The sequence below is a fragment of the Brevibacterium sanguinis genome (assembly GCF_003315415.1).
Classification (GTDB): Bacteria; Actinomycetota; Actinomycetes; order Actinomycetales; family Brevibacteriaceae; genus Brevibacterium; species Brevibacterium celere_A.
Window position 1 is genome coordinate 1 of the sequence record NZ_QNSB01000004.1, and the last position, 57,671, is coordinate 57,671.

The 57,671-nt window shown below is 66.6% G+C and carries 53 protein-coding genes; 19 read left to right on the top strand and 34 right to left on the bottom strand.

What is annotated here, in order from left to right:
- From DFO65_RS06425 to DFO65_RS06450, 6 genes are all read right to left on the bottom strand, one after another.
- A partial coding sequence (locus DFO65_RS06425) for a hypothetical protein (protein ID WP_113903613.1) occupies window positions 1-612 on the bottom strand: 612 nt, incomplete at its 3' end.
- A gap of 125 nt (window positions 613-737) precedes the next feature.
- Window positions 738-1,175, bottom strand: coding sequence for a hypothetical protein (locus DFO65_RS06430; protein WP_113903614.1), 438 nt, complete (start codon window positions 1,173-1,175; stop codon window positions 738-740).
- Window positions 1,176-1,279: 104 nt separating this feature from the next.
- Entirely contained in the window at window positions 1,280-2,011 is a 732-nt protein-coding gene (locus DFO65_RS06435; RefSeq protein ID WP_113903615.1) for a GAF and ANTAR domain-containing protein, read from the bottom strand.
- 57 nt (window positions 2,012-2,068) lie between these two features.
- The gene (locus DFO65_RS06440) at window positions 2,069-3,439 is read right to left on the bottom strand and encodes a hypothetical protein (protein WP_147233286.1); all 1,371 of its coding nucleotides are present in this window, start codon (window positions 3,437-3,439) and stop codon (window positions 2,069-2,071) included.
- Window positions 3,440-3,613: 174 nt separating this feature from the next.
- Window positions 3,614-4,132 carry a GtrA family protein gene (locus tag DFO65_RS06445; protein ID WP_113903617.1) on the bottom strand — a complete coding sequence of 173 codons (519 nt, stop codon included), beginning with the start codon at window positions 4,130-4,132 and terminating at the stop codon, window positions 3,614-3,616.
- Window positions 4,133-4,175: 43 nt separating this feature from the next.
- On the bottom strand, window positions 4,176-5,204 hold the full coding sequence (locus DFO65_RS06450; protein WP_113903895.1) for a glycosyltransferase: 1,029 nt from the start codon (window positions 5,202-5,204) through the stop codon (window positions 4,176-4,178).
- Between the two features lie 289 nt (window positions 5,205-5,493).
- Here DFO65_RS06450 and DFO65_RS06455 point away from each other — a divergent pair, with 289 nt between their 5' ends.
- Window positions 5,494-6,774: a CDP-glycerol glycerophosphotransferase family protein gene (locus DFO65_RS06455; RefSeq protein ID WP_113903618.1), complete on the top strand. Its 1,281-nt coding sequence runs from the start codon at window positions 5,494-5,496 to the stop codon at window positions 6,772-6,774.
- A 30-nt stretch (window positions 6,775-6,804) separates the two neighbouring features.
- Here the strand turns inward: DFO65_RS06455 and DFO65_RS06460 are convergent, their stop codons facing one another.
- The 12 genes from DFO65_RS06460 to DFO65_RS16935 form a co-directional block, all read right to left on the bottom strand.
- Entirely contained in the window at window positions 6,805-7,710 is a 906-nt protein-coding gene (locus tag DFO65_RS06460; RefSeq protein WP_181778649.1) for a glycosyltransferase, read from the bottom strand.
- 266 nt (window positions 7,711-7,976) lie between these two features.
- Window positions 7,977-10,742, bottom strand: coding sequence for a bifunctional glycosyltransferase/CDP-glycerol:glycerophosphate glycerophosphotransferase (locus DFO65_RS06465; protein WP_181778650.1), 2,766 nt, complete (start codon window positions 10,740-10,742; stop codon window positions 7,977-7,979).
- A 229-nt stretch (window positions 10,743-10,971) separates the two neighbouring features.
- A complete protein-coding gene (locus DFO65_RS06470; RefSeq protein ID WP_113903621.1) occupies window positions 10,972-11,895 on the bottom strand; it encodes a glycosyltransferase family 2 protein in 924 nt (307 codons plus the stop codon).
- Window positions 11,892-12,734, bottom strand: a complete 843-nt coding sequence (locus tag DFO65_RS06475) for a CDP-alcohol phosphatidyltransferase family protein (protein WP_113903622.1) — start codon at window positions 12,732-12,734, stop codon at window positions 11,892-11,894. Before DFO65_RS06475 ends, DFO65_RS06470 begins: the two co-directional genes overlap by 4 nt.
- 125 nt (window positions 12,735-12,859) lie before the next feature.
- Complete coding sequence (locus DFO65_RS06480; protein WP_113903623.1) at window positions 12,860-14,656, bottom strand: glycosyltransferase; 1,797 nt, start codon at window positions 14,654-14,656, stop codon at window positions 12,860-12,862.
- Window positions 14,657-14,730: 74 nt separating this feature from the next.
- Window positions 14,731-16,185 (bottom strand): glycosyltransferase family 2 protein, encoded by a 1,455-nt coding sequence (locus tag DFO65_RS06485; protein WP_113903624.1) that lies wholly within the window; start codon window positions 16,183-16,185, stop codon window positions 14,731-14,733.
- A 34-nt stretch (window positions 16,186-16,219) separates the two neighbouring features.
- A complete protein-coding gene (gene tagD, locus DFO65_RS06490; RefSeq protein WP_113903896.1) occupies window positions 16,220-16,609 on the bottom strand; it encodes a glycerol-3-phosphate cytidylyltransferase in 390 nt (129 codons plus the stop codon).
- Between the two features lie 121 nt (window positions 16,610-16,730).
- Window positions 16,731-17,978, bottom strand: coding sequence for a CDP-glycerol glycerophosphotransferase family protein (locus DFO65_RS06495; RefSeq protein WP_113903625.1), 1,248 nt, complete (start codon window positions 17,976-17,978; stop codon window positions 16,731-16,733).
- Window positions 17,979-18,018: 40 nt separating this feature from the next.
- On the bottom strand, window positions 18,019-18,237 hold the full coding sequence (locus DFO65_RS06500) for a PI-PLC domain-containing protein (protein ID WP_113903626.1): 219 nt from the start codon (window positions 18,235-18,237) through the stop codon (window positions 18,019-18,021).
- Window positions 18,238-18,601: 364 nt separating this feature from the next.
- Window positions 18,602-20,626, bottom strand: a complete 2,025-nt coding sequence (locus tag DFO65_RS06505; RefSeq protein ID WP_113903627.1) for an AAA family ATPase — start codon at window positions 20,624-20,626, stop codon at window positions 18,602-18,604.
- Window positions 20,623-21,108, bottom strand: a complete 486-nt coding sequence (locus DFO65_RS16930; protein WP_147233288.1) for a hypothetical protein — start codon at window positions 21,106-21,108, stop codon at window positions 20,623-20,625. The genes DFO65_RS06505 and DFO65_RS16930 overlap by 4 nt, the downstream gene beginning before the upstream one ends.
- Entirely contained in the window at window positions 21,105-21,920 is an 816-nt protein-coding gene (locus DFO65_RS16935; protein ID WP_147233290.1) for a hypothetical protein, read from the bottom strand. Before DFO65_RS16935 ends, DFO65_RS16930 begins: the two co-directional genes overlap by 4 nt.
- Before the next feature lie 738 nt (window positions 21,921-22,658).
- On the opposite strand from DFO65_RS16935, the gene DFO65_RS06510 reads away from it, so the two are divergent.
- The 3 genes from DFO65_RS06510 (at window position 22,659) to DFO65_RS06520 (ending at window position 24,810) form a co-directional block, all read left to right on the top strand.
- Complete coding sequence (locus DFO65_RS06510) at window positions 22,659-23,723, top strand: magnesium and cobalt transport protein CorA (RefSeq protein ID WP_245940507.1); 1,065 nt, start codon at window positions 22,659-22,661, stop codon at window positions 23,721-23,723.
- A gap of 86 nt (window positions 23,724-23,809) precedes the next feature.
- Entirely contained in the window at window positions 23,810-24,466 is a 657-nt protein-coding gene (locus DFO65_RS06515) for an HdeD family acid-resistance protein (protein ID WP_113903629.1), read from the top strand.
- Window positions 24,463-24,810, top strand: a complete 348-nt coding sequence (locus tag DFO65_RS06520) for a DUF4440 domain-containing protein (RefSeq protein ID WP_113903630.1) — start codon at window positions 24,463-24,465, stop codon at window positions 24,808-24,810. The genes DFO65_RS06515 and DFO65_RS06520 overlap by 4 nt, the downstream gene beginning before the upstream one ends.
- A gap of 19 nt (window positions 24,811-24,829) precedes the next feature.
- Here the strand turns inward: DFO65_RS06520 and DFO65_RS06525 are convergent, their stop codons facing one another.
- The 7 genes from DFO65_RS06525 to DFO65_RS17155 form a co-directional block, all read right to left on the bottom strand.
- Entirely contained in the window at window positions 24,830-25,831 is a 1,002-nt protein-coding gene (locus tag DFO65_RS06525; RefSeq protein WP_113903631.1) for a cation diffusion facilitator family transporter, read from the bottom strand.
- Entirely contained in the window at window positions 25,828-26,340 is a 513-nt protein-coding gene (locus DFO65_RS06530; protein WP_245940508.1) for a transglycosylase SLT domain-containing protein, read from the bottom strand. The genes DFO65_RS06525 and DFO65_RS06530 overlap by 4 nt, the downstream gene beginning before the upstream one ends.
- Window positions 26,341-26,440: 100 nt before the next feature.
- Window positions 26,441-27,289: a serine hydrolase gene (locus DFO65_RS06535; RefSeq protein WP_113903632.1), complete on the bottom strand. Its 849-nt coding sequence runs from the start codon at window positions 27,287-27,289 to the stop codon at window positions 26,441-26,443.
- A gap of 42 nt (window positions 27,290-27,331) precedes the next feature.
- Entirely contained in the window at window positions 27,332-28,444 is a 1,113-nt protein-coding gene (locus DFO65_RS06540) for a carboxylate-amine ligase (RefSeq protein ID WP_113903633.1), read from the bottom strand.
- 137 nt (window positions 28,445-28,581) lie between these two features.
- A complete protein-coding gene (locus DFO65_RS17270) occupies window positions 28,582-30,753 on the bottom strand; it encodes a CocE/NonD family hydrolase (protein WP_245940510.1) in 2,172 nt (723 codons plus the stop codon).
- A complete protein-coding gene (locus DFO65_RS06555) occupies window positions 30,750-32,036 on the bottom strand; it encodes an ATP-grasp domain-containing protein (protein ID WP_113903634.1) in 1,287 nt (428 codons plus the stop codon). Before DFO65_RS06555 ends, DFO65_RS17270 begins: the two co-directional genes overlap by 4 nt.
- Before the next feature lie 375 nt (window positions 32,037-32,411).
- Window positions 32,412-33,386: a glycosyltransferase family 9 protein gene (locus DFO65_RS17155; RefSeq protein ID WP_220151246.1), complete on the bottom strand. Its 975-nt coding sequence runs from the start codon at window positions 33,384-33,386 to the stop codon at window positions 32,412-32,414.
- A 57-nt stretch (window positions 33,387-33,443) separates the two neighbouring features.
- Between DFO65_RS17155 and DFO65_RS17160 the strand changes: the two genes are divergently transcribed.
- The 12 genes from DFO65_RS17160 to DFO65_RS06615 all read left to right on the top strand — a co-directional run bounded on the left by DFO65_RS17160 (window position 33,444) and on the right by DFO65_RS06615 (window position 48,036).
- The gene (locus tag DFO65_RS17160; protein WP_245940511.1) at window positions 33,444-33,926 is read left to right on the top strand and encodes an HAD-IIIA family hydrolase; all 483 of its coding nucleotides are present in this window, start codon (window positions 33,444-33,446) and stop codon (window positions 33,924-33,926) included.
- The gene (locus DFO65_RS06565; RefSeq protein WP_113903636.1) at window positions 33,920-35,023 is read left to right on the top strand and encodes a glycosyltransferase family 9 protein; all 1,104 of its coding nucleotides are present in this window, start codon (window positions 33,920-33,922) and stop codon (window positions 35,021-35,023) included. The genes DFO65_RS17160 and DFO65_RS06565 overlap by 7 nt, the downstream gene beginning before the upstream one ends.
- Window positions 35,020-36,039 carry a glycosyltransferase gene (locus tag DFO65_RS06570; RefSeq protein WP_113903637.1) on the top strand — a complete coding sequence of 340 codons (1,020 nt, stop codon included), beginning with the start codon at window positions 35,020-35,022 and terminating at the stop codon, window positions 36,037-36,039. Before DFO65_RS06565 ends, DFO65_RS06570 begins: the two co-directional genes overlap by 4 nt.
- A gap of 52 nt (window positions 36,040-36,091) precedes the next feature.
- Entirely contained in the window at window positions 36,092-38,053 is a 1,962-nt protein-coding gene (locus DFO65_RS17275; protein WP_113903638.1) for a glycosyltransferase, read from the top strand.
- 40 nt (window positions 38,054-38,093) lie between these two features.
- Window positions 38,094-39,545 (top strand): PfkB family carbohydrate kinase, encoded by a 1,452-nt coding sequence (locus tag DFO65_RS06580; protein WP_113903639.1) that lies wholly within the window; start codon window positions 38,094-38,096, stop codon window positions 39,543-39,545.
- Window positions 39,542-40,228: an SDR family oxidoreductase gene (locus tag DFO65_RS06585; protein WP_113903640.1), complete on the top strand. Its 687-nt coding sequence runs from the start codon at window positions 39,542-39,544 to the stop codon at window positions 40,226-40,228. The genes DFO65_RS06580 and DFO65_RS06585 overlap by 4 nt, the downstream gene beginning before the upstream one ends.
- On the top strand, window positions 40,225-41,646 hold the full coding sequence (locus tag DFO65_RS06590; protein WP_245940512.1) for an aldehyde dehydrogenase family protein: 1,422 nt from the start codon (window positions 40,225-40,227) through the stop codon (window positions 41,644-41,646). The genes DFO65_RS06585 and DFO65_RS06590 overlap by 4 nt, the downstream gene beginning before the upstream one ends.
- A gap of 9 nt (window positions 41,647-41,655) precedes the next feature.
- Window positions 41,656-43,128, top strand: coding sequence for a bifunctional heptose 7-phosphate kinase/heptose 1-phosphate adenyltransferase (locus DFO65_RS06595; protein WP_113903642.1), 1,473 nt, complete (start codon window positions 41,656-41,658; stop codon window positions 43,126-43,128).
- Window positions 43,125-43,991 (top strand): glycosyltransferase family 2 protein, encoded by an 867-nt coding sequence (locus DFO65_RS06600; RefSeq protein ID WP_113903643.1) that lies wholly within the window; start codon window positions 43,125-43,127, stop codon window positions 43,989-43,991. Before DFO65_RS06595 ends, DFO65_RS06600 begins: the two co-directional genes overlap by 4 nt.
- A 187-nt stretch (window positions 43,992-44,178) precedes the next feature.
- Window positions 44,179-44,397, top strand: coding sequence for a hypothetical protein (locus DFO65_RS06605; protein ID WP_113903644.1), 219 nt, complete (start codon window positions 44,179-44,181; stop codon window positions 44,395-44,397).
- Window positions 44,398-44,598: 201 nt separating this feature from the next.
- The gene (locus DFO65_RS06610; RefSeq protein WP_113903645.1) at window positions 44,599-45,771 is read left to right on the top strand and encodes a hypothetical protein; all 1,173 of its coding nucleotides are present in this window, start codon (window positions 44,599-44,601) and stop codon (window positions 45,769-45,771) included.
- A 114-nt stretch (window positions 45,772-45,885) separates the two neighbouring features.
- A complete protein-coding gene (locus DFO65_RS06615) occupies window positions 45,886-48,036 on the top strand; it encodes a catalase (protein ID WP_113903646.1) in 2,151 nt (716 codons plus the stop codon).
- A gap of 106 nt (window positions 48,037-48,142) precedes the next feature.
- On the opposite strand, the gene DFO65_RS06620 is transcribed toward DFO65_RS06615, so the two are convergent.
- From DFO65_RS06620 to DFO65_RS06650, 7 genes are all read right to left on the bottom strand, one after another.
- Entirely contained in the window at window positions 48,143-48,427 is a 285-nt protein-coding gene (locus DFO65_RS06620; RefSeq protein WP_113903899.1) for a CDGSH iron-sulfur domain-containing protein, read from the bottom strand.
- Entirely contained in the window at window positions 48,424-49,413 is a 990-nt protein-coding gene (locus tag DFO65_RS06625) for a glycosyltransferase family 2 protein (RefSeq protein ID WP_113903647.1), read from the bottom strand. Before DFO65_RS06625 ends, DFO65_RS06620 begins: the two co-directional genes overlap by 4 nt.
- Window positions 49,410-50,471 carry an iron-containing redox enzyme family protein gene (locus DFO65_RS06630; RefSeq protein WP_113903648.1) on the bottom strand — a complete coding sequence of 354 codons (1,062 nt, stop codon included), beginning with the start codon at window positions 50,469-50,471 and terminating at the stop codon, window positions 49,410-49,412. Before DFO65_RS06630 ends, DFO65_RS06625 begins: the two co-directional genes overlap by 4 nt.
- A gap of 112 nt (window positions 50,472-50,583) precedes the next feature.
- Window positions 50,584-51,018 (bottom strand): PRC-barrel domain-containing protein, encoded by a 435-nt coding sequence (locus DFO65_RS06635; protein ID WP_113903649.1) that lies wholly within the window; start codon window positions 51,016-51,018, stop codon window positions 50,584-50,586.
- Window positions 51,005-51,379, bottom strand: coding sequence for a hypothetical protein (locus DFO65_RS06640; RefSeq protein ID WP_113903650.1), 375 nt, complete (start codon window positions 51,377-51,379; stop codon window positions 51,005-51,007). The genes DFO65_RS06635 and DFO65_RS06640 overlap by 14 nt, the downstream gene beginning before the upstream one ends.
- On the bottom strand, window positions 51,376-52,605 hold the full coding sequence (locus DFO65_RS06645) for an NRAMP family divalent metal transporter (protein WP_113903651.1): 1,230 nt from the start codon (window positions 52,603-52,605) through the stop codon (window positions 51,376-51,378). The genes DFO65_RS06640 and DFO65_RS06645 overlap by 4 nt, the downstream gene beginning before the upstream one ends.
- Entirely contained in the window at window positions 52,602-53,078 is a 477-nt protein-coding gene (locus DFO65_RS06650; protein WP_113903652.1) for a hypothetical protein, read from the bottom strand. Before DFO65_RS06650 ends, DFO65_RS06645 begins: the two co-directional genes overlap by 4 nt.
- Before the next feature lie 346 nt (window positions 53,079-53,424).
- Here DFO65_RS06650 and DFO65_RS06655 point away from each other — a divergent pair, with 346 nt between their 5' ends.
- The 3 genes from DFO65_RS06655 to DFO65_RS06665 all read left to right on the top strand — a co-directional run bounded on the left by DFO65_RS06655 (window position 53,425) and on the right by DFO65_RS06665 (window position 56,089).
- Window positions 53,425-54,327 carry a DNA topoisomerase IB gene (locus DFO65_RS06655; protein ID WP_181778652.1) on the top strand — a complete coding sequence of 301 codons (903 nt, stop codon included), beginning with the start codon at window positions 53,425-53,427 and terminating at the stop codon, window positions 54,325-54,327.
- A gap of 267 nt (window positions 54,328-54,594) precedes the next feature.
- Window positions 54,595-54,918: a hypothetical protein gene (locus DFO65_RS06660; RefSeq protein WP_113903654.1), complete on the top strand. Its 324-nt coding sequence runs from the start codon at window positions 54,595-54,597 to the stop codon at window positions 54,916-54,918.
- 100 nt (window positions 54,919-55,018) lie between these two features.
- Window positions 55,019-56,089, top strand: coding sequence for a hypothetical protein (locus tag DFO65_RS06665; RefSeq protein WP_113903655.1), 1,071 nt, complete (start codon window positions 55,019-55,021; stop codon window positions 56,087-56,089).
- Window positions 56,090-56,155: 66 nt separating this feature from the next.
- On the opposite strand, the gene fdhD is transcribed toward DFO65_RS06665, so the two are convergent.
- Window positions 56,156-57,046, bottom strand: a complete 891-nt coding sequence (fdhD, locus tag DFO65_RS06670) for a formate dehydrogenase accessory sulfurtransferase FdhD (protein WP_113903656.1) — start codon at window positions 57,044-57,046, stop codon at window positions 56,156-56,158.
- Between the two features lie 5 nt (window positions 57,047-57,051).
- Entirely contained in the window at window positions 57,052-57,651 is a 600-nt protein-coding gene (locus DFO65_RS06675) for a MogA/MoaB family molybdenum cofactor biosynthesis protein (protein WP_342766911.1), read from the bottom strand.
- Between the last annotated feature and the right edge of the window lie 20 nt (window positions 57,652-57,671).

Consider the following 57,671-nt stretch of genomic DNA (forward strand, 5'->3'; position numbering starts at 1 on the left):
GACGAGGGCGGGTGGGCCGCGCCGATGGTTACCTCCGACCACAGCCGCGGTCACTGCATGTGGGACGCGCCAGTGCCCGTGTGGGATTCGTACCGAGGCTTCGGCCAGAGCCCGCGTGGCGGCGCAAAGGCTCCGCACGGCCATGGTCACCGGGCCGAGTGCGAGCTGCAGGGTCCGCAGCACGGTGTCCTCGCCGTGCTTGAGCACCAGCGCGGTGGCGATGACCGCGCCGAGGTGCGCGAGCATCATCGTCGTGTCCGAGGCGCCGTGCGTGTGCGGCAGGGGCGCCGGGGAGAGGTCGAGCGTCCCGGTCGCATGGTGGGTATGAGCGCCGAGGTGGCCGGTGGCTGCCGTGATCGTCCGGGGCGCTGCGGTGAACCAGCCCATGGTCGCGTGCATGAGCATCTGCCCGAGGCCGAGGATCGCCCCGAGGGTGATGTATCCGAGTCGCCTGCCGGCGAGGATCATCGCCACCCACAGGACCAAGACGAAGACGAGTGCGATGCCGAGGAGCGAGATCCGTCCCCCGGCGCCGAGGTGGGTGAGCGCGGCGAGCAGTATCGTGACGAGGGCGGCGAAGAGGGCCCGGACGGTCTTGTGCGAACCGGTCATTGCCCTCCTGCCCCTGGAACCGTCACCGCTGCTCGGCGGACCCACTGTTTCTACATAGTGTAGAACGAAAGTTCCGGCACGGAGCCCTCAGCGACCACGATGTCGCCGGCGCCGCCTCGGCGGAATCACTGCAGGGCGTCGGCGCCGGTCTCGGCGCGCGGCGTCGCGTCCTGCTTCACCGGCGTGACCGCGGGGATCTCGGCCGTGGCCTGGATCCGGGTCTTCGCGCCCTGTGGGGCGTTGTCAACGTTCGGCTGGATGCGCGACTGCACCTCCGGCGGTACCTGCAGGGTGTCTGGTCCGAGCACGATCGAGGTGTCGCCGAGGTGCTTGAGCGCGATGGGGCAGGTGATCGTGATCTTCAGTCGACGATTGACGCATTCGCTGACGGCGCAGCGGATGAGTTCCCGGCAGTGCTGCTCGGCGTCCATCGTGTCGATGGCCTCGCAGTAGACGAAGAGGATCTCATTGTCGGCGATGTTGTAGTGCAGAGAAGCGACGAGCTCGCCCGGAATGTAGAGGTCGAATTTCGATGCTTTTCGATTGTTCAGCATTGTGTACATACAGCAGTCCCCTGTTGAATCGGGGCCGACTGCTTGACCTGGCTCGAGCCTAACGAGAAGAAGTGCTGGTCAGCAAACTCGCGGGTGGGACGGCATCTGTGATATCAGTTCTCGAACACCGTGGCCGGGGTGGATTGTCCGACCGAGGCGACGAGTTCCTCCGCCAGTTCCCGCAGTTTGATGTTCCTGTGCGACGAGGCCATCTTGAGGATCTCGAAAGCCTCGTCCTGGTTGCACTGGGTCTGAGCCATCGTGATCCCGATGGCGATGTCGATGACGGTGCGGGACTCCATGGCACGCTGACGGTCCTCGGCCAGCTCCGCGCTCCTCGCGATGCGCAGCGCGACCCGCAGTGCTCGAGACGCCAGACCGGCGTAGCGCTGCGCCGCCTCGATCGTGTTGTCGCTGAACCCGCCGGGAGCGGTCGTGTAGAGGTTCATCGCCGCCTTCGCGAGTTCGTCGACGTCGAGCGGAACGGCGAGCACGCTGCGCAGGCCCTGCTCGCGGACCACTGACATGTAGTCGGGCCAGCGGGTCTCATGGGCGACGTCGTCGACGCGGATGAGCCTGCCCGTCCGCTGGGCTTCGAGGCAGGGCCCTTCATCGAATCCCGCCTGGACCTCGTCCATCTGCCGGGCTTCCTCGTCGCTGCTGCCGACGATCGTCACCCGCTTCCTCCGCTCCAAGGTGATGCCGCAGAGAACGGGAAGCTCCCGGGAGATCTCCAGAGCGGCCAGTCGGGCGAGATCGTCGAGGAACGGACCGAGCTCCTGGTCGGTTGCGAGAAGTTCATGCAGAAGCTCGGAAGCGTCCGCGTGCGAATGTCCAGAGTCCATGACAGGGCCTTTCCAGCAAGAAGAACGAGACCCGTCACCGAGTCGGATGTTCGAAGATCATACATCCATATTCTGGGACCGGATCGGCGAGTCGGCACGATCGCGAGCATCGATGCCGAGGATTGCGCCGCCCATCATGGTGGTGAGCACCAAGGGGAAGACATATCGGTAGTCCTGAGCAGGAACTGTGGGGAAGAAGCTCGCGAGATACATGAGCCCGGCGGACAGCACGCAGAGACCCATGAACGATCGCGCTCTGACCGCCGCGACAAGTCCGATGGTGCTGAGCATCAGCCAGAACCACCCGTGATACAGCCAGGGAAGCTGCTCGACACCCAGGTCCACCACGTAACTCTCCACGGCGCTGTTGGCTCGCGGGTACTCCAGCTGTTCGAATGCGATCTCCTCGTCGACGAACTGGAGTTTGCTCGTGAAGAGAAGTTGGCCGAAGGTGAAGAGTCGGTAGTCGACATAGCGGGGCAGCTCGCGCGGCACCTGCTCGATCCAGAGCGCGGTTATCTCGTCAGGTCGGTCGACACCGGTGAAATCACCTGCGGCTCCCCGGCCGTAGCACCTCCAATAGGCGTCCCAGAACGCGTCCTTCTCGGCGCACTCGGCCTTGGCGGTGAGCAGCTTCTCCTTGAGTTGCGGGGAGGCCACCTCACTGCGCTCCACGGCCTCGTCAGGGAGAGCGAAGATGATGTCGTCGATCATCACCTGCGTGAACTGCGAATTGTGCGTGGGTTCAACGGCGGCGTCGATGGCCTTGCCGACTCCGATCACGGCGACGACGAACGCGCACACAGCGGACGCCGCGATGAGAATGGGGCGGCGTAGGCGCCGAGTCGACCAGGGACCGGTGAGCGCGTAGCATCCCGCAAGCAGAAGGAACGGGGAGATGACTATCGCGTTCTTCCTCACCAGCACGGCGTAGAGCAGCAAGAGGACGCTGAGGCCGAAGAGCGCCCAGCCGATCCGCTTCCCCACGACTCTGATGAGGACTATGCACACGATCGCCCCCAGCATTGCCAGAGCCAGGTGGACGTCCTTCCATACGGCTCCCCACATGTTGATCGTGTTCGGCAGCAGAACGAATGCTTGCGCCGCTGGAGCTGTCCACCATCTTCCTGTGGACCGCAGCAGGAACAGAGACAGTCCGCACGCGCACAGCCAGGAAAAGACAATCTGCACCACCGCCAGAGACCCGAAGCTTCCTGTGACGGAGATGAGGCCGCGCCAGACGAGGCTCATGATCACCGGATGCCAGTCGTTGAATGGCTCTTCCCCCACCGCCTGCTGGAGCTGGAACCAGCTGTCGTACGTCAGGAGACCGGGCGCCGTGGCCCGGATGAGGTAGAGCGCTGCGAGTAGACCGACAAGGCAGCTCACCGCAAACGACCACTTCTCGCGACAGCCGAGCCTGCGCACCCGCAGGCGCGGTGAGACATCGGCACCGAAGAAGGACAGAACTCTCGTCATGAGACGTAGTGGAGGCATCACACCATTATGAGGGAGCATCTCCCGCGCTGACGGCCGCCCACATGGGGCAGGCAATGGTGGGACCTGTGAAGCTTCTCACGGTGGGCGAGGCGCTGAGTCCGGTCAGTCGCGTGGGTGGGACTCCGACCCCACCACCGGCTCATCCATCGCCACCACCACCTCGGCAGCAGGAACAGCCTCCCTGAACACCCACGTCCGATACGCATAGAACCGGAACAGCATCGCCAACCCGATACCCACCACATTCGTCGAGATGTTGTAACTGAGCTGATCCTGCCACCCCAGCAGATACCACGTCACACCCAACGGCAGCACCGAGATCACCATCCCGGCCAGATTCACCACCACGAACAGCACGATCCCCCGCAGATTCGACTGCGTGGTCCGATCCCCATACGTCCACAGCTTGTTGCCCAGCCACACCACGACCATCGCCACGATCGTCGAGACGATCTTCGCCTTGATCGGAGACCCCTCGAGCAGAGCCGGCACCGGACCCAGACCATAGGCGAGGACATTCGAGAGACCGACATCGACGACATACCCGAAACCACCGACAGTGAGGAACTTGACAGCCTCCACCGCGATGCGCCGGACCCGCTCCGCAAGAGATTCATTCATGACGGACGAATCTCGCCTCCGAGTGTCAGACGTTCAATCTCGATCATGTGGCAAAACGGGAAACTGCAGGCCCGCTGTCATCGACGCGTGTGGCCGACGGCACCTTGACTCGCACCTCAGTCGCTGGCAGTTCCGTGGTGCCGCTCACGGCAGGTAGTCCCAGGTAGCACAACCGCGACGTCTCCCGCCTCGCCCGACGCAAACCATCCAACGTCAACCCCACACTCCCCAACACAAACGCCAACCCCATCAGAGCCGCAGCAAGAATCGCCGTCGGGAACCGCGGCACCAACCCCGTCTGCCAAAACTCCCACACCACCGGCAACCCCAACACCAACGACAACACGGCAAGAACCGCCGTCCACACCCCATAGAACAACCGCGGACGCTCATGCCGCACCAACGCCGTGATCAGACCAAGAATCCGAAACCCATCCCGAAACGTCGACAACTTCGACTCACTCCCAACAGGACGATCCCGAAACCCCACCGGCACCTCAGCCGTCGGCAGACGCAACGCCATCATATGCACCGTCAACTCGGTCTCGATCTCGAACCTCCGACTGATCGCCGGAAACGACTTGACGAACCGCCGCGAGAACACCCGAAACCCCGACAACATGTCCGAAACCTCAGACCCGAACAACCACCCCGTCAACCGGTTGAACATCCGATTGCCCAACTCATGACCAGGCCGATACGACGACGTCTCCGCAGTGTCCTGCCGCACCCCCAGCACATGGTCATACGGACCCGCCACCAGAGTCGCGATCATCTGAGGCAGGTGTGCCGCCTCATACGTGTCATCACCATCGACCATCACGTAGACATCAGCATCGATGTCCGCGAACGCCCGCCGCACGACATTGCCCTTGCCCGGGGTGTCCTCCCGACGCACGATCGCCCCCGCCTGGGCAGCCCGCTCGGCGGTCCGGTCGCTCGAGCAGTTGTCATACACATACACCGTCATCCCCGGCACCGCCGCCTTGAGATCAGCCACCACCTTGCCCACAGTGATCTCCTCATTGTGGCAGGGAACAATAGCAGCGATCCTGGCCGCGGTCTCAAGCATCACGTCTACCTCTGTCATCGATCGGTGATCGCCCACTCGGTGATCGGAGCGGGCCTTCCTACCAATCATAGTGACTGAGAACTTCCCCGATGAGTCGGCCCTCGGCGGGTGGCGACGGTACCGTTCGTTCTCGAGCGCCTTGGATCCTCCCCGGCGGGCCGCGGCGAAACGCCGATCATCGCGTCATCGACCCTTCTGAGCGGATCCCGAGTCGGTCACCGCGACCGATCCCATAAACTAGAGTGTCCGACATTGATCTGTTGCCCTGAATGAGCGGAGACGGCCGAATATGAGCACTGTCCTGAAGAACCTGAAGGTCAAGCGTCCCAGATTCCGACCGTTGGTCCGCAGCGTCGGTCTCGCAGCTCTCGAATCCAAGCCGTGGAAGGCGACCAGCCGTTGGCTTCGTGGGACGGCTGCCATTGAACGCCTCGAGCTGGAGTACGACGGCTCAGGGCTCGACACTCCCGTCATCGTCTATTTCGGCGATGGTCCTGCAAAGCTCTATCAGGTGCTTCAGTGGCTGCCCATCTTCGAGGAGCTCGACAACACGCACCCCGTGGCCATTGTCCTCCGCTCTCCCAGAGCGCTGCAGGAGTTGAGGTCCATCACCCATCTACCGCTCGTGCTCAAACGACGCTTCGATCCCTTGCAGGACTTCTATCACGAGCTTGATCCGAAAGTTGCGCTCTACGTCAACAACGGTGTGAGGAACTTCCAGTCCCTTGGATATGCCCCGATGGTTCACGTCCACATCAACCACGGCGAGAGCGACAAAGTGTCGATGGTGTCGAACCAGGTCAAAGCCTATGACCGGGTCCTTGTGGCCGGACCCGCGGCAATCGAACGACACAAGAAAGCGCTCATCGAGTTCGACTTCAACAAGCTCGTCGAGATCGGCCGGCCCCAACTCGACATCGATCTTCACTCCACACTTCCGCAGACAGACAGAAGAACAGCCATGTATGCGCCGACGTGGGAGGGTGAGAACGACGCCAACAACTACACCTCGGTCGACTGCTTCGGAGTTGCCATCGTCGAGGCGCTGCTCAGCATTCCGGACATCAGAGTCGTCTACAAACCGCACCCGCGCGTGGAGACATCACAGGAACTCGAGATGGTCCAAGCGGATGCGCGGATTCGTCAGCTCATCGAGGACGCCGACGAGAGCAGCAGCGAACATGTCATCTCGATGCAGGGCGACATCCTCCAGATGTTCGCCGATGTCGACCTGCTCATCACCGACATCTCGAGCGTTGGCCTCGACTTCCTCTATCTTCGGCCTCAGGCTCCGATCATCCTCACCGACCGCCGCAACGATCTGGTCCGGCTCAATGAGGATTCCCCGATCTCGCGCGCGACACCGGTCATCACCCAATCGAACCGGGATGACATCCGAGAGACCGTCACCCGCCTTCTCGAGGCCGATCCCCACATGGAGGACCGCCGGAGACTGCGCTCCTTCTACTTCGGTGAGCGAGCCGTGGGTGAGTCGACTCGAACGTTCATCGCCACGATCGAATCGCTGATCGAGTCGCGACGACAGGAGATCGCCGGAAAGCCCCTGTGATCGCCTGAGGGTCGTCCGACTTCGACAGACTCAGCGAGCCATCTGAAGGAAGAGATCCTCCCATTGGTCGAGGATGACATCGGGTGAGTACCTCTTCATGTCCTGAGCGCACTCGACCGACATTCGGGAAAGACGCTCAGGGTCGTTGGCCAGCGAAGCGATCGCATCTGCCATCGCCGGCACATGGTTCTGAGGCACGATGAGGCCTGTCCTCTCGGACTCGACGAGGCTTCTCACTCCTGGTGAGCAGTCGAAGGCAACAGTGGGCACACCAAGCAGACCCGCCTCGACGATGGCGATCGGCAATCCTTCATGCTGGGACGAGATCACGTGGATCTTCGACGACGCCAGGACCTCTTCGATCTGGTCTGTCTTCCCCATGAGGCGGACCCGGGGTATCGACCTGACGTCGATCATCTCCTGCAGCTGGTGTCTGAGCTCGCCTTCTCCCCAGAGCTCGACGTTCCAGTCCAGCAGATCGTGGGCGATCTGTTCCCACGCCGCAAGCAGCAGGTGGAGAGACTTGACCTCGTCGTAGCGACCAAGAGCGACGATCGTGTTCCGACGCTCAACCGGTCCAGGTTCAGAAACCGTGACCGGATTCGGGATCCAGTGAGTGTTGTTGAGCCCGGCCAAGCGGAAGCTCAGCGCGTCGTCCTCGGTGAGGAAGACGGTCCTGTCGACCTCGGGGTAGGCGTTCATGACGCGGCTGTAGTCGCGTCCGGTGAGCTTCGACCCATGGAACGCCCCGTGGTACTGGCCGATGACGCGGGGATGATCGAAATCGTTCGCATCGTATCCGGCTTCGAGCAGGTGCTCCATTCCGTAAACCTGTGTGCAGATGATCAGCGTCCGCGAACCCCAATGGGGTATCAGTTCGCGAAGCTTATCGACGGCGATCTTGCGCAGTTCGAAGCGCTTCCTGTGGCGAGCCATTCGGGCTCGATCCTTCTTGTCCGCCTCGGATCGAATGTTCCAGTCCGGCGGTGGCGGTTCTGGCATGAGCGTGTGCACGACGATCTGATCCGAACGTTCGATGACCTGCTGATGGCCCTCGGGCGGTGGGGATATTCCCACAAGCTCGGTCTCATAGCCGCGACCATGGAATCCTCGGGCCATCTCATTGATGAATCGACCGACACCGCCGAGACGGTCGACATCATTTGCCATGAGCACGATTCGATCGAATGGCGTTCCCGGCCTCATTCTGCACCCCATACTGTGTCGACAGTCTTCTGCGCGCTGTCGCCGGGTTCGATCCCAGCGAACTTCTCTCTGAAACGTGATCTCCGCTCGGCGTCCTCATCGGAGTTGAGCACCTTGCGAATAGCCCTGACGAGCTCATCCTGGTCGGCGACGATGGGGCCGGGCCGCTCTTCTCTGAGATCGAAGTACGTTCCACGAGCGGCCGACATGTAATCATCGAGATCGTAGGCGTAGAGGATCACAGGGCGATCCAACGTCAGATAGTCGAAGATGATGCTCGAATAGTCTGAGACGAGAACATCAGACGCGAGCAGAACTTGGGATGTGTCGTCCAATCCCGATACATCAACGACGTTCGCTCGAAGGTAGTGCGGAACTCTGATTCGGTTGAGGTAGTGAGGCCGTAGGAGGATCTGGACGTCTTCTCCCAGTGCCTCGACCAGCTCATCAAGCTCCAGTTCGATTGAAGCAGTGCCAGGAGTTCTGAAAGTCGGAGCGTACAGGACCGTCGCTCTGTTCAAATCGAGATCGAGCCTCGTTTTCGCGACCGCTGTTGTGTCAGACCGCCCCACCAGGGCATCGTTTCGCGGTGAACCCTGAGGAAGTCGTTTCCCCGAAAAGCCGAATGCTGGAACGAAGACCTCTTCGAAGTAGTTGCTCGGAATGGTGAGGAAGTCCCAGTACCCCACTTTCCTTGCGAAGTTGCGTTTCGACTCCTCAGAGGCGTAGGCAATGCTGGCCTCGTCGAAGCCCATCTTCTTGATGGGGATGCCATGCCATGTCTGCACATAGACCTGGCCCGGCTGTTTGACGAAACCATCCGGCAGGCCCTGATTGTCGATGATGTACGCGGCTCTGGCGAGAGTGCGGTAATAGTCCTCGGTGTGGCGGACAACGATGTCGTCGCGACCCATTGCCCAATTCTGTCCTTGCTCTGCCGACCATACGACGCGGAGGTCCGGACGGCGTCGCCGGAGTTCGTCTGCGATCACCCGAGGCGAGTCGAAGTGTGAGCGTCCCATGTGGGATTCGACGAGGACCAGCGTCTTGTCGATCTTTCCTGCCACGGACTCCATGATCCGAACTCCCTCCTGCGCCCGGATGTGGGAATCCAAAGGGATGTTCCTCTTCCGCAGTACACGGTTGCCTCTTGTGAGCAGGGGCTCGAGTACTCTGCGGACGCGGCGACGGTTCTTCCCGATTCGGGCCGCTCGCAGTGCAAGAGTGCCCGCCACCGTGCAGTAGGGCTGATATCGCACGTTCGCACCTGACGCCAGAAAGCCCACCGGCGTCGTCTTGGCCTTGCTGCCGGAGAAGCCTTTCGTCACCCGCAGCGAGTCGGAAGTGCACGCACTTCCATCGGTGAGCTGCAGCTTGATGGAGAACTTCGGGCGAACAGCGAGGTCGATGTCAGCGGGGAACTGGAACTCCGATGTCCAGGCAATGAGGTTCCCCTCGCGTCGCTTGATCTCCACCGGAGCTGTCCACACTCGTTTGTACCCCCAACGCTCGCGGATCACGAGTCGTGCGTCGACGCCGTCCTTGGCGAACTTGCCGAAACTGTCCGGGGATTCCCCAGAGATCGTGATGGTGTTGGCCGCGTTGATGGAGACGTCCCTGACTCTGTGCAGCCATTTGAATGTGTACCAAGGAATGTTCTCGAGCTGACTCGGGTCGAACACAGCAAGCTCGCGTTCCAATGATCCTGCGGCGTAGTCGGAGAACACCTTCGGCTCCCACAGTGCCGACCCGTTGTCGGCGGTCCATTCCCCATAGAGATCGTATTCGCCATGAGAGACGTGGATCATCCGTTTGACGAGTTCGACGTCGCCGGCGAGTGCAGCGGCCATCAGCAGGCGATCGTTCAAGGGGAGATCGACGAAGATCCGCCGCGGAATCGACTCGATGAGCGGCTTGAGTTCGGACAGCAGGTCCACAGCCACGGCGGGAACAGCGCCTTTGGCGATGTCGTTGAGGTAGATCCTTGCGTCGTGACGAATCACCTTGAGCTGCAGACGATCATGCAGACGCGGCACGATGCTCGGGTCCGCGATGCGCATGACCTCGCTCAATGCCACCTTACGGTCTCGCAGGTTCTTGATGTCATCGCGCTGGTTCGTGATCGACTTGCGAACTTTGACCGGGTAGACGTTCCACTGATACACCGACTCGGGTATCACCTGAATACCGCGGGCCTTGGTGAACACCTCGGCGGTGAAGATCAGATCCTCATAGTGGATGTCCTCGCGGAATCTCAGCGAATATTCGTCGATGAAGGTTTTCTTGTAGAGCTTCGCAACCGCAATGGTATCAATGGCGATCTCCGGATCGTCCTCGATAGTCTCCAGGAACCGGATTTCCCTGTACAACCGCCAATGCCAACCGTAGCGACGTTCCTTCGCCACCTCGAATCGGGTCGTGCGTGCGACGACGAGGTCTGCACCGGACTCCTCGGCGGCGGACAGCAGATTGTAACAGGCGTGTCTCTCGAGTACATCGTCGCTGTCAAGGAACATGACGAAAGGAGCCGTAGCATGGTCCAGACCCACATTGCGGGGCCCTCCTGGCCCGCCACTGTTCGCGGCAGTGGAGTGCACGCTCACTCGGGCGTCATCCTGCGCGATTCTCTCCGCGACCGCTCTAGTGTCGTCCGGGGAGCAGTCGTCGACGACGACGATCTGCACGGCTGACAAGGTCTGATGCTGGACCGAGGCGATTGCCGATCCGATGTTGTCACGGTCCTTGAAAGCGGTGATGATCACTGAGACGAGTGGCCGCCCCTCGACTCCCCAGATGGAGTTCTCTTGTTGTCCACGACCGTCGGGGTGGGACAAGGAGCCGGGGAGAGAAGTTTCCATAGTCTAGCGTTCCTCACAGTTTGCTTGTTCGGCTTGTCGGCGTCGACGCAGATGGACGAGGTCGTTCACGGCCATCCCGCTCGCCCTCAGTGTCTGAATCTGTCTCTTTGAGTCACGGTCATTCGACAGCTCTTCACACCACCGGGGGTCGGCCATGCCGCGTCATTCTCAGCACCCCTCGTCCCGAGATCTTGTGCGGGGTCTCGTTCTCACTCCAGGGGTTGTCGCGCCAGCCGGCGCGCCAGCCCTCGAACCAGGGTTTGAGCTGTTCCGGCTTGTTGGCCCAGGCGACCATCTGCATCAGAGTCCAGCTTCCCACATAGGCGATGTTGAATGGTGCAGGCAGGTTCCTTCTGGCAAGCCATACCCGGTTGCGGGCGTTCATGTAGAAGTACTCTTCGTGTCGACGCTGGTCGATGACAGGGTGTGCCACGACGAGGTCACCGCTGTACCAGACCTCGTACCCGGCATCCCACACCCTCCACGCGAGCTCGATTCCCTCGTGGGCGTACCAGAACGGCGCCGGCCATCCACCCGATCTGTCGTATGCCTTCCGCTGCAGGCAGACGGCACCTTCCCAGACCGAGAACACATTCGACGAATGCTCCGCCGAGCCCTTCTTCAGTCGCGGGATCCACCGCCTCGGCGCCGGCGGGCCGCCGGGGTCTTCGACTCGCGGCTGAACCATCCCGATGCTCGGTTTAGTGCGCATGAGGTGCGCCATCTTCATCAGCGTCGTGTCGTCGGGAAGCCAGGCATCGTCATCGAGGAAGAACAGAAACTCGCCCTGGACATGCGGCACGCCGGCGTTGCGTCCTGCAGGGATCCCCAAGTTCTCGGGCAGAGCAAGCGTCCGGATCGATTCCGGCAGACCCTGCGGGTCCCAGCCGTTACCGACGCAGATGACATCGAGGACGACACCCTTCTGGGCAAGCAGGGACTCGACGCCGCGATGGAGATCGTCCATCCGCTTTCCCTGGGTGAGGATGACGACACCGAAGGTGTATTTCGTATGCCGCTCGACCTGCCCGGCACGGTATTCCGCGGATGCACTCATGAGAGCCTCCTCGAGGCCATGATCGCGAGGAAGTGGCCGATGACCGACAGCAGGCACAGGGGTGCGAGCAGGAGAACCAACCAGCGTTCTCCGACCAGGGTGTCGGCTCCCAGTGGAACAGCGATGGCCGTGACGATGCTCGAGACCAGTGCGAGGATCGACAGCTCCACCGAGTGATAGATCCGGTGGAACGGGACGAACCGGGCGAGGCTCTTGAGTTTGGCGACCGTGCCGGGGACCAGCGCTGTAGCCTCCTTCGAGTCCGCGAGTTTGTCGAGTCCGTTGAATGCCCGCGAGACATGGACCATGTCGTTGAGCGCTTTGTTGAGAAGGACGAGTGAGGCAAGTACCGTGCCCGCCAGCAGATACGGGTACAGTCCCGCAGGGTCGTGCTGCAGGTTCGACCACTCGCCCACAGCACGAACACCGAGCGCCACCGCGACCAGGGACTCCGTCGTATAGTGCCCGACCTTGTCGAGGAAGACCCCCTTAGCACCGCTCGTGCCACGCCATCTGGCCACTTCACCGTCGCAACAGTCGATGTACATCTGCACCTGGGAGAAGAACACGGCGAGGACGGCACCCCAGATTCCAGGAATGAGCAAAGACGCCGCGATGCACCAGCCGGCGAGGATCATCAGCCCGGTCACACCGTTGGCGCTGATTCTCGTGCGCACCAGCAGCATCGTGAAGTAGATGGAGATGTGACGCAGGTACAGCTGAGCTGTCCAGTGCTCGGCGTTCTTCCGGCTGCGCACCTCTTCGGGCTGTGCCTTGGCTCTCAGCTCTGCGAGGGTCGGGTAGCTCGCCTGCTTCTCAGACTTCACACCCGCACCCATCTTCTCTGTTCTGTTTCCGGACGACAATTCACGGCAAGTTTACCGAGAGTCCAGACTCATCTCTACCTGACCGCCGCCCGATGACTGCAAACGAGGCAGAAGCCACGCCCCTTCCGTGCGACCGCTCACACGATCTTGATGCTGAGATTGCCCTTGACGGTTCGGTACGGGCGAATCCTGCCGTACACTACGTCCACGGCGGCGGAGGAGCACGCTACCCGATGCCGCGCGATTCCACTTCCGTCCCAGTGCTGCAGCCATGCATCGAGGATCGCGCCCTTCGGCAGCTTCACGATGTCTCCGATCGGGAAGGAGCACAGGTCCCCGATCGGAGACGAGAACGAGTACAGCGAGTCCCGTGCGCTGAGGACGATCCGCGCATCGTGGGCGTTCGTCAGCTCTCCGACCGGTTTGAGTCGAATGCGCAGGTGCTCGCCATCGACCGACACGTCCGACGCGACCACCGTCGACCGCACCGCCGTCGTTGGTCGTCTTCGCGGCCTGGTGACGTCTCCCAGCAGATCCATCCAGCGTTCGGTGACGCTTTCGTCGCTGAACGTCCGAGCCTTGACGGCCGCCTCGTTGCGCATCGCGGTGATCTCCGAAGGACTCAGCCCGATCAGCTTCGTGATCGCGCCCGCGATGCCGTCGACGTTCGATGCCAGGTAGCCGTTGACTCCGTCGTCGACGATGTCGGAAGGGCCGTAGCGCACGTCGTAGGCGATCGGGACGCATCCTTGCGCCATCGCTTCGATGAGCACCACACCCATGCCTTCGAAGGAACTGGTGAGGAGGATGAACGAGTAGTGCTTGAGCTCCTCGGCGGCATTGTCGACATACCCCTTGAAGGACACGCGATCAGTGAGAACCGGATCAGCCGCGACCATCTTCTCGAGCTCGTCCCGCCGGTCCCCGTCTCCGACGATGTCGAGCTGGACTGCGGAGTCGACCCGGCCGACGGCGGAGATCGCATGATCGACTCTCTTCTGCCCTGTCAGTCGCGCAACGACGACCCCTTGATTGGCAGGCCGCTGGTCGCTTCCGAAACTCTCTGTGCCATCGACCGAGGTCGAATTCGGTATGACATAGAGATTCGGTGAATCGCCGAATGACTCCACGAAATCCTGCTTCTGTTTCTCGGTGAGGAAGATGAGGAAATCGAACTTGTGCCAGTTCTTGAGTATCTCGAGCCGCGACTTGGTGAATGGGCCGTGCGAATTCGTGGCCCGCGGCTCGATATGAGTGTTGTGAAGCACCTGGCCGAGCCGGACGTTCTCTCGGTGATATCGATGGAGGAAAGTGGCGATGTACTTCGATTCGTTGATGAGCACAGCGGTCCCATCACCGATGGCCTTGTCCAGCCAGGCGAAGTAGAAGTCGCGGGCCCTGTTGAACTCAGCGACGTAATGGCCCTTCTCATCGACGAGGATCAGCCGCCTGACCGGACCCGAACGATCGTCGGCCAGGTACACCGAACCGTCACCCCTGAGGTGGTCGACTCGCATGATCTCACCGTGGGCATCGGTGTACTCGATGTAGCGCTTCTCGACCGTCGAGTCCCAATTGGCCGCTGCCTTCGGTACTCCGCCGACGCCCCTCAGACCGCCGAGGGACCTGAGCTCCTTCCGGTCGAAGGCGGACACTTCATCCCACGCGTTGCGCAGATGCATTCCATCGACCATCTCACCGGCGGCCTCCAACCGGGCACGCGCCTCGGCGACATCGAGCTTGTAGTCGAGGGTGAGGATATCGACATCGAGGCCACTCAGCCTGACGAAGTTCCGAGACCGTCGCAGCATCACCTTCGTCAGTCCGCCGTACTCCTGAGGAATCGACCACGTGAGGTCGAAGATGCGCCTGACCGGTCCACCGCTCGTGTCGGAGGGCGTGGTCTTGCGGCGGAGAAGACGCATGAAGCGCATCAGTGCTTTTCCTTGCAGTGGGCGAAGTGAACAACAACTCTGTTGCCGAGTGAGAGTTTTACTCGAATGCTATCTCACGGTTTTTCCACTCGCTCGAGGACCCGCGTGAGGACACTCCGGGCGCCGAGGCCCAGGCGGATGTTGAGACCGCCGAGGACGGTCGGGAACACCTCGGTTCCAGGGAGCAGCCGATGGGACTGTGGGGCCACGTCGGCAGCCAGGCCGACCCGCAGGACCTTCGTCTCGGTTCCCTGCGAATCGAGTGCGGAGGCATAGAGCTTCACGGACCTGTGGCGCAGAAGCGGGGCGAGGGGAATGCGCACGCTGAATCGTTTCGCAGCGTTGGCCACGGTCTCGGTGATCTCGGGCCCGAGTGTGGCCGCCACCTCGGAGATCGTATCGGCACCGTGTCTCAGCTGGATGACGAGGCGGTCGAAATCCTCCGTGGCCATGAGGGCCGTGGCAATGCCATTCAACTCCACATGGAAGGCTCCGACACGGACCTCGTCGACCTCGGCGACGACGACGGGGTTGCGGAAGCTCTGCCTGCCCACCGCTTCGACGAGTGCGGGTACCGGACGGCGCAGGCTCCAGACGCGAGCGAGGTTCGTCGGCGTGTAGAACTCATGCAGCCTCTCCGGGAGGGCGAACTCATGGACGAGGCGGGATGCCTCACGGATCCACCCGAGCCGGTAGTTGAGCGACCTCTTCCCGAAATGCCCGTTAAATCGCAGGAGGGTGACTCGGCGGAAGTAGTCGGCCATCGCCTCACGGCGCTGCGCGTCGTCCCACGGACCGCTGCGCAGAGGCTCGAGGCTCTTCTTGATCCCCTCGGCATGCAGCTCTGCCGAGACGCCCGAGTGACTGATGTGACCCGTTCCCGCTCCGTGGTTGTACACGAAATAGTAGGTGCGGTCGGCGAGGATCGAGACCCGGGAGGCCAGCGAGTACGCGCGGAAGCAGAACTGAGCGTCCTCGAGGCGGATCTTGTGCTCCGGGAACCTCACGTCGTGGGCGTTGAGGAATTCGCGTCTGAACAGCTTGAAGCAGAAGTTGGACCTGACGAGCTTGCGGATATCACCGTCGACCTGGGTCGACTCGAACACATCGGCGTGGGTGTGCCGACCTCCGCGTCCTTCGATCCCGACGAGGACGACGTCGCTGTCGTGCTCGTCGGCAAAGGCGACGGCCGAGCCCAGGCAGTCGCCGTCGAGCTGGTCGTCGGCGTCGTGGAAGAAGACGTAGTCCCCGAGTGCATGATCGAGTCCGGTGTTGCGGGGAGCGCCCGCCCACCCCGAGTTCTTCTGATGGATGACCGTGAGGTTCCGGTGCAGCGACTCCAGCTCGGCGAGGACCTCGACTGTTCCGTCCGTCGACCCGTCGTTGACGACGATCACCTCTGTCCGCCCGCCGGGGACGGTCTGCCGGACCGCACCCTCGATGGCGGTGCGGATGTGGTCGGGGTTGTTGTAGACGGGAATGATGATCGACAGGCGGATGGGCTCGTCGGTCGACGCCGCTGTGGTCATGCTGCTCCGTGCTTCTCCGTTCTCGGTGGACAGGTCAGGAGCCGGCGAGTTCGCTCTTGATCCTCGTGGTCGAGATCTCGGGAGTGCGCGGAAGGTAGATCACTTCGCACTTGTCCTTGAGGAAGTCGAACTTGCCCTCCCAGTCATCGCCCATGACGAAGGCGTCGATGTGGTACTTCTCGACGTCGGAGACCTTCTGCTCCCAGTTGTCCTCCGGGATGACGAGATCGACGTAGCGGATGGCCTCGAGCATGTGCTTGCGCTCTTCGTAGGAGAAGTACGACTTCTTTCCCTTGCCCGCGTTGAACTCGTCACTGGACAGAGCGACGACCAGGTAGTCGCCCTGCTCCTTGCAGCGCTGGAGCAGGCGGATATGCCCGTAGTGAAGCAGGTCGAACGTGCCGTAGGTGATGACTCGACGCATCTGTGCACCCATCCAAAAAATCAGGCCCCGGTCATCGGGGCCACGAACGTACTGAGAATTCAGCCCAAGTTTACCATTCTGCAAGAATCGATCCCGAACCGTTCGCCTCCCTCGCCTCGGCTCATCGGTCCCGACTGTCCAGCTCGGTGCTGCGGACGTCGATGACCTGGGCACTCGCCTCGATGAATCGGCGGATCTGATTCCCCGCCGCGGTATCTCCCAGGTACTCGAAGGCGTTGGCATCAGCGTTGTCGTCGGCGACGGCCGCTGTGGTGATCGCCACGATGTCGGAGGCCGTCTCGCTCGTCACGGTCGGGCAGCGGTCGAACAGTCCCCCGGCGAGCACCTCGGCGCCCGGATCGTCCGGAGCGATCATCACGAGCGGCTTGTGTGTCGAGAGCCAGTCGAAGGCCACTGACGACATCTCGGCAAGCGCGACGTCGGCGACATCGAACTGCCACGACACCTCCGGAGTCGAATCGAGGAAACCCCGCGGGTGCTCGGTGACGATGCCCTTCACCCGTTCGAGCGCCGAGGCGAAGCGCCGGTCGAGGACTCCCGTGCGCGGGTGCGGGCGGAAGATCACCCGGTATCCCGATTCGAGCAGCCCTGTCACCAGGGTCTCCCCGGTGCCGGGGAGGGTTCCGTACGCCATCGCCGGGGAGTCGCCCTCCCAGGTCGGCGCGAAGAAGACTGTGGGACCGGCGGGTGCCTGCGCATCGAAGCGCTCCCACTCCCGCGGGATGTGCCGAGGCCGATCGAGCTGGGGGCGGCCGACGTCGAGCATCCGGTCCTCGACCATGCCGATGAGGTTGTCGGTGATCCTCTTCCTCGCGGCGTGGCCGGCGGTGAAGACGTAGTCGTAGGCCTTGAGCTGGTTGGAGATCATCGAGATCTTCTCGCTCTCCCCATGGCTGAGGTGGACATGGGCCGGGCGTGGGAAGCGCAGTCCGGGGAAGTTGCCCTTGGCCTGGTTGACGTAGAAGACCAGCCGCAGGCTGGGCGCCTCCATGAACGTATCGAGTCCTCGGCTCAGTCGCGAGAACCTCACCGGCAGCTGCGTGCGCGAACGGATGTGCAGTGCCACCTTCGCATCGCGGACGAAGACGGCGACGGAGTCCCTGCCCAGTCGCTCCGCAAGCTGCTCGAAGGGCCACAGCCACTGGTCGAGCTGGTAGACCGAGCTCATGTCGGAGGAGAAGTAGACGGCGGCAGTGAAGGCGTCCTCGCCTCGAGGGGACAGATCCGCGGGCAGACGAGCCTCCGTCAGTCGGGAGGTCACCATCGTCGAGCCGACGGTGAGGGCCTTCTTCGCCATCGTCAGGCCCTGTGTTGCGCGTCTTGTCAGTTCGCCTCTGGTTGTCGCCATGGCACTATTGTGCCCTGACCACCTTCTCGCTCCCTTGCTGTCATCTCCCGGTCCAGGGATCATCCGTGAAGTAGCCGGCAACACCCTCGGGCAGTTCAATCGACTCCGCGGAACTGCTCAAGGTGTACGGGACCACATTGAGTCCCGCTTCCTTCAGCGCGTTCATATCGTCTGCTGGCATGGACTTGGAAGGACCGACCCAGGTGATTCCGCTTCGCACGATCTCCTCAGGAGACTGCTCCGGCAGCTTGTCCCCCATCAGATACAGACTGTTGAAATTCCGCTCGGCCGCAGTTTTCGCCGTCGGCCAATCGAATGACTGAACGATGAGAGTTTCCTTCTGTCAGTGAAAACTTCGGATTGCGGTGACCACCGCGTGTCGCGAACCACAGTAAGTTAAACCACTCGCACGAACATACCAATTACATCGCGTATGCCGCTCTTACCAAATAGCTGCATCGAGGATAAACAATTAATGAGCGTAACAATCATACCTCGCGACGACAATCACAGACTCACTCACGCCAGGGTGCCGACACCCTACCAGCATTGCACGAGGCTTTCGTGGTCGCCGGTAGTACGGAAAGTTCCCACTGCATCCCTGAAACTTTTGGACGCGTCGGTTAGACGTGCTTAAGAAGCTTCTCGCCTGGAGCGAGCAATAGAAGGTATGCGGGGTTGTCAGCAAGCATTTCCTTGAGGCTGTCCTCCGGCTCGCTCGTCGCAAAAAGAACCTGCGCTCCTTCCTCTCCGGCGCGCGAGGCGTATGCGAGCAGTGCGGCATAGCTGTCCCTTGCAGCGTCCTGTTGACGGGGCTCGTCAAAAACCAAGATTCCCAAATGGCGGCCTCCGGTTTCCTGTCCGACTTCGAGCAAGCCGAAGAGGTACGCCCAGATAAGTCTAATCATGTCACTAGCAGACAGGTCGAATCCCAGATCAAAGCCTTCGTGCACGGGCCTGTATGTAGTTGTGTCTATTTCGATTTCGCTAGGATTCAGAGACTGGAATCGGTACGATGCGAGCTGCGTGCGAACGGAATGCTGAAGCCGTTCAATACGCCCACGGTCTGCTTGGGACAGATCGTCCGTCTCTAGACTCTTGAGGAACCCACGTTGCTTCACCCAGCGTTCGCGAAGATGTTCGACCTCACGTCGCGAGACTTCCAAAGTTTCCTTCAGCTCGTCGAGTTCCTCAATACGGCCTTCTAGCCTAAGCCTCTGAGCAATAGCGGCTACGGAGGGGCTGCTATTGGGAGCCTTGAGGGTGTCTCGTGCGGCTCGAATCTCAGAACGGTAATCATGGATCTCGGTTGCAAGACTTTGCTCGCGGGCAAGCATCGCGGCGATGACGCGCTGGTGATCGTCGTGGACGTTCTTGAATGTGGAAATCTGCTGCTCGATGAACTTGATGCTCTCGGCGGAGGTCATCGCGTGGGTCGAAATATCGGCACCATCCTCGAGGTGCTGGTGGCATGTTGGACAAACATGCTCGGCCAGGAGCGCGTGCGCGTGCTGCGATCCAAGCCTTTCTAGGACTTGGGTGTCCTTATGCTTTTGAAGATCCTCTTGCAACGCTTCAAGACGCAGCTGAGTCTGTTGGTTCTGACGCTCAAGTTCTTCACGTTCCTCAGCAATAGAGGCAGATACGGCGAGCGCCTGCCGAAGCGAGTGTTCAGTCTGCTGCAGGTTCGACTCAACCTCTCGAGCCGAACTACCGGCCGTGGGCACCGGGCTAGCCTCGAGTTGCGCCAGTTCGGCGCGCAAAATAGTGATCGCCTGAGCAAGGTCCTTCCACTCACCATTGAGGACTACCCGTGGAACGATTCCTTCTTGCGGGGTGACGTGTGAGATTCTCTTCGGAAGGTTCTGTAAGACCACACGGCTGACCCGCGCAGCCTCAGACAGCTTACTAACAGCTCCCTGCCAGTCGGCTTCGAGCTCGCTCAAGGAAGAACGCACCCTCTGACGTTGGAGGATCCGGTCGAGCGATTCAAGGCCAAGGATGTACTCCGCAGATCGTTTGCCAACGTCCCGTATTCCGAGGTAAGTGGGGATCCTTGCTTGGACGCCAGCCCAACCGTGCTTCTGCTCGACGTAGAAGTAGGGGAAAAGTGTTTCAAGGTAGAGCGGGCCCTCGCTCCCATCCATTCGAGTGACGCGAGGCAGTTTCAATTCAAGAAAATCAGCTAAGTACCGATGAAATCCGAGAACATTCTGAGCGCCGCCACTAAGACGGACAAAGTAATCTTCACGGCGATTCTTGGGAGCGACGGTAAGCTCTGGACCGTAAGCAACTGTCACGAGGTTTCTGTCGCGCACGCGATCCACAACTGACCGCATTATCGTAATGATGTCACCGCGAGCATTTTCGATTTCGAGTGCCACGTAAGACTCAACTACGGACCGCAGTTCACCGTCAATTTCAATAGAGGCGGTCATGGCGTGTGCCAGAGGTATGCGGCGAGACGGACTAAGCATGCCTTCGAGGCCGAGTGCATAAACGATAGCTTGCAGGGCAGTCGACTTACCAGAGGTATTGTCAGCTCTGATTATATTGAGCCCCTCTCGGAAGTCGAGCTTCCGTTCAGCAACGCCGAACTCGGTACGTACAAACAACTTCAATGATCGAAGGCGCATCTTTGGGTTCATGTCCACTCCAGGAGCTCGCGGATCCGACGCTGGTTGATAGATTTTGGTAAATTTGCGAGGAATGCTTTTTCAGTCACCAGAACTGAAGAGTCATTTTTCACTGATTCTGCAAGAGCGGAACCTGTTTCAGTGAGTTTTATAAGACCCGTTGCGGTCCGTTCAGCCAGCCCCTGTCCGAGCGCGAGATCGACCGCAACCGTCAGGGAAGGATCGAATCTCACCAGTAGTTCATCGGGGCTCTTTTTTCCTTCGAACCATTTTAGAAACAGCGATCGACTTCTCGACGTCCGTATTGCCCACCAAAGAACGTGAAGATGCGGCAGTGCAAGAGACTTCGAACGCCCCTTTGCGAGAAGAAGAGAAAGGACGGAAAGACGCCAGCTAGTGCGAAAGTCTCCAGGGATACTAACCGATCGCTTCGTAAATCGAGGACTTGCCGGAACGGACATGAAAAAATCTTCGAGGTCTTGAAGTTCGCTCAAGGTATCGCCTCGAAATCCAAAGGACAACGCATTAACCAGTCCGCCACAGCCGACCAAGCCAACATTCCCGCAGTGGAATCGCTAAGCATCGGAAAGTCAGTCCGCAATGCTTTCGCAAACTCTCTCGAAATTTCAACTAATTTGCCTTGCGTGTCATTGAATCCGGGTGGGTATTCCAGAGCGAGAAGATCCTCTCTCTGAGCTCGCGCAGCAATAACTCCTCGATGAACCTCAGGCGACGCGGTGCGTAAACGCTCGAGCGTGTTCTCTCCTTTGAGGTACTGCTTCGTGAGCGACTCTATTGCAGAGTCGATAGTTCCAGGTGAAGTTCCGATCTTCTCGAGCTTTGCGTATGCCGTGTTGCGTAGATCCGAATTCCCCTCAGACCAAGTCCAACGATCGTCCTCCGTCACTTCAGGTGGTTCCACAAGTGGCGCCGGAATCGCATGCAGTGCTTCTCGCTCTGCCGCATAGTCGTCGTCTGTTTCGATTACAATCTGGAAGCCAGGGTGCACGAATGGTAATTCCCAGCCCACGACTTCTGACGATTTTGCGGACGCATGACTAATGAGCTGCCGTGAATCATGACGGTGCACAAGAAACACATATCTATGCAATTCAACATTTCCGAGCAGTTTACTCATATCTCTCTTGTTGGATCGGAGTTTACCTAGATCCGTAGTCAGCTTATCGCGTTGTTTCACATAACGAGCTTGTGCCGTGAGCGGCTCTTCCGCTGCGTAACACTGGTAAGCGACGCCATCGAGCGAAAATGCCTCGATGCCAAGGTCGCCCTGATTTCTGTCAGGCACGAGCTGCAGGCTATGAGGACTAGACGCGACGTATCGCTTCTGGAGAAGCATGATGCAGTAGTCCTGCCACTCACGCCCGTTCCATGCACGAGTCACACCGCCTCCGTTCTACTCCGTTTGGTATTCTCTAGTTTGTCCTGAGCGTACTGGCTCTGCCGCCCTTAGCCCAACTCGTCCAATTAGCGGCGGCTGCTTCGAAGTTTCGTGATGCCGGTTGCTTCTATGATCAAGCCTTCGATCACATCGCTAGCTTGTGATTCTACTTTCCGAGTGGGACACAGGACCGCGTGTCGCCGCGGTGTGGGCGGGAATCCAACCCTAAATGGCCTCTCAGACTCGACGGATCGTGCACACCCGGCGTCTATTCAGCTGGGACCGGCAGACTCCTCAGTAGCCGTATGGCCGCGAGGACGAGGCCTGATTCCGGAGCAGTCTCATTCACCCGCACCAGTCTCGCGCTACGAGCGCTGTCGCCGTTGTTACAGGTGTCCGACTGACGGCTCAGAACATGACGAAGCCCAGGTCAGAAACAGTGTCTAACGGGAGCCCATAATCGGGCTAGCGGTGCCTGGCTGGCGTGATTCGAACCCACCTCCACCTAAACCCTAGTCAATGGTCATGTTCGCAAATTCCCTAAGATCACTGTGGATCGGGAACTCCAAGTCTGCTGAGACCACAAGTCACATAGGCGTAAACACGTTCCTCCACGTCACCTCGGCGAGGCTTAGAGTTGGGGTCATGTCGGATCCAACCAGCACTGATGAGCAGCCCGCCCCCATGGTCCTCAGCCGTCGCATCGTCGACGGCGAGGAGCAGGACGTCCTCATCTCCTCCTCGTTCGCCGAGGCCGTCGACCGGAACTCCTCGGGCACCTCGGCGGGCATGACCCGCTACCTCATCCCCCACTCCTCGACCGAGCTCATGGACGAGATCATCGCGACCTGGGACCTCCACCCGGTTCTCGCCGAGGACCTCCACCACGCGAAGCAGCGCCCCAAGCTGGAGCGCTACGACGGGGTGCTCTTCTTCGTGTTCAAGAACGTCTTCTACCTCGACGACACGGAGGAGGTCGAGTTCAGCGAGATCCACGTTCTCGCCAAGGACGATTCCCTCGTCATCATCTGCCAGGGCAACCGCTTCCTCGACGGCACACCCATCCCGGCCGACCGCGACGAGCTCGATCGGTTCTTCCGCAACACGGAATGGGTCCACGCCGAGGACAAGGACCTCCTCGCCCTCGGGACCGACACCCTGATCTACCGCCTCCTCGACGCCACCGTGGACGGCTACTTCCCGGTCCTCGACGGGCTGCAGGAGGACAAGGACGAGATCGAGAGCCAGGTCTTCAGCGGAGACGTCGCCGCCACCGAGCGCATCTACCGCCTCAGTCAGGAGGTCATCGACCTCGTCCACGCCACCATGTCGCTCAAGCGGGTGAGCGAGGCGCTCAACGCCCGCGTCGACGATGACACGATCCCGGGCGAGCTCAAGCCCTACTTCGGCGACCTCGACGACCACCTCACCCGCGTCGTCGCCGAGGCCACGGAGATGCGCAACTCCCTGTCGCAGATCCTCGAGGTCAACTCCGCGCTCATCGCGCAACGGCAGAACGAGGACATGAAGAAGATCTCCGGCTGGGCGGCGATCATCTTCGCGCCCACCGTCATCGGGGCGATCTACGGGATGAACTTCGACAACATGCCGGAACTGCAGTGGACGTACGGCTATCCCCTGGCCGTCGCGGCCATGATCGTCGCCGCCGTCCTCCTCTACGTCGTGTTCCGGGTGAAGAAGTGGATGTGAGAGTCCTGCCGCCGAGGCCCCTGCCGCATCGGGAGTGTCTCCGTTAGACTCGCAAGGACAACGGACCTTTCCTCGAAGGAGCTTCGATGTCCTCATTTCCCACCTCCGGCGATCCCGATGCCCGCGACACAGGACGCGACGAACTCGGCTCCCCTCTGCTGCCGCCCGGCGCCCCGCAGTCCCTGCTCACCGACCTTGCCAGGGGCGTGTTCTGGATCGTCGTCCTCCGCGGCGTCCTCGCCGTCCTGTTCGGTCTGCTCCTGCTCTTCGCTCCGGCGCTCGTCGCCATCGCGGTCGGCGTCTACATCGGCGTGTGGCTCGTCATCGACGGGATCCTCACGATCGTCAACGCCAATGCCGCCCGCAGGCGTGGCCTGCCGTGGGGCTGGGAGCTGACCGCAGGCATCGCCTACATCGTCGCCGGCATCCTCATCATGCTCGCGCCCGCGATGTTCACCGTCGTCACCGGGGCCGTCCTCCTGTGGCTGCTCGCCTTCGGCATGCTGATCCGCGGAATCCTCACACTCGCCTCGACGTCCTTCCGGGGCTGGTCGAAGGCCCTCGGCGTCCTCGACATCGTCTTCGCCGTCATCGTCATGATCATGCTCTTCGTCTCCCCCGGAGCCACGGTCGCGGCGCTCCTGTGGGTCATCGCGGTCTACACGATCGTCCTCGGGGTCGCGCTCATCGCCATGGCGATCGTCGCCCGCTCGCAGGCGAAGAGGGAAGGGGCGGCCCGATGACCTCCATCGAGACGCTCGAGGCCGTCGAGAGGCGGCTGTCGAGCGGGGACATCGACTGCTACCGCGAGGTGTGCGACCCGGGCAGCGTCTTCATCATGCCCGGCATGGTCGCCACCCTCACCGAGGCGATTGCCGGGCTCGAGCAGACCCCGCCGTGGGATGAGTTCGAGCTGTCCCGGCTGCGCTGCATCGAGCTCTCCGACACCGCAGCCGCGTTGAGCTACCACTTCTCGGGTCGGCGCGGAGAGCAGACCTACGAGGCGGACATGGTGTCCACCTACGCCCGCCGGCACGGCCGCTGGACGCTGATGATCCACCAGCAGACCCCCAGCTCGGTGAGCTGAGACCGCGGACCCCGCGCTCTCAGCGGCCCTCGAGCAGTCGCGTCGTCGACCCTCCCGGGTCGGCTTCGACGGGAAGCGCGTCGACCGGGACGATGACGACGTCCTGGACCTTCCAATCGAGGGCGGAGATCCCCTGGGATGCCTCCCGGAGATCCTCGAGGAGTGCGCGGTCGTCCTCGGGAACGACGAAGGCCTCGACGTGGAAGACCTGGCCCTGGTCGCGCAGGCGCACGGCGGATTCGGACACCCAGTCGAGCTCCCGCAGGTACTCGACGATCTCGGTCGCCAGCGGATGGTCCTGCTTGTCGTCGTGGGTGCGGGCCCGCCGGTCCATGAGGTCGAGGACCGCGCCCTTGAGGTTGCGGTACCCGTCGAGGACGATGCCCACCGAGATGAACGCGGCGGCCACATAGTCGAGCCACCAGAGCCCGAAGCCGATCCCGAGGACGCCGATGATCGAGGCGACGTTGGTCTGCCAGTCGGCCTTCGCCATGTCCGCGTCGGCATAGAGCGGCTTGTTGTGGATGAGAGGAGCAAGCCGCGCCTTCGCGGGACCGTAGATGAAGACCGGACCGATGACGATGACCGCCATCACCGCGATCATCAGCCATCCCAGCCAGATCGTCGTCCCGAGGAGATGGACGGTTCCGATCGTCGGATGCTCCGCGGTGACGAGGCCCTTCACCGCCTCGAACGCGAGATTGAGTCCGACGACGAGGAGGGCGACCCCGGCGACGAGGTGCCCGATCCCCATCGCCCGGTGCATGCCGTAGGGGAAGTCCCGAGTCGGCTTGCGGCGGACGAAGATCAGGGCGACGAGGAACGCGATCTGCGGGATGAGGGAGAGCATGTCCTCGATCCACGCGGTGCGCATGGCCTGGGAGTTGCCGACGACGAAGGCAACAATGGTGATCGTCACCGTCGTGTACCCGATCGTGAACCACTCCCACTTCACGGCGCTCCGCAGCGCCTGCCGCTGCTCGTCGGGGAGGTCGGACCGTCCGAACTGGTGACCGCTCATGAGCCGACCTCCTCGTCGAGGTATTCCTCGAGTTCGGTGAGGAAGGCATTCTCCCCCATCGGCACGAGGAGGACGAGCTTGCGGCCGTCGGCGCCGGGAATCGTGTCGTAGCCGCGGGTCATGCCCGCCTTCTCGGTCCACGGCGACTTGTCCGTGAAGCCGCCGATGACAAGGTCGAGCTCGTCCTCCTCGAGCATCGCGACCAGGCTCTCCTCACTCGCGACGGTCCATTCGGCTTCGGTGCCGATCTCCGAGGCGAAACCGTGGACGAGATCGGGAAGCGGCCCCGACGGCTCCGCTCCGCGAACGTCGACGAGGCCCGGCTCGGGACTGACGCCCACCCGCATCTCACCGTCGCGGACCCGGTCCAGAGTGCCCTGCGGATCGGCGGGCACGGAGATGCCGCACCCGGTGAGGACGACGGCGGTGAGGACCGCGGCGACCCTGCCCGCCCAACGGCCCGAGCGTCGGCACCTGTGACACGTCGGCTTCATGATCCGGATGTCCATGTGACCATTGTCCTCCAGCTGGACGACTTCGACGGCGTGAAATGCTCGGAGTCGACGACCACCTCGACCTCAGAGCCATCGCAGGCACGCGCTCCCGCGCTCAGCCGATGAGGACGGCGAAGGCCCTGCGGGCGATCTCGACGACGACCTCCTCCGAGGGCGACGGGCAGTCGGTGAACACCGCCAGTCCTCCCACCACCTCGGCGTCGTCGTGCATGATCGCGACGTCGTTGAGGACTCCGTCGCCGCTCGTGCCGGTCTTGTGGACGAGGTCGATCCCGGCGGGGACGACGGCGCCGATCCGCCGGTCGTCGTGCCCCGGCAGCCACGAGAAGAGGGTGCGCCGGTCATCGGGGCCCAGCTGACCGACCGCTTCGAGGGCGAGCGCGGCGAACGATGCCGCGGTCGTCGTGTCGAGCTCGCCGCTGAGCTCATTCATCTCCGTCTCATACCGGTCGAAACGCGTGACGCGGTCGCCGAGGTCCCGGGCGTAGGCGTTGAGTGCGGGCAAGCCGCCGACCTCGTCGATGAGGAGATTGGCCGCGGTGTTGTCGCTGCCGCGTGCGGCCGCCTCGGCGAGCTCTGCGATCGTCGCCGTCGAGTCCTCGTCCTCCCGAGTGAACGGTGAATGGCCGATGAGATCCTCCGCCGTCCAGGTCAGCACCGTGTCGAGGTCGAGACCGCCTCGAGCGCTCTCGCGCAGGGTCAGGGCGGCCAGGGGCAGCTTCATCGTCGAGCACATCCTGATGCGCGTCGTCGGGTCGTGGACCACGGTGCGGCCCTGGTGGGTTCCCCACACCCCGTAGGCGCCCTCGGGCAGATCGGACAGATCAAGCGTCTCGGGCTGAGCGGTGCGCGTCGCCGAGGCGCTCGGAGTCGCCGTCGGACGTGCTGAAGGGTCGGGGCCCGGGGTCCGCGCCAGACAGCCCCCCCAGCAGCGCTGAGGCACCGGCGGCGAGGAGACCGCGACGTGCGATCCGGCCGCCCCTCATCACCGGAGGGTGAGGTCGAGGGCGTGGCGGATGACGTCGCTCAGGTCACCGGAGTCGTCGTGGACGCGCCGCTGGGCCCGGGCACCGGAACCGGTCGTGAGGATGTCGGTGACGACGTCCTCGACATGGTCCCGCTCACCGGTCTCCTCGAGCACCGGCCGGAGCTTGTCGAGCAGTCGGCCCACGACGGCCCGCGCCGGGGCGGGCGAGAGCGTCGTCGGGTCGACGAGGTCGGCCTCGACTCCGTCCCGGCTCGCCTGCCATGTCCACATCCGGAGCAGGTTCGTGCGCACGGGCGCGATCTCGACGCCGTAGTGCCGGTCCCGCGCGGCGGTCTCGACGAGCGCGCGGACGAGGCAGGCGATGACCGCGGCGCGCTCGGCCGTCATGCTGATGTCGGCGACCCGCACCTCGACCGTCTGATAGCGGGCGCTGAGCCTGGCGTCGAAGTAGAGCATGCCGGCATCGAGCGGCACCCCCGAGCCGAGCAGCTGGCGGCAGTGGTCCTCGTAGTCGTCCCGCGACCCGAAGACGTCGGTGGGACCGGTCGCGGGCAGACGGCTGAGGAGCTGATAGCGGTAGCTCGAGTAGTCCGTGTCCACACCCTGCCAGAACGGCGAGTTCGCGCTCAGCGCCAGGAGGGTCGGCAGCCACAGCCTGATCCGGTCGAGCACGCCCACGCCCTCGTCGGTCGACTCGACCTCGACATGGACGTGGAATCCGCACGTCAGATGCTCGAGGGTCGTGAAGCCGAGCTCCTCGCTGATGGCGTCGTAGCGCTCCCCGGGGCTCAGCGTCGACGCCGCGTACCCGGGGATGATCGGGATCGCGAGCAGCCGTCCGCCCACGGCGCCGACGGCCGCCGCGGCCAGGGACCGGCCCTCCCTGATCGCCGAGATCTGATCGTCGAGGGTGGCCTGCGGAGGACACACGACCTCGATCTGCTCCTGCTTGAACTCCGCGGTCAGCTCATGGTCGGTCATGACGTCGACACCCGTGCCCGAGCCGGAGCCGGACTTCGACCTCCGCAGCGCCTCCTCGGCGATGGGCGCCGGGGCCAGGGTCTCGGCGTCGACGATCAGCAGTTCCTCTTCCACTCCGAACGGTCTCACTGCCGGTCCTCTCCTCGCCGATGCCCCTGGGCGAACAGGGGTGGGAATCTCAAGCTACGGCAGAGGACCTTTCCGGGCAATAGCAAGCCCTCTTGTCCCAGCTTTCCCACATCGACCGGGCCTGCGGCCGCCACCCCTCACAGAAGGTCGCGGGGGATCTCCCGATGCCAGTTCTGCGAGTGGATGCGGGTGTAGCCCAGGCCCTCCTCGAGCTCGTAGGCGTCGAGCTCGGCCGTGATGTGGAAGTCCTCGGGCGTCGAGGTGAGCACCGTGCGGGTGTGAACCTCGATCCCCCAGTCCCCGCGCTCGATGCGCCTGATCGTCCGCGTCTCACCGCGAGTGGAGTTGACCTCGTTCCACCGGAAGCTGTACCACTCGTCGGTCTTGCGCCGGATCGTCGTGCCCGTCTCGTCGATGCGGAAGCTGCCCTGGTCGTTGATGATCTCCAGCGTCGACACGTTCGTCGCCAGATCGCGGATGACCCTCCACTGATGATCCCCGGTCTCGAGCGGGGTGACCTCGAGCTCGGGGGCGGCCTCCGCCTCCTCGAACCCGACGATCCCGTCGTCGGTGGGAACCGGCCGGCGCACGGGCAGGGTCAGCGTGCTCTCCCCGGGCGTGAGGGTCACCGTCGCCGCCTCGGGCGCGGGCCACACGAGCGGCCAGTACGAGGTCGACACGGACAGCCTGATCCGATGCCCGGCGGGGAACACCTGGGCGATCCCGTTGAGCGGAACCGTCACCCGGTACCTGCGGCCCGGTTCCAGCGGCTCCGGCTCCTCGCTGCCTCCCCGGTGGGTGAGGTTGAGGATGCCGTAGGTCACCCTCGTCGCCTCCCCGCTGGGGAGGATGTCCGAGAGCCGGACGACGAGCATCGCGACGGGCTTGTCGCTCGAGACGAGGAACGAGCATTCGGGCCGTCCGCAGATCGCGACGTCCTCGGTGAGGAAGTCGGTGTCGAAGGTCAGCGCCCCTCCGTCCTCCTCCCTCTGGTCGAAGGGCAGATCGGGCACGGCCGCGTAGGACGCCCATTTGCCGGCGAACATGCCGACGCTCAGCGGCGACTTCAGCGACTGCTCCCCCGGCTCCGGGCGCATCGCCTCGGCGGCGTCGGACTCCGGGCTGGAATCCCCGCGCACCAGACCGGTGCCCGCCTCCTCTCCGCGGCCGACGGGCCGCGGTGGGGCGGCGTCGCTGCCCGAGCGCGCGGAGCCCCCGGCCTGCGGGTCGTCGTCGGCGGCGATGAGGTGCCGGTCGCGCAGCCGCAGCGTCCGCGACTCGATCCGCGGTGAGGGCCAGTCGTCCTCCTCGACCCAGTGCCCGGGACGCTGTTCGTAGGAGGAGCGCGGGGAGACGCTGTCCTGCATCCACAGCCGCAGCATCGGTTCGTCCATGATCCCCGTGTCGATGTCCTTGAGCCAGTGGTCGAACCAGCGGACGACCTCCTGAAGGAAGCCGATGTCCGGACCGGGGACGCCCAAGTGCGGGTACTTGTGGCCCCACGGTCCGATGAGACCCTTCCGGGGGACGTCGAGGTGCTCCATGAGCCGGAAGATCGCGTTCGTGTAGCCATCGGCCCACCCGCCCACGGCCATCACCGGGCACTCGATGGCCGAATAGTCCTCCGACACCGAGGCGGATCGCCAGTAGCCGTCGCGCCGCTGGTGGGACAGCCACTTCTCGATCCACAGACCGCGGCCCTCGAGCCGCTCGATCCACATGTCCCGCCATTTCTCCCCGACGATCTCCGGGTCGGGCGGGAGGCTGTTGAACGCGAACATCACGGTCGCCTCGGAGAGGTTGTCCGAGAGCAGAGCCCCGCCCATGTAGTGCATGTTGTCGACGTAGAGGTCGTCGGTCGCCGAGGCGCTGATGATCGCCCCCAGGGCCGGAGGGCGCCGGGCCGCGACCTGGAGGCTGTTGAATCCGCCCCAGGAGATGCCCATCATCCCGACGCTGCCGTCGCACCAGTCCTGATCGGCGAGCCAGGCGATGACGTCCTCTGCGTCCTCGAGTTCCGCCGGACAGTACTCGTCCTCGAGGACCCCGTCGGAGTCCCCGCTGCCGCGCAGGTCGACGCGGGCGCACACGTAGCCGTGACCGGCGATGTAGGGCATGTTGAGGGTGTCACGTCCGCGGCTGTTGTCGCGCTTGCGGTAGGGAATGTACTCGAGCACCGCCGGCATCGGCTCGTCCACCGCTTCGAGCGGGATCCACAGGCGCGCGGCGAGCCGGGCGCCGTCGCGCATCGGGATGAAGACGTTCTCGACGGTGCGGACCTCGCAGGGAAACTCGTCGACTTCTCTCACTGTTCCTCCTCGTCGAACCCGAAGTCCAGCTCGTCGAGGATCCGCGCGTACTTCTCGTCCATCTCCGCGTGGTCACCGGCGCCGAGGTAGATCTTGCCCAGCCGGTAGCGGTAGCTGTCCTGCCCCGGCAGTTGAGAGAGCCGGTCGCCGGGCGCGATCTCGAGGGTGACGACGGTGCCCGGGTGGCGCTTCTCCACCTCGGCGATCTCCTCGGGACCGGGCACCCGGGTGACGACGGCGTCCTCGTCGTGGAAGATCATGTACTGCCCGGCGACGTCGAACTCCCCCTTGCCGTCGGGCATCCGCGGGGTGCGCCCCAATGCGACGGCGACGGCGACCTGATGGTTGGAGACCCCGTCCACCTTGAGGAACATCTCCGAATGGGACTGGCTGATGCGGGTGTTGAACTCGATGAGCGAGAGCGCCCCCGTCTCCTCGTCCCACATGAACTCCGAGTTGAAGCAGCCGTTGTCGAACCCGATGTGCTCGAGGAACCGGCGCGAGACGTCGATCGCCCGCTCCTGCACCTCGGCGGGGACGTCGGCGGTCGGATAGGACAGGCGGTCGAAGCTCGTCCCGGCCTCGTCCTTGCGCATGTGGAAGACCCCATGCACGGCGAACTCGCCGCCGGCCACGCTGCCCTCGGGCGCGAACTGGGTGCCGGTGACCAGCTGCTCGGCGATGCATGCATTCCCGCCGAGCTCCTCCAGCTCCGCGGGCAGGTCGACGCGCTCGAGCACGGTCTCGAAGGCGTCCCCGACGTTCTCGATCTCCGATCGGATCTCCTCGAGGGCGTCCCAGAACTCGTCCTCGTTCGTGATCATGAAGCCGAGATCGGAGGAGTGCGCCTTGACCGGTTTGATCCAGAACGGGTACTCGAGGCTGATCTCGTCGAGCGCGTCGTCGGCGAACGGGTCGAACGCGCAGAATCCGGGGACCACCTCGGGGATGGACTTCAGCTGCTCGAGGCGGCTCCAGTACTTGTGCTCGCACTTGAGCAGGCTCTCGAGGCTGGGCGCGGGCAGCCCGCGTTCCGCGGCGAGCATCGGGGCGATGATGCTCACGGGGAAGTCCCAATGGGCGATGATCGCATCGACGCTGCCGTCGAAGGCCCCCAGCTCCTCGCGGGCCTCGCCGAGCAGCTTCTCGAAGTCGACGACGGTGACCTTGACCAGGGAGTCGTAGTCCATGAGCCCGTGGAACCTCATCTCCTCGGAACCGGCGATCGATTCGAGCTCTTCGCGCTGCACAGCGGTGAGTCCGGGGACAAAGATGTTCTTCATACTCTCGACACTTCCATTCTCCGTGACGCGCCGGGTCGGTTCCTCATCGCGCCGTGGGGATGACGGCCGATGGGCGATCCGGCTGGGATGGGCGATCGCCGGCACAGTGACGCCGGCCCGTCTCATGAGCCTGTCCGAGCACACTATGTGAGACCCGCGGTCGCAACAACCATGTCCGAAGCCTCAGGACCACGTCCGCCGAGAAGGACGAGAATGCTAGACCCTGGACCCCGATCCCGCAAGACCCCTTGATTTCTGGCAACACTGCCTGCAAGTTGGGAGAAGTCGAGGTGACGTGGGTTGTCGGCCATCTCTGCGAAGGGAAGGACCGATGTCGGAAAGGAGGAAGGGCAGATGGATTCGGACCACAGCCGTTCAGATTCCGAGAGCGTCAAGAGCGCAGGTGACGTCCGCGGAGGTCACCGAGAGGAGAGCAGGATCCGGGGAGTCCGCGAATGGGTCGCCGCCGCTGCGCGGCTCGTCGAAGAGCACCCGGTGCGGGCCGGCGGGAGGGCCCCAGACGCGTGGCGACACCGGCCCGAAGATGACGACCGACGGGGTCGCGAAGGCGCTCGCCAGGTGGGCCGCGCCCGTGTCCGCGCTGACGAGCACCCCGGCGTGCGCGATCGTCGCGGCGAACTCGCTCAGCGACTGCGTGCCCGCGGCCAGGCGCACCCGCGCCCCCAGGTGCCCGGCGCCGGCCGCGACCGCCTCGGCGACCGTCCGTGCCCGCTCGACCTCCGCGCCGTTCCCCGTGAGCACGACCTCGAAGCCGCGTCCGAGCAGGTCGCGGGCCACCTCGGCGAACCGGGAGCACGGCCAGTGCCGGCTCCGATGAGCGGCCCCCACATGGACCACCGCCGTCGCGCCCGCACGCTCCCCGGCGTTCTCGACGGGCAGCCGCTCGGGATCGATGCGCAGGTCATCGGGGTCGGCGGCGATCCCGGCGTGGGCGAGCAGGCGCACCCAGCGCTCACGCTCGTGGAGCCCCTCGCGCCAGTCCGGCCCCTCCCAGCCCGGTGCGGCGTGACCGAGGCGCACCTCGGCGTCGAGTCCCTCGAGCCAGCGGTGGCTGACCGGACCGCGCCCGTGGAGGTTGACGACCGTGCCGACCCGGCCCCGCAGCCCCGCGGCCGCACCCAGGTCCCCGGCGGCGACGTCGTCGGGGCCGACGTCGACGATGTCGTCGACACAGCCGGCGGCCATGACGATCGGCCGCAGTCCCTCGGGGCAGGCGAGGAGGAGACGCGCATCGGGGTGGGACCGGCGCAGTCCGCGCAGGGCGGGAATCGCAGCGAGCACATCGCCGAGCCCCAGAGCACGCAGAGCCAGCACGATGTCACGCCCCATTCCCAGTCCCTTCCCGCCGCGATCTTCTTCGATCGAGACGATACCCTCATCGACGATGTGCCGTACAACGGCGACCCGTCCCTGGTCACGGTCAAGGGCGAGGCCCGCCGCGCGCTCGATCTCGCCCGCTCCCGCGGCATCCCGGTCGGCGTCATCAGCAACCAGTCCGGGGTCGGACGCGGGATGATCACCGGCGCGCAGGTCGCGGCCGTCAACTCCCGCATCGCCGACCTCCTCGGACCCTTCGACGTCTGGTGCTGGTGCCCGCACACCGCCGACGACGAGTGCGAGTGCCGCAAACCCCGACCGGGGATGCTGCTCGCCGCTGCCGCGGAGCTCGGCGTCCCGGTCGAGCGGACCGTGATGATCGGCGACATCGGCGCCGACATGGGCGCCGCCCGCGCGGCGGGAGCCCGGGGCATCCTCGTGCCCACCGCCCGGACGCTCGAACCCGAGATCACGGACGCCGCCGAGGTGGCCTTCGACCTCGTCCACGCCGTCGAGGTGGCGCTGTCGCTCGAGACGAGGACCGTATGCTGAAGGTCCTCGCCGTGCGCCTCGACAGCATGGGCGACGTCCTCGTCACCGGCCCGGGGCTGCGCGCGATCGCGGCCGATGAGCGGGTCGGGTCACTGACCCTGCTGTGCAGCCCGGCCTCCGAGTCGACCGCCCGGCTGCTGCCCGGCGTCACCGACGTCCTCACCTGGTCGTGCCCGTGGATCGTCGCTCCCCCGCCCGAGGTGACGAGTGAGGACATCGAGGCCCTGCGCGTCGAGGTGGCCCGCCGCGGGTTCGACGAAGCGGTGATCTTCACGTCGTTCCACCAGTCGCCCCTGCCGCTGGCCCTCGTCCTCCGCCTCGCGGGCGTCCGGCGCATCACGGGAGTCTCGACCGACTACGCCGGGTCCCTGCTCGACGTGCGGATCCGACCGAACGAGGACCTGCCCGACGACCTGCCCGAGGCCGAGCGCAGCGCCCACATCGCCGCCGCGGCCGGCTTCGAGCTGCCCGCCGGGGACGACGGCCGCCTCCACATCACCCCGCGTCCGGGGGCGTTCGCCGCCCAGGCCCCGCACCTGGCGCCCCGGCTCGACCCCGACCGCCTCCTCGTCGCCCACCCCGGGGCCAGCGTCCCCGCCCGCATATGGACCCCCGAGCGCTTCCGCGACACCGTCGCCGAGCTCACCGAGCGCGGCTGGCAGGTCGCGGTCACCGGCGCGCCTGCGGAACGGGAGCTCACGGCCCAGGTGGCCGGCTCCGCGGGCATCGACCTCGGCGGGGCGCTCGACGTGCCGGGACTGGCGGACCTGCTCTCCCGCGCCCGGGCGCTCGTCGTCGGCAACACCGGGCCCGCCCACCTCGGCGCGGCCGTCGGCACCCCGATCGTCAGCCTGTTCTCCCCCGTCGTGCCGCCTCGGCGCTGGCTGCCCTACGGGGTGCCCGTCGAGATGCTCGGCGACCAGACCGCGGCCTGCCGCGGCACCCGCGCCCGCCAGTGCCCGGTCCCGGGCCACCCGTGCCTGAACTCCGTCACCCCCGCCGAGGTGGTCGCCGCCGTGCACCGGCTCACCGGCGCGGATCCGGTCGTGCCCGACCGCGTCCCCGTCCCCGTCCCCGAACCCAGGAGCATGAGATGAGAATCCTCCTCTGGCACGTCCACGGCTCGTGGACCGACGCCTTCGTCCACGGCCGCCACGAGTACCTGCTGCCCACCGACGCCGAGCGCTCGGCGTGGGGGCTCGGCCGCGGCGGCCGGGACTGGCCCGACACCGCGCGGGAGGTCGACATCGACATGCTCACCGCCGCCGACGTCGACGTCGTCGTGCTCCAGCGTCCCGAGGAGATCGACGAGGTGCGCGGCCGCCTCGACGTGGACCCCGGAGTCGACGTGCCCGCGGTGTTCGTCGAGCACAACACCCCGCGCGCCCACGTGCCCGACACCGTCCACCCGCTCGCGGATCGCACGGACATCCCCCTCGCCCACGTCACCCACTTCAACGCCGTGATGTGGGACAACGGCCGGGCGCCGGTGACCGTCATCGAACACGGCATCCGCGACCCCGGGCCCCTCTACACGGGAGAGCTCGACCGGCTGGCATTCGTCGCCAACGAACCGGTGCGCCGGCGACGCGTGCTCGGCACCGACATCGTCGAGTCGATCGCCGAGGCGGTCCCCGTCGACGTCTTCGGGATCGGCAGCGAGAAGCTCGGCGACGCCGCCCCCGCCCACCTCGTGCGGACCGGTCCCGACGGCACCGCCCGCCTCGCCCCGCACGGGGACGTTCCGCTCGCGGACCTCCACCGGCGCATGGCACGCCGACGCGCCTACCTCCACCCGGTGCGCTGGACGTCGCTCGGCCTCTCCCTCCTCGAGGCCATGCACCTGGGGATGCCCGTCATCGTGCTCGCCGCCACCGAGGCGATCCGCGCCGTGCCTGCGGAGGCCGGGCTGCTGACGACGGATCCACGGGCGATGGTCGAGGAGGCCCGGCGCCTCGTCGCCGATCCCGCCCGTGCCAGGGACATGGGAGCCGCCGCCCGCGCTCACGCCCTCGAGCGCTACGGGCTGCCCCGCTTCCTCCGCGACTGGGACGAACTGCTCACCAGCGTGGCCGAGGCCCCGGCGCTCAGCGCCTCGACCCCCGGCTCCTGAGAGCCCCCGCATTCATCGCCCCGGCGAGAACTCGATTGAGAAGGAGAGACCAATGCACATCTCGATGATCTCCGAACACGCCAGCCCGCTGGCCCCGCTCGGAGGAGTCGATGCCGGCGGTCAGAACGTCCATGTCGGCAAGCTCGCGAGCGAGCTCGCCCAGCGCGGCCACGAGGTCACCGTCTTCACCCGGCGTGAGGACGAGACCTCGCCCGACGTCGTGGAGATGGAGCCCGGCGTCCGCGTCGTCCACGTCTCCACCGGCGCCGACCGCTACATCCCGAAGGACGAACTGCTCGACCACATGCCCGCGTTCGGCCGCGAGGTCGCCCGCCTGTGGTCCGAGAACCCCGAGCAGCGCCCCGACATCCTCCACACCCACTTCTGGATGTCGGGGCTCGCCGGGCGCACCGCGCTCGAGACCGCCGGCCTCGACGTCCCGCTCGTCCACACCTACCACGCCCTCGGCTCGGTCAAGCGCCGCTTCCAGGGCAGTGAGGACACGAGCCCGGCCGAGCGCACCGACCTCGAGACCTCGCTCGGACATGCGGCCGACGCGATCATCGCCACCTGCCAGGACGAGGTGTCCGAGCTCGCCGCGCTGGGCATCGACACGACGAAGGTCTCGGTCGTCCCCTGCGGAGTCGACACCGAGGAGTTCCGCCCGGCCGAGTGGACGACCGGGTCGGCCTCGCTGCCCACCGCCGTCGCCGCACCTTGGCCGTGCACCCGGCGCAAGCGGATCGTCTCCCTCGGGCGGCTCGTGCCCCGCAAGGGCGTCGACCTCGTCATCCGCGGGCTCGCCCGGCTCGCCGCCCGCGGCATCGACGACGTCGACCTCGAGATCATCGGCGGCAGCGGCACCGGCGGGTCGATCGAGACCGACCCCGAGGTCGAGCGCCTGAGCGCCCTGGCCGCACAGCTCGGCGTCGAGGACCGGGTGCGCTTCCGCGGCCAGCTCGGCCGCGACGAGATCCCCGAGGTCATCCGCTCGGCGACCCTCGTCGCCTGCACCCCCTGGTACGAGCCCTTCGGCATCGTCCCCCTCGAGGCGATGGCCTGCGGCGTCCCCGTCGTCGCCACCTCGGTGGGAGGCCTCCAGGACACGATCGTCGACGGCGTCACCGGGCTCCTCATCCCGCCTCAGGACGTCGACGCCTTCGCCACCGCCGCCGCCCGGCTGATCACGGACCCGGAGTACGCCCAGGAGCTCGGCCGCGCCGGCATCGACCGGGTCCGCGAGCGCTTCACCTGGCCGGCCGTGGCGCAGAGGACCGAACGCGCCTACCGCGCGGTCCTCGGCCAGGACGACGACGCACTCGTCTCGAGCTCCCTGGCCCGCATCCAGCTGCCGGCCGCGACCTCCTCCGACTCCGTCGACGTCCTCGTGAGGCACTTCCAGGGCGTGTCCTCGGCGGTCAACTCGCTGGCCGGGCAGATCTCGAAGCTGCGCCAGTGGGGGGCGGTCCTCGCCCGCACCCTGTCGGCCGGGGGCACCCTCTACTGCGCCGGCAACGGCGGGTCCGCCGCCGAGGCCCAGCACCTGAGCGCGGAGCTCGTCGGGAAGTACGCCGCGGACCGGCCGCCCTTCTCCGCCGTCGCGCTGAGCACCGACACCTCGGCGGTGACGGCGATCAGCAACGACTACGGATTCGAGCACGTCTTCGCCCGGCAGGTCGAGGCCCATGCCCGACCCGGGGACATCCTCATCCTCATGAGCACGAGCGGGCGCAGCCCGAACCTCGTCAGGGCCGCCGAGACCGCCCAGCGCCTCGGCGTGACCACCTGGGCGCTCACCGGCCCGGAACCCAGTCCGCTGACCGCGGCGTGCGACTCCTCGATCCGCATCGACTCCGCCTCACCGCACGTCCAGGAGGCCCACCTCATGGCCGTGCACTGCCTGTGCGCGATCTTCGACCAGACGATCGCGACGATGAGCGCCCGCAGCGCCCGCCCCGCGACGAACCGGGCGCCGGCGCGCTCCCCCCGCCATGTGCGCAGCGGGTCCCTGTGAGGCGGGACCGGCGATGCACACGACAAGGTAAGGACCGAACATGAAGATCACAGTGGTGGGTGACACCCTCCTCGACGCCGACGCCCACGGCGCCGCCCGCCGGTTGCTTCCCGACAACCCCGTGCCCGTCGTCGACATCGACCATGTCGACCACCGGCCCGGAGGCGCGGGGCTGGCCGCCGCGCTCCTGGCCGCCGTCGGCCACGACGTCACCCTCGTCACCGTCCTCAGCGACGACGAGGAGTCCGAGCGCCTGCTCTCGGCGCTGGCGCCGGTCACGGTCGTCGCACCGCGGCTGCCGCAGCCGACCCCGGTCAAGCGGCGGGTGCTCGCCGACGGTCACCTCGTCACCCGGCTCGACGAGAACTGCCAGGACGCCCGCAACGAGGTCACCGACGAGATGCTGCGCGCCGTCCACGACGCCGACGCGGTCCTCGTCTCCGACTACGGTCGCGGACTCGTCGCCGAGGAGGCGCTGCGCGAGGCCCTCGACGAGGCGGCGAGGCGCATCCCCGTCGTCTGGGACCCGCACCCATCCGGTCCCCCGCCGGTTCCGCACACCCGGACCGTGACCCCCAACTTCTCCGAGGCGACGACCCTGGCCGGGGTCGAGGCCGACGAGACGTCGATCCCGGCGGCGCACGCGGCCGGGACCGGGCTGCTCGAGCAGTGGTCGGTCGCCTCGGTGATCGTCACCCTCGGCTCCCGCGGAGCGCTCATCCTCGACGACGGCGGAGCCCGGTTCTCCCCGGCGACGAGGTCCGTGAGCGGGGACGAATGCGGGGCCGGGGACTGCTTCGCCGGGCGCGTGGCCGCGAGCCTCGCCTCCGGCGACGACCTGATGAGCGCCGTCGACCGGGCGGTGTCCGAGACCGCCGAGTACATCGCCCTCGGCGGCGCGGGCACGTACCTGCGCACCGTCGACGAGGAGGCGCCCGAACCGCCGGCGGAACCGAGCTTCACCCCCGCCTCGGCGATCGCCCGCGCCGAGTCCGTGCGCGCCCGCGGCGGGACCGTCGTCGCCACGGGAGGCTGCTACGACCTCCTCCACGCCGGTCACGCCCGGGCGCTGAGCGCGGCCCGGAGGATGGGCGACACCCTCATCGTCCTCCTCAACTCCGACGAGTCGGTGCGCCGGCTCAAGGGGGAAACCCGACCGATCGTCGAGGCCCAGGACCGGGCCGAGCTCCTCCTGGCCCTCGACTGCGTCGACGAGGTCGTCATCTTCGACGAGGACACCCCGGTCAGCGCGCTCGAGTCGATCCGACCCGACATCTGGGTCAAGAGCGACGACTACCGCAGCGCCGACCTCGCCGAGGCCAGGGCGATGGCGGCATGGGGCGGGCGGCTGGTCACGGTGCCCTTCGTCCCCGCCCGCTCGACGAGCCGCCTGGCCAGCGCCCTCAACGGCCTCGAGGCGCCGGCGGCCCCGGCCGCTCCCACCCCGGCAGACCACTCCAGAACCCCGACAGCAGAGGACGTGACAGTATGACCCTTGAGAACCGCACCATCGTCATCACCGGCGGGAACTCCGGGCTCGGCGCCGCATGCGCCGAGGCCGTCGCCGAGGCCGGCGGCACCCCCGTCGTCTTCGACCGCGAGCCCACCGAGGCGCACCGCTCGGTCGTCGTCGACGTCACCGACCGCCGCGCCGTCGAGGAGGAGGTCGCCCGGCTCGCCGACTCCGTCGACGGCATCCACGGCGTCATCACCGCGGCCGGGACGGACGTGCCCGGAGAGCTCACCGAGATCGACGCCGAGAAGTGGGAGTACGTCCTCGGGACCAACCTGCTCGGCACCGTGTCCGTCATCCGGGCCCTGCTCCCCCACCTCGAGGAGACCCGCGGCCGGGTCGTCACCGTGTGCTCGACGCTCGGCCTGCGCGGGGCCGGCGGCGCCACCGCGTACGCGGCCTCGAAGTTCGGCGTCCGCGGCTTCAGCCAGGCGCTGGCCGCGGAGATGGCCGGAAGGGTCGGCGTGACAAACCTCATCCCCGGCGGGATGAACACCCGCTTCTTCGACGGGCGCACCGAACAGTACCTGCCCGCCGACCGGACCAAGCTCAACGACCCGCGCGACGTCGCCCGCTCGGTCGTCTTCGCCCTCAGCCAGCCGCCCCGGGTCGAGGTCCGCGAACTCCTCATCGCCCACGAGAGCGAGGACTCATGGCCGTGAGCACGACCCACACATCGCCCGACCCGACGCGGGAGGAACCGGCGCCCGGCACCTCGGCGGGTGCGGCCTCGGTGCTGCGCATCGAGGACCCCACGACCGGCGACCTCGTCGGGGAGATCGACTGCGACACCGCCGAGGCGATCACCGGGAAGGTGACCGCGGCCCACGCCGCCGCCCGCGACTGGGAGGCGACCGCGGTGACCGAACGCGCCCGCCTCCTCACGCTCATCGCCGACGGTCTCGAATCCGCCGTCGACGAGCTCGCCGGGCTCAACCACCGAGAGACCGGGAAGAGCCTCGAGGACTCCCGGGGTGGGATCGAGGCCGGCATCTCCACCCTGCGCCAGTACGCGGAGCTCGGTCCCGTCCACCGCGGGTTCAGCCTGCGCGGGGACCGCCTCGCCGCGGACTTCACCCGGCACCGGGCCCGCGGCGTCGTCGCGGTCATCACCCCGTGGAACGATCCGGCGGCGATCGCCGCCGGCCTCATCGGCGCGGCCCTCGTCATGGGCAACACCGTCGTCCACAAACCGAGCGAGCGGTGCCCTCACCTCGGGGCCCGCCTCGGCGAGATCTGCTCCGCGGTGCTGCCCGAGGGGGTCCTCGCCACGGTCACCGGCACGGCCGAGGCCGGGCGGATGCTCACCGACGACGAGCGGATCGCGATGTACGCCCATGTCGGGTCGACCGCCGCCGGGCGCGACATCCACTCCCGGGCCACCGCCCACGGTGCCCACGTGATCAGGGAGAACGGCGGCAACGACGCTCTCCTCGTCGATTCCGGCGTCGACATCGGATGGGCGGCGGGACAGGCCGCCCTCGGGTCGTTCGCCAACGCCGGCCAGATCTGCACCTCGGTGGAGCGGATCTTCGTCCACCGGGACGTGGCTAGGGACTTCACGGCCGCCCTCGTCGCCGAGGCGGACGCCTGGAACGGCTCCCCGCAGCCGCTCGTCGACCGCCGCCACCGGCAGCAGGTGCACCGGCTGCTCACCCAGTCCCGTGAGATGGGGGCGAGCGTGCACACGGGCGGGGCCGTGCCCGACGGTCCCGGCGCCCACTACCCGGCGACCGTCGTCGGCCGGTGCCGCCCCGAGATGCCGATCATGAGCGACGAGGTGTTCGGCCCGGTCGCGCCGATCTGCGTCGTCGACGACTTCGCACAGGGCCTCGAGCTCGCCGCCGCCGACCCCTACGGGCTCGCGGCCACGGTCCTCAGCCCCGACCTCGGGCATGTGCTCGCCGCGATCGACACCCTGCGGGTGGGCACGGTCAAGGTCAACGCGGTCTTCGGCGGCGCCCCCGGCGGGTCCGCCGAGCCCCTGGGCGAGAGCGGGTCGGGGTTCGGCTTCGGCCCGGAGCTGCTCGACGAGTTCGCGACGACCTCGGTCATCCACATCAGCGGCGGGACACAGTGAGGAGTGAGCATGGACCACGACCCCCGGACCGCTCCGGCAGGATCTGCCGCTGAGCTGGTCACCCCCGAACTCATCTGCGAGCTCGCCCGCAGCTCACCGCTGATCACGGTGATCGGCGACATCATCCTCGACAGCTGGATGCAGGGCCACAGCACCCGGCTGGCGCGCGAGGCCCCCGTCCCCGTCGTCGAGCAGGGCGAGGAGACGCTGTGCCCCGGGGGCGCGGCGAACACGGCCATGAACCTCGCCTCCCTCGGCGCCAGGGTCCGGCTGCTCGGAGTCGTCGGCGACGACGAGTCGGGGGCCGCGGTCCGCGGTCTGCTCGCGGACGCGAACGTCGACGTCTCCCACGTCCTCGTCAGCCGGGAGCTGACGACGACGAAGAAGACCCGGATCGTCGTCGACGAGCACATCATGCTCCGCCTCGACGCCGTTGGAGTCCACGAGCTGTCGGAGTCCGAGCGCCGCGACCTCGACGCGCGGCTGTGCACGGCGGCGGTCGCGGCCGCCGCCGACAGCGATGCCCTCGTCATCGCCGACTACGGCGGACCGGTCCACGCGACCGAGCTGCCTCGGGCGCTGGCGGGGGTCGAGGAGCGGCCGCTGACGATCGTCGACGCCCACAGTCCCGAGCACTGGCGGGATCTCCATCCCACTGTCGTCACCCCCAACGTCCACGAGGTCGAGGAGACGCTGCATGCGAGCTTCCGCACCGAGAGGCACCGGGTGACGCTCGCGCAGAAGTTCGCCCCGGCGCTGCGGGCCGCGACGAACTCGTCCGCGCTCGTCATCACCCTCGACAAGGACGGAGCGGTGGCCGTCGACGCCGCGGACACCGTCCATGTCACGCGGGCCGACCCGGTGCCCGAGAGCCAGGCGTCGGGCGCCGGGGACACCTTCGTCGCGGGACTGGCCCTGGCGCTGTCGACTGGCTGCCCGCTCGGCGTGGCCGCGGAGTTCGCCCAGCTCGCCGCGAACGTCGTCGTCCACCGGCAGGGCACCTCCCTGTGCTCGACCGCTGATCTCCTCGAGATCGTCGGACCCGACCACCGCCTCGCCGAGGAGCCCGAGCCCGTGAGCGCGGGCGGGCACGAGGGTGGTGCGCGGGGACGGGCGACCCGACTGCCGGTCTCCGGGAACCGGACGGTGCTCGCGTTCGGCCCCGCCGATCCGACTGCCGACGGGAGCATCCTCGAGGCGGCGAGGTCGCTCGGGACCTTCCTCGTCGTCGCCCTCCCCTCCCCGAGCACGGGGTCCCCGGCGCTGCACGCCGATCCGCGCGTCGACGTCGTCACCCCCTGGTCCCCCGACGTCGCCGCGGTCGTCGCCAGCGTCCGCCCCGACGTCATCGCCCTCGACACGGCGAAGCCCGACTGCCCGCGACCCGCGGAGATCGCCCTGCGCTTCTCCCACCTCGACATCGAGGTCGTCGACCTCCGCCGCCACCTGCAGGACCACGGAATCGTCAAGGAGGCCAGATGACCGCGGTCGCCCGCTCCTCCGCCGACTGGGGAGCACCCGTCCCACCGCGCACCGGTCCCCACCTCGTCGACGTCCTCATTCCCACGTGCGACCGGCCCACGGAGCTCGCCGTCACCCTCAGCGGGCTCGCCGCGCAGACGGACGCCGATCTCGGCGTCGTCATCAGCGACCAGTCGAGTCAACCCGTGGCCGACCACACGGGGGTCGCGCCGATGCTCACGCTCCTGACCGCCCAGGGACGCAGCGTGCGGGTGGAGCGGAACCTGCCGCGGCGCGGGATGGCCCAGCAGAGGCAGCGCCTCCTCGACCTCAGCGAGGCACCCCGCGTCCTCTACCTCGACGACGACGTGTGGCTCGAACCGGGGACGATCGCCCGGATGCTCACCGCGCTCGAGGACAACGGGTGCGGGTTCATCGGCTCGGCCGTCCAGGGGCTGTCCTTCCTCGATGACAGGAGGCCCGGCGAATGGGAGGAGTTCGCCGAGTGGGAGGGCCGGGTGGAGCCGGAGACGCTGACGCGCACCGCCGAGGAGCTCGACCGATGGAAGCTCCACAACGCCGCGAACCTCTGCCACATCGCGGTCGAGCGCGGGTACACGACGCCCCGGACCTACCACGTCGCCTGGGTCGGCGGGTGCGTGCTCTTCGACCGGGCCAAGCTCGTCGAGGCCGGGGGCTTCGAGTTCTGGGACCAGGTCCCGCGGAACCACGTCGGCGAGGACGTCTGGGCCCAGTGGCAGGTGATGCGGCGCTTCGGTGGGGCCGGACTCATCCCCAGCGGCGCCGTCCACCTCGAATCGCCGACGACCCTGCCCCGCCGCGACCACGAGGTCGCCGAGGTGCTCGAGCCCGAGACGGCCTGAGCGCGCTCCCCGGAGCCGGCTCGGGCGCTGCCGAGCGCGCTCCCGCCTCGATGCTCCCTGCGCTCCCCGGCGATCGACGATGAGTGTCCGACGAGGGGTGACAGGCCCGGGGCGCATCTGCCACCATCGACAGCAGACCGGGACATCAGCCCTGGTCACCGTCCGATCCCCGATCATGGAGGTAGAGATGACCGACACACCGGATCCCGCACAGGTCAACAGCGACGACGTCGACACCGACCGCACCGTCGACGACGCCTCCGCCCCGCAGGTTCCCGACTCCGCCCCCGACACCGAGGCGGAGCGCCCCGGCTCCGAGAAGCCGGCCGGGATGAGCGAGGACGAACTCGTCGACCACTGGGGCGAGGAGTCGTTCCCGGGCAGTGACGCACCCGCCCATTACTGACGATCGTCGTCCCGTCGTCGACAAGAGTGCTTACTAGAGCATCGTCGTGAATCTGTAAAGGGGGGTTGTGAGGTTGTGACCCTCTCGTTAGCGTCGCTTCCACCAGGGCCCCTCCTCCGGCGCGAGGCGCGGGACGGACCGTCATCGGGACGGACCGCGTGCCGCGTCGGGGGACGCCGACGATCACGAGCTCAGGAGCGGATGACGATGACAACGGCGATCGAGATGGCACGCAGGTACGCGAAGGCGTACGACAACTCGTCACGGAAGGACAAGGGTCGTCTGCTCGACACGATCACGGTGGCCACGGGCTGGAGCCGCGACCATGCCCGCCACCAGCTGCGACAGCAGCTCGCGCTCATCGAGGAGGGGGTCTCCCCCGACGCGGTCGCGGATCGGCGCCGGAGCAAGCCGAAGAAGTTCTCCCTCGCGGCCCGGCGCACCCTCCAGTTCGTCTGGGAGCAGTCCGGCCAGCCGTGCGGGAAGTACCTCGAGGCCGCGATGAGGGACTGTGTGACGTCCCTCGAAGCCCACGGACACCTGCGCCCCGGCGTGAACGGCTACTCGGGGGAGGTCCGCGAGGAGCTGTTCCAGATCTCGGCGGCCACGATCGATCGCTACCTCAGCTCGGAGAAGGCCGACTCGACGGAGGACATCCTGCTGTCGGGCTCCGGCACCGGTCTGCGCACCTCGGTGCCGCTCCAGGCCACCAAGCACCTCGCCGAACCCGAACCCGGATACTTCGTCGCCGAGTACATCGACCACGACGACGACGAGGACGCAGCGCCCCGCCGCCGGACCCTGACCCTGACCGACATCCGGATCGGCTGGGTGCGCACCGTGAGCTTCGAGCCCGACGCGGATCCCCTCGCCGTGCTCGCCGAGGCGGTCGAATCGATCCCCTACATCGTCACCGGGCTCCTCGTCAGCCCCGAGCTGCCGCAGGAGAGTATCGAGGCCTGGGCCGCCGAGCGGTTCGTCGCGGTCCACCCGATCTCCTCGATCAACCATGGGATCCGGATGGCCGAGCGCAAGCGCAGGACGGTCGACACCCTGCAGTCGGTGATCCGGTGCAATCCGCACGTCGACGTCGAGCTCGCCAACGACATCTGGGACGCCCTGGGCGATCGGCTCAACTTCTTCATGCCGGTGAAGAACCCCATCGGCTGGCGCAGGACCCCGTCGGGAGTCAGGCGCCGCGTCTACGACGATCCCGTCACGCCGATCCGCCGTCTGCTCGACTCCGGGATCCTGTGCCCGGCGCAGACGCGGGAGATGGAGGAGTACGCCGCCTCGCTCGACATCTCCGAGCTGACGACGCGGATCAAGAACATCAAGTCCTTCCTCGACATCGCGATCCACGAGGAGAGCTGACGGCGAGGCCCTCGGCGGCGCGGGTGCCCCCTGCGCCGGACCTCGGCGCCTGGGGCGCCGGGCGCAGAGGCAGTCGCACAGATACGTCCACGCAGCCTGACGAAGGAGAACGAGATGGCACACGACGACCGGCCCACCATTCCGGGCAAGCCCGGCCCGCGCACCCCGGAGTTCGAGGAGCCCACGACTCCGCAGCCGCCGCTGCCGCCCAAACCCGATCAGAGCGGTCCGCGCCCACTGTCCCCGACGGGTGCGCCGAGCGCCGACACCCAGGCCGACCAGGCGCAGCAGGGCGCCTTCCAGACCACCGCCCAGGGCGCCCGGGTTCCCGACACCGACCACTCCCTCAAGGCCGGCCGCCGCGGTCCCCTGCTCATGCAGGACCACCACTTCCGGGAGAAGATCACCCACTTCGACCACGAGCGCATCCCCGAGCGCGTCGTCCACGCCCGCGGCGCCGCCGCCCACGGCACGTTCGTCTCCTACGGCAGCGCCGCGAAGGTGACGAAGGCCGCGTTCCTCCAGAAGGACGTCGAGACCGAGGTCTTCACCCGCTTCTCCACCGTCGTCGGCAACCGCGGTTCGGCCGACGCCGTGCGCGACACCCGTGGCTTCGCGACGAAGTTCTACACGTCCGACGGCGTCTTCGACCTCGTCGGCAACAATTTCCCCGTCTTCTTCGTCCAGGACGCGATCAAGTTCCCCGACATCGTGCACGCGGCCAAACCGCATCCGGACCGGGAGATCCCGCAGGCGCAGAGCGCCCACGACACGTTCTGGGACTTCGTGTCCCTGCACACCGAGGCGACCCACCACACGATGTGGCAGATGTCCGACCGCGCGATCCCCCGGTCGTACCGGACGATGGAGGGCTTCGGCATCCACACCTTCCGGTTGGAGAACGCCGCCGGCGAGACGACTCTCGTGAAGTTCCACTGGAAGCCCAAGGCGGGCGTCCACTCCCTGATCTGGGAGGAGGCGCAGATGGTCAACGGGGTCGACCCCGACTTCCACCGCCGCGACCTCGCCGACGCCATCGAGGCCGGGGCCTGCCCGCAGTGGGAGCTCGGCATCCAGGTGTTCGGCGACAGCGATGACGAGATGTTCGAGGGCATCGACCTCCTCGATCCGACGAAGATCGTGCCCGAGGAGCTCGCCCCCGTCCAGCCGGTGGGCCTGCTCACCCTCGACCGGAACCCGAGCAACTTCTTCGCCGAGACGGAGCAGGTCGCCTTCCACCCCGGCCACCTGGTCCCGGGAATCGACGTCACCAATGACCCGCTGCTGCAGGGGCGCCTGTTCTCCTACCTCGACACCCAGCTCACCCGCCTCGGCGGGCCGAACTTCTCCCAGCTGCCGATCAACCGCCCGCACTGCCCGGTCAACGACATGTTCCGCGACGGCATGCACCAGACGGCGGTCCATCGCGGGGCCGCCCCCTACAAGCCGAACTCGCTCGACGGCGGCAACCCCTTCGCCGCCCCCGCCGACGACGACCACACGTTCGTCGAGGTGCCCACCCGGGTCGCCGAGGCGAGGAAGGTCCGTGAGACGCCGCAGACCTTCGACGACCACTTCTCGCAGCCGCGCCTGTTCTGGCTCAGCCTCACACCCATCGAGCAGGCGCACCTGGCGGATGCGTTCATCTTCGAGCTCGGCAAGTGCTACGAGGAGACGATCCGGAAGCGGCAGGTCGAGGTGCTCGCCTCCGTCGACGCCGATCTCGCCCGCACCGTCGCCCAGGGTCTCGGTCTCGAGGTGCCGAAGCCGCAGGTGAAGCCCGCGGAGGTCGAGCCGAGCCCGGCCCTGTCCCAGCTCGGCCGGCGGTGGCCGATCGAGGGGCGGAAGGTCGGCATCGTCACCGGCAGCGCGACCGCCCCGGAGCAGGCGCTCGAGGCCCACGACGCCATCGCGAAGGCCGGCATGGTGCCGATCCTCATCGCCCCGGTGGGCGGGAGCATCAGCGCCGGCGGCTCGACGGTCGCGATCGAGCGGACCTACATGACGATGTCCTCGGTCGAACTCGACGCCCTGATCTTCGCCGAGGAGGTGGAGCTCACGGTCGAGATCGATCGGCTCGTCTCCGAGGCGTGGCGCCACCTCAAGTCCATCGGCGCCCACCGCAGGTCGTCGGAGTGGATGGAGAAGTACGGCATCCGGTCGAGCGACCCGGGAGTCCACTGCGACGACGACCTCTCGAGCATCGTCGACCGGATCGCCGACGACCTCGCCGAGCACCGCGCCTGGGCCCGCGCGGAGAGCTGAGGAGCCAGGGACCTGCGCCCCGAGGCGGGCGATCAGTGCGCAGGCACGGTCGGTCCGCCTCGGGGGCCGTCTCCTGTCCGGGAGCCGGTACCTGGCCGCGGGCGGGTCACTCCCCGGGGCTCGGCGCGTCTCCGGGATCCGGTTCCCGGTCGGGCGCCGGATTCTCGGGCGCCGATTTCTCGGGGGCCGGGGCGCGGAAGCCGACGAGCTTGTGGGAGCCGTCGCACATCGGCGGGATCCCGCTCTTGCCGCAGCGGCACAGGGCCACGACCTTGCGGCCCGGGGCCTCGGCGGGACGACCCGGCGCCGGCGCGATCCGGAAGTCCCCGCGCACGAGCAGAGGCCCGTCGGGGCAGGGCGTGATGATCACCGGTTCGGATTCGTTCGTCATCGTCTCCACTCTCTGTCCAGTCGGCGCTGCGAGTGCGCCGCGAGGCGCAGCCTCGTCCCGTGGTACTTCACTCCTCCGCGCAGCCCCAGCCACAGGGCGATCCACGCGCAGATGGCCCGCTCCCCCACCCACAGCGGCGCCCACAGGCTCGCGGTGGGCGAGAACACCTCCGTGCCCGAGGCGCGCCGGCGCCCCGCTTCGGCGACGGCGATGACGAGGAGGGTCGCGGCCACCGCCGGCACGGGCCGTCTGAGCAGGGTCGCCGCGAGCGGCAGCACGGAGAGCTCGGCGAGGAATCGTGCCGGCTGCGCCCAGCTGTCGTACGCCTGCCGGATCCGCTGGTCGATGAAGCCTGTGGTCGCGGGAGGGCGGCGGGCGACGAAGAGGTCGCGGGCGCTGCGCACGGTGCCGCCGCGGGCGCGGACGGTCCGGATCAGCTCGAGGTTCTCGAACAGGACGTCGCCGTCGTAGCCGCCGGCGAGCATCTCGGTGCGCAGGGCCAGCGTGCCCGGGAAGTCCGATCCCAGGGCGCGGTTGATCAGCGTCCGGGCAGTGTCCCAGTCGGCGTGCCAGGGCAGCCGCCGGTGATCCGCCGGGCGGAAGTGGTTCTGGGGGATGACGAGGTCGGCGCCGTCGAGCAGCTCGACGACCCGGTGCAGGTCCGCAGGGTCATAGCGGACGTCGTCGTCGGCGATGATCGTCAGCGGCCGCCACAGCGTGGGCAGGGCGGCGAGCACCCCGGCGACCTTCCCGTTGCGGCAGGCTCTGCGGTCGCAGTCGAGGACCGTGATCCCTGCGGGCAGGGCCGCCCGGTGCTCGGCGCGGCGTTCGGCGTCGGAGCCGTCGACGAGGATGACGTCGACATGGGGCACGAGCGAGCCGAGGTAGTCGGCGAGGTCGTCGATCCCCTTGTCGTCCTTCCAGCGCAGTGGCAGCAGGTAGTGCACCGGCAGGCGCGGACCGCCGGGCTCCGCCGCCCCGGTCATGGGGTGGCGGGGAGGTCTCGCAGCGAGCTCCGTCCCGCCGTCCAGCTCTCGTGCATGTGCGTGCCGACGAGGTCATCGACGTAGAGGCATGCCGAGGCACCGAAGATGATGTCGGCGATGAGGTCGGGATCGGAGTCGGCGAGTCCTCCGGCGAGGTCTCGGCCGGCGATCTGCTCGTGGACAGCATCGGCCTCGACGTGCTCGTCGAAGTAGTCGGTGACCTCGTCGCCGCAGTCGTGGCGGCCGAACGCCCGGGAGTAGAACTTGTTCGGGATCGACGAGGTCATCTCGAACGCCGCGAGGTGGCCGACGATCGCGCCGCGCAGTCGCCGGTTGAGCCCGAAGAAGCTCATCGTGTTGAGGGAGTTGAGGGTGACGGCCGGCACGACGTCGAGGTAGGCGTCGGGGGTGTCGTCGAGGCCGAAGCCGCGCAGGGTGCGGGCGAAGATCTCGGCATGGACCCGCTGCGGGTCCCCTCCCCCGTACTCGTCGGCCTGGATCTCGACGAGAGCGGCCTTCGCCCGGCCCCGCAGGCGCGGGATCGCCCACGAGTGGGGGTCGGCCTCGCGCAGGGTGTAGATCGACTTCTGGATGAGGAACTCGCGCATCTGCTCCACCGAGGCGTTCCGCGCCGCCCATGTCGCCAGGGTGGGCCTGGCCGCGTCCGCGGTCATCTCGAACAGGGCGGCGGCGACGTCCTCCCCCGTGGCCGGCAGCTGAACGGGCAGTGGAACCCGCACCCGGAGCGCGGCCTCGAGCTGGGCCTCGATGAGGCGGCGGATGCCGATGAGACCCGGGTTCCATTCCCAGTCGCCGGTGATGAAATCGGCGGGTCCGTAGTGGAGGAGGTAGAGGAGGAAGAGGGTCAGCTGCAGATCCTCGTCGACGAAGAGGTCGTCGGTCTCCTCGAGGGCCGTGACGACCCGTGCGCGGAGGACCTCGAGGTCGGCCCGGGCGACCTCGGAGTCGGAGGTGAGCACGGCGATCAGCGCCTCGCTGACGGGCCCTCGGGGAAGCGGGGCGGTCTGAGTGCGATCACTGAACACCTGTGCCGTCATTGCTGGTCCTCCTGATGAGGTTTTGCGAGGTGGGGACGCATCCCCACCTGGTCATCGAACGATTCGCTCATTGTTCCAATGCCAGGGTTGCTTGTCATCGCGCAGGCGAGACTCACATACTTTCACCGCCTGCGGTCCCGGGCTTGCGCGGCTCGGGTCCCGCCCCGGGATCCCGCCGGGTCCTCTGCTCGATGCGCCCCTGGGTCCGGCGCACATCGCCCGAGCCGGGATCCATGAGCGGTTCGGAGGCGTGGTCCGCGCGCAGGGTGAGGCGACCGGGATCGTACCGGGCGACTTCGCTCCAGGGGATGAGCAGGGAGTCGCGGTGGATGCGGTGGAGGAAGTGGGCGAAGATCCAGGGCCGGTTCATCCCCGCGCGTTCGTAGCCGAGGAACGGCACCCGGCGGTGACCGCCGACGATGAGCGCCTCCAGCCTCGAATCCGTCGATCCGGGTGTGCCGCGGCGAAAGCGCAGGTCGAGGACCCAGCCGAGGCGCGCACCGGTTGCGTCGACCACCTCGGCGTCGAAGAGCTCACTGAGAATCATGGGTGCCCCCGGGGATCCGCGAGATGACGTGGCGCTGCATCCAGCGCTCGACCCAGGCCGCGGCCATCTCGTCGCGCGGCAGGTCGAGGTCGACGGTCACCCCCACGTCGGTGACGTTCTCCCAGGGGATCCGGTGCCACCGCGACGAGGGCGGGCGACCGCCGAAGATCCGGGTCGCGAGCACCGGGCCGGTGAGGAGGTTCGTGAGCACGGGGGCATCGGCCTCGGGGTCGAGCTCCTGCCCTTGGGGGATGTTGCTGATCTCGAGGTCGTCGACGACGGCGACGGGGTCCCCGTCCCTGTCGTGGATCTGCCGGTCGATGATGTGCAGCTTCGCGTCGAGGTGCTTGGGCTCTGTCATGATCCTGCTCCGGTGATGATCATCAGGGGGATCGCCGCGACCGAGGCCGCGACGACGATGACGAGGTAGATGAGCGCCACGGCGTTCGTCACGGGACCGTTGACGTGCTCGCCCATGTACTGCCGGTCGTTGGCGACGATGAGGACCGGCAGGTAGGTCAGGGGCAGGGCGATCGCGGAGAACACCACCGACAGCTCGGTCACCTGGACGGGGTCGACCCCGGTGCACAGGATGCCGATGCCGATGAGCACGCACACCATGATCGAGACGTGGAAGCGGGCGGCGTGGGTCGGCCTGCGGGTCTTGCCCCAGCGCCAGCCGAAGAACTGGGAGAGCATGTACCCGGTCGACAGCGTCGACTCGAGGGCCGCTCCCACGGTGGCGGCGACGATGCCGAGGATGACGACGGCCAGGAGCAGCTTGCCGCCCGCCTCGGCGACGGGGGCCACGACCTGCGACAGGGAGCTGACCTCGATGCCCTGCGGGAAGAGGACGATCGCGGCGCAGGCGGAGATCGCCAGCGCGATGAGGGCGCCGACGGGGAAGCCGATGATGACGTTGCGACGGGACTCGGCGATCTTCTCCGGCGACCACTTCTCCTCGATCGCGCTCGAGGAGTAGAAGAGCACCTGGTAGGGGGTCATCGCGGAGCCGAAGATGGAGATCGCGAAGTACCAGTAGGTCGCGATGTGCTCGCTGCCGGGCACCGACGGCGCGAACGCCTGGTCGAAGAGCTCACCCCAGTCGGGGCTGAGCAGGAACACGGCGATGCCGAACGCGACGAGCGCGAGGCCGACGAACGGGACGGTCTTCTCCATCGTCGAGAACTTCACCCGCCAGATGATCAGCCACACGGCGAACGCCGCGACCGGCACCCAGAGCAGGTAGCTGACGCTGCTGGCCAGCTGCAGGGCGAGTGCGATGCCGCCGATCTCGGCGGCGAGGGTGAGCAGGTTGATGAGGAAGGACGCGGAGAGGTTGGCGAGGCCGGCCCGGGGGCCCAGCCGCTCGCGGATGATCTCGAACGTCGCCCTCTTGCTCACCGCGCTCACCCGTCCCGACATCTGGGTGAAGACGCAGACGCCGATGACGCCGACGACGAGCACCCACGCCAGGGACAGGCCGAAGCGGGATCCGACCTGGGCGTTGACGACCAGGTCCCCGATGTCGACGAAGCCGCCGATCGCCGACAGCAGCCCGAGGAGGACCCCGACGAACTTCTTCACTGCTTCGCCTCCAGGGTGGCCTCGAGCTCGGTGAGGCGGTCGGTGGACTCCGCGAGTCGAGTGGCGAGCGTCTCGGGATCGCTGCTGCTCGTGCCCTCGATGTAGTCCTGCGTGCTCGCAATCGCCTTGGCGCCGGCGGAGAGTTCGTCGAGGACCCTCTGGCGGGCCTCGGACTGGTCGGCGGAGTCGACGGTGAGCGTGAAGACCTGCTGGTGGGACTTCTCGACCTGGCTGAGCATCTCCTCGCAGTTCGTCTCCGCGACCGTCGACAGGGTGCGATCGTCCTCGTACTGCCGGAAGGTGACGGCGACGGATTCGACCGCCGAGGTGGTCGTCTGAACGGCGCGGGCGAGGTCTCCCCAGGCCCCGCCCTCGGCGGTCACGCATCCGCTGAGCGCGAGGACGAGAGCGGCGACTCCGGCGGTGAGCAGCCGCAGCGGAGGCCGTGTGTCCGAGGCTCGTCCTTCTCTCATCGAACCTCCTGGAACCACTCGTCGTGCGATGCGGCGCGGAGATCGGTCGACGTCCCGGCCGCAGGGAACGGAACTGAGTGTATTGTCCTCCCACCAGGGACGGAAGTCGAGCATGTACCTCAGTTCCCATGTCCGCGAGTCCCTCGGGACATGCCCGCCGGCGCGTGCGGGGCAGTGCTCGGACCACATGTGCCGGCGCCGGCCGCGGAGGCGAGCGGCGGGCGCCCCTAGGACGGATTCGCGGTTCTGTCCAGTCCCCTTGTGCGCCGACGATTCCCGCCGAGAATGGGTATCGTCGGCCCGGATGGGTCGATGCACCGCCGGGACCAGGGAGGAGAGGTGGCACGTGGGGCGAATCGTCCACGTCGATCCCGCGACGGACGGGATCCGGAGGAAGGGCGCCGGAAAGGGCTTCTACTATCTGCGCGCCGACGGGACGAAGGTGACCCCCGGTGAGGACCTCGAGCGGATCCGATCCCTGGCCATCCCGCCGGCCTGGCGCGAGGTGTGGATCTGTCCCCGACCCGACGGTCACATCCAGGCCACCGGGGTCGACGGCGCGGGCCGTCGGCAGTACATCTACCACCCGGACTGGGTGGCCGAGAGGCAGGCCGAGAAGTTCGACCGCTCCCTGTCCCTCGGGTGGGCCCTGCCGAACGCCCGCCGGAAGGTCACTCTCGACCTCCGTTCGCGCGGCACGACGGCGCGCCGGGCCCAGGCCATGGCGTTCCGGATCCTCGACTCGACGGGCATGCGGATCGGCAGCCGGGAGTACGCGCGCACCAACGGCACCTACGGCGTCTCGACCCTCGAGGTCCACCACGCGAGGGTCCACGGCAGCGCCCTGTCCCTGCAGTTCACAGGAAAGGGAGGACAGGAATGGACCGTGAGCCTCGAGGACAGCGACCTCGCCAAGGCCCTGCGCCCGATGCTCGGCCGCGCTCCCGCGGAGCAGCTGCTGGGTGCCCGCGACGACCACGGAACGTGGAGGAACCTCGGCGCCGAGGCGATCAACGACTACATCCGCACGGTGACCGGGGACGACTTCACGGCCAAGGACCTGCGCACGCTCATCAAGGAGGCCGTCGACGTGACGGCGCAGTTCCTCGCCGACACCCCGAAGGTCACCCAGGACTCCTACATCGATCCCAGGCTCTTCGACGCCTTCCTCGACGGAGAGGCCCCGCCGAGGTTCCCCGTCACCGAGAGCGCGGTGCGCGAACTCCTCGATTCCCGGGCGAACCTGTGAGAAGCGCAGGTGAGACGGGTCGCCCCGGCGCCGAGGCGGGGGCGAGGGGAGTTCGCGGACGCGAATCTCTCGATTCGGTCACAAGTGCCCTTTTTGTCCGCGGGCTCGTCTACACTGACGAGGTAACCACCCGCCTGCCAGTCACGCTGTGGTTTCACTCGGCTCTCGCACCGTTCGCCGTACGTGGACTGGCCAGGGCCTCGACCTCCTTGTCGGGGTCGGGAGTGGCAACCTCATACAGTGCTGCACGAGTCTTCCAGGAGCCTCATGTACACCATGCTCGACAACAGGGGCGCGTCGAAGTTCGACCTCTACCTGCCCGGCAAGCTGGTCGCCTCCCTTCACTACAAGGTCGAGAAGGACCGGGTGCTGTTCCACTATCTCGAGGCGATCGAGCCGGAGGATGCCGATCAGCACTGTGCCGAGCTCGTCTCGCTGGCGATGAAGGATGTGGCCAATCGGCGTCTTCCCGTCGTGACGACCTGCCCGATCGCCGCGAGGTACCTGCCGCCGCCGGAGGAGACCGCCGCCTCGGTGGTCGTCGTCGAGAAGCCGCAGGCGAGGGATCCGCGCAGCCTCGACCCCAACTGACCGGGACGCCGCCGAGGCGGCTCAGGTTCTCTCTCCGACGGCTCACACACATGCTCGAATGCGCATCTGCCCACGTCCGCCATCATGGAAGGGAGAGACGGTGAACGATCCTCGCCCCCAGCTCGAGATCCTCCTCATCACCGACCCCGGATTCCCCAGCCGTCGCCTCGGCGGCATCCTCGACAGTCTCGATGAGCGCCTCAACAACGATCTCGAGCCCGACGTCCACCTCACCACCCGGGTCGAGACGATCCTCATGACCCCGCATTACGAGATCGACCACAACAGCATCGAAGCCGCCGTCGACGAATACGACCACGTCGACATCATCCTCGTCCTCGTCGAGGCCCCGCGGCACGTCAACCGCCGCCCCCTCGTCGCGGAGGTCTTCGCGGACCGCCGCGTCGCCGTCGTCTGCGCCACCGCGGTGGGCGCGATCCGTCCCAACGTCCGCATCCTCGACACCCTGATGAGCTGCATCGAGAGGATGCGACCGCATTTCCTCCGCCGCGACATCCGGCAGCCCACGCTCAGCTTCTGCCGCTGGTCGAAGAACGACGAGTCGGGCGCACAGATGCTCTCCTCATCCCGCGCCGCGGGCAACGTCAGACTCCTCATGGGCATGGTCGCCGCCAACGATCCCTGGCGCACGATGCCCAAGCTCTCGGGCGTGCTCGCCGGTGCCGCCGCGGCGGGCGCCTTCGGCATCTTCTACTCGTCGATCTGGCAGCTGGCCAGCTACCTCTCGACGCCGCGCCTGCTCTCGATCGGGCTGATGACGATGGTCGGCATGGTGCTCTGGCTCATCGCCTCCCATCGCCTCTGGGACGTCCCCCCGAACGAGAGCCGGGCCTCGATCGTCCTGCTCTACAACTTCTCGACGATCCTCACCCTGTTCGCCTGCACCCTCGGCCTCTACATCTTCCTCGTCGTCTTCATCTTCCTCGGCAGCCTCGTCGTCATCGACTCCGAGTACCTGGGGCTCACGCTCGACGTCGACGTCTCGATCACGAACTACCTCGACATCGCCTGGCTCAGCGCCGCCCTCGGGGTGGCGGCGGGCGCCCTGGGCTCGAACTTCGACTCGGACGTGGACGTCAAACGACTCACCCACGGTCAGCGTCTGCGCCAGCGCATCGCGACCGACTCGGGTCAGGGCTCCACCGACTGAGGATCGACGAGGCGCGGGGCGGTGGTTCGTGATCCCCGGCGTGCGGCCGCGCAGGCCTGCGGGAGCTCAGACGATGCGCTCGGGGTAGGAGTAGGCGTTGAAGCGGCCCTTGCGATTGAAGCCGATCACGCTCACCCCCACGTTCCTGCCGTGATCGACCGCGAGCGCCGAGGGTGCGCTCACTGCCGAGAGCAGGGGGATCCCCGCCATCGCCGATTTCTGCACGAGCTCGAACGAGGCCCGCGCGGACGCCTGGATGACCGTCCGGCTCAGCGGAAGGCTCCGGTTCGCCATCGCCCAGCCGATGACCTTGTCGACGGCATTGTGGCGGCCGACGTCCTCTCGGGTGACGAGCAGCTCGGGTTCGGCGTCGGGTTCGTCGCCGACGGCGAACAGCGCCGCGGCGTGGACTCCGCCGGTCCTGTCGAAGACGCTTTGGCCCTCGCGGAGGCGATCGGGGAGCTCGGCGACCCGGGCGGCGGTGATGAGGGGCGGGAACCGATACCCACCGTCCTCGTCCACCGCGCCGAGGTGGCAGGAGGCGGGGATGAGCGGATAGGCCGACGTCTTGGTGACCGCGTCGAGGGCCGCGGTGCCGCAGATGCCGCACGACGACGAGGTGTAGACCGAGCGGGCGGGTGCGCTGTCCGCGTCCCAGGTGCCGCGGCGCAGCCGGACGAGGGCGACGTTGTAGTTGCGGGAGCCGTCGGGGGCGAGGCCGGCGGAGAAGTCGATCTCCTCGATCTCGTCCATGCCGGTGACGATGCCCTCGGAGAGGAGGTAGCCGGCGATGAGCTCGACGTCGTTGCCCGGGGTGCGCATCGTCACGGAGAACTGCTCGCCGTCGAGGCGGATCTCCAGGGGCTCCTCCCCCGCCAGGGAATCGGGACCGGCAGAGATCTCGCCGGTGGCATCGAAGCGGTGGACGCGGGCGCGGACCGCGCGGCGCTGCTGCATGGCGATCAGACCCTCGGGCCGTGGTCGGTCGTGTCCTCGATCGAGGTCTGGATGTGCTCGAGTAGCTCGTCGATGACGGCGATCCCATCCCTGACCCCGCCCTTCGATCCGGGGAAGTTGACGACGAAGGTGCGGCCGCGCACTCCCGCGACGCCCCGGCTCATCACCGCCGAGGCGGTCGACTCGAGCCCCTTGCGCCACATCGCGTAGACGAGGCCGGGAGACTGGCGCTCGAGCAGCTCGGCGGTGAATTCCGGGGTCCGGTCGTCCGGGGCGAGCCCCGTCCCGCCGCTGGTGACGACGATCCGCGGGCGGCGGTCCTCGGGGGTGTCGATGAGCAGGGAGCGCAGCGCCTGGCCCACGGGTTCGCCGTCGCGGACGACGATCGCGTCGGGGCAGTCGTAGCCGCGCGAGCGCAGCCAGTCGACGAGGATCGGCCCCGTCGTGTCGGCGGCCTCTCCCCTCGCCGCCGAGGTGGACGCGATGATGACCGCGGCCCCGCGCCCCGTGCCGAGGCGGCCGTCCGCCGACGCGGGCACACCCTGCGCCTGCGGCGAGCTCGCCGCAGGGGACGACGCTGTCTGCGCATGTGCTCGATCAGTCACCGCGTTCTCACTGGTCACCA

Coding starts and splice junctions, on each gene's coding strand:
- DFO65_RS06430 (WP_113903614.1), bottom strand. CDS start 1,175: ATGTACACAATGCTGAACAATCGAAAAGCATCGAAATTCGACCTCTAC.
- DFO65_RS06435 (WP_113903615.1), bottom strand. CDS start 2,011: ATGGACTCTGGACATTCGCACGCGGACGCTTCCGAGCTTCTGCATGAA.
- DFO65_RS06445 (WP_113903617.1), bottom strand. CDS start 4,132: ATGAATGAATCTCTTGCGGAGCGGGTCCGGCGCATCGCGGTGGAGGCT.
- DFO65_RS06450 (WP_113903895.1), bottom strand. CDS start 5,204: ATGCTTGAGACCGCGGCCAGGATCGCTGCTATTGTTCCCTGCCACAAT.
- DFO65_RS06455 (WP_113903618.1), top strand. CDS start 5,494: ATGAGCACTGTCCTGAAGAACCTGAAGGTCAAGCGTCCCAGATTCCGA.
- DFO65_RS06460 (WP_181778649.1), bottom strand. CDS start 7,710: ATGGCTCGCCACAGGAAGCGCTTCGAACTGCGCAAGATCGCCGTCGAT.
- DFO65_RS06470 (WP_113903621.1), bottom strand. CDS start 11,895: ATGAGTGCATCCGCGGAATACCGTGCCGGGCAGGTCGAGCGGCATACG.
- DFO65_RS06475 (WP_113903622.1), bottom strand. CDS start 12,734: ATGGGTGCGGGTGTGAAGTCTGAGAAGCAGGCGAGCTACCCGACCCTC.
- DFO65_RS06480 (WP_113903623.1), bottom strand. CDS start 14,656: ATGCGCTTCATGCGTCTTCTCCGCCGCAAGACCACGCCCTCCGACACG.
- DFO65_RS06485 (WP_113903624.1), bottom strand. CDS start 16,185: ATGACCACAGCGGCGTCGACCGACGAGCCCATCCGCCTGTCGATCATC.
- tagD (WP_113903896.1), bottom strand. CDS start 16,609: ATGCGTCGAGTCATCACCTACGGCACGTTCGACCTGCTTCACTACGGG.
- DFO65_RS06495 (WP_113903625.1), bottom strand. CDS start 17,978: ATGGCGACAACCAGAGGCGAACTGACAAGACGCGCAACACAGGGCCTG.
- DFO65_RS06500 (WP_113903626.1), bottom strand. CDS start 18,237: ATGGGGGACAAGCTGCCGGAGCAGTCTCCTGAGGAGATCGTGCGAAGC.
- DFO65_RS06505 (WP_113903627.1), bottom strand. CDS start 20,626: ATGAACCCAAAGATGCGCCTTCGATCATTGAAGTTGTTTGTACGTACC.
- DFO65_RS06510 (WP_245940507.1), top strand. CDS start 22,659: ATGTCGGATCCAACCAGCACTGATGAGCAGCCCGCCCCCATGGTCCTC.
- DFO65_RS06515 (WP_113903629.1), top strand. CDS start 23,810: ATGTCCTCATTTCCCACCTCCGGCGATCCCGATGCCCGCGACACAGGA.
- DFO65_RS06520 (WP_113903630.1), top strand. CDS start 24,463: ATGACCTCCATCGAGACGCTCGAGGCCGTCGAGAGGCGGCTGTCGAGC.
- DFO65_RS06525 (WP_113903631.1), bottom strand. CDS start 25,831: ATGAGCGGTCACCAGTTCGGACGGTCCGACCTCCCCGACGAGCAGCGG.
- DFO65_RS06530 (WP_245940508.1), bottom strand. CDS start 26,340: ATGGACATCCGGATCATGAAGCCGACGTGTCACAGGTGCCGACGCTCG.
- DFO65_RS06555 (WP_113903634.1), bottom strand. CDS start 32,036: ATGAAGAACATCTTTGTCCCCGGACTCACCGCTGTGCAGCGCGAAGAG.
- DFO65_RS17155 (WP_220151246.1), bottom strand. CDS start 33,386: ATGGGGCGTGACATCGTGCTGGCTCTGCGTGCTCTGGGGCTCGGCGAT.
- DFO65_RS06565 (WP_113903636.1), top strand. CDS start 33,920: ATGCTGAAGGTCCTCGCCGTGCGCCTCGACAGCATGGGCGACGTCCTC.
- DFO65_RS06570 (WP_113903637.1), top strand. CDS start 35,020: ATGAGAATCCTCCTCTGGCACGTCCACGGCTCGTGGACCGACGCCTTC.
- DFO65_RS17275 (WP_113903638.1), top strand. CDS start 36,092: ATGCACATCTCGATGATCTCCGAACACGCCAGCCCGCTGGCCCCGCTC.
- DFO65_RS06580 (WP_113903639.1), top strand. CDS start 38,094: ATGAAGATCACAGTGGTGGGTGACACCCTCCTCGACGCCGACGCCCAC.
- DFO65_RS06585 (WP_113903640.1), top strand. CDS start 39,542: ATGACCCTTGAGAACCGCACCATCGTCATCACCGGCGGGAACTCCGGG.
- DFO65_RS06595 (WP_113903642.1), top strand. CDS start 41,656: ATGGACCACGACCCCCGGACCGCTCCGGCAGGATCTGCCGCTGAGCTG.
- DFO65_RS06600 (WP_113903643.1), top strand. CDS start 43,125: ATGACCGCGGTCGCCCGCTCCTCCGCCGACTGGGGAGCACCCGTCCCA.
- DFO65_RS06605 (WP_113903644.1), top strand. CDS start 44,179: ATGACCGACACACCGGATCCCGCACAGGTCAACAGCGACGACGTCGAC.
- DFO65_RS06610 (WP_113903645.1), top strand. CDS start 44,599: ATGACGATGACAACGGCGATCGAGATGGCACGCAGGTACGCGAAGGCG.
- DFO65_RS06615 (WP_113903646.1), top strand. CDS start 45,886: ATGGCACACGACGACCGGCCCACCATTCCGGGCAAGCCCGGCCCGCGC.
- DFO65_RS06620 (WP_113903899.1), bottom strand. CDS start 48,427: ATGACGAACGAATCCGAACCGGTGATCATCACGCCCTGCCCCGACGGG.
- DFO65_RS06625 (WP_113903647.1), bottom strand. CDS start 49,413: ATGACCGGGGCGGCGGAGCCCGGCGGTCCGCGCCTGCCGGTGCACTAC.
- DFO65_RS06630 (WP_113903648.1), bottom strand. CDS start 50,471: ATGACGGCACAGGTGTTCAGTGATCGCACTCAGACCGCCCCGCTTCCC.
- DFO65_RS06635 (WP_113903649.1), bottom strand. CDS start 51,018: ATGATTCTCAGTGAGCTCTTCGACGCCGAGGTGGTCGACGCAACCGGT.
- DFO65_RS06640 (WP_113903650.1), bottom strand. CDS start 51,379: ATGACAGAGCCCAAGCACCTCGACGCGAAGCTGCACATCATCGACCGG.
- DFO65_RS06650 (WP_113903652.1), bottom strand. CDS start 53,078: ATGAGAGAAGGACGAGCCTCGGACACACGGCCTCCGCTGCGGCTGCTC.
- DFO65_RS06660 (WP_113903654.1), top strand. CDS start 54,595: ATGTACACCATGCTCGACAACAGGGGCGCGTCGAAGTTCGACCTCTAC.
- fdhD (WP_113903656.1), bottom strand. CDS start 57,046: ATGCAGCAGCGCCGCGCGGTCCGCGCCCGCGTCCACCGCTTCGATGCC.